Origin of the sequence: Polynucleobacter sp. AP-Latsch-80-C2 (assembly GCF_018882185.1) — a bacterium.
In the GTDB taxonomy this organism is placed as follows: domain Bacteria; phylum Pseudomonadota; class Gammaproteobacteria; order Burkholderiales; family Burkholderiaceae; genus Polynucleobacter.
In genome coordinates this window covers 111998-168219 of sequence record NZ_JACVOY010000005.1, presented here as the reverse complement: position 1 = coordinate 168219, position 56222 = coordinate 111998, and the positions used below count along the sequence as shown (strand labels likewise).

At 46.5% G+C, this 56222-nt stretch carries 61 protein-coding genes (2 of these 61 running past the window's edge); 37 read left to right on the top strand and 24 right to left on the bottom strand.

Features of this window, described 5'->3' with window-relative positions:
- Together ICN47_RS07540 and smpB are read right to left on the bottom strand one after the other, a co-directional pair.
- A protein-coding gene (locus ICN47_RS07540; protein WP_216219321.1) for a circularly permuted type 2 ATP-grasp protein crosses the window boundary here: on the bottom strand, nt 1–1216 show its 5' portion. The gene continues 197 nt to the left of window position 1, outside the view; the window shows 1216 of its 1413 coding nt (coding positions 1–1216); the start codon lies at nt 1214–1216; its stop codon lies beyond the left edge, outside the window.
- Between the two features lie 130 nt (nt 1217–1346).
- Entirely contained in the window at nt 1347–1799 is a 453-nt protein-coding gene (gene smpB, locus ICN47_RS07535; RefSeq protein WP_215392266.1) for an SsrA-binding protein SmpB, read from the bottom strand.
- Between the two features lie 26 nt (nt 1800–1825).
- On the opposite strand from smpB, the gene ICN47_RS07530 reads away from it, so the two are divergent.
- Genes ICN47_RS07530 through ICN47_RS07475 form a run of 12 tightly spaced genes read left to right on the top strand, consistent with a single transcriptional unit; the run spans nt 1826 to nt 11241 of the window.
- Complete coding sequence (locus ICN47_RS07530) at nt 1826–2257, top strand: type II toxin-antitoxin system RatA family toxin (RefSeq protein ID WP_216219320.1); 432 nt, start codon at nt 1826–1828, stop codon at nt 2255–2257.
- Complete coding sequence (locus ICN47_RS07525) at nt 2250–2600, top strand: RnfH family protein (protein WP_216219319.1); 351 nt, start codon at nt 2250–2252, stop codon at nt 2598–2600. Before ICN47_RS07530 ends, ICN47_RS07525 begins: the two co-directional genes overlap by 8 nt.
- A gap of 26 nt (nt 2601–2626) precedes the next feature.
- Nucleotides 2627–4090: an IMP dehydrogenase gene (guaB, locus tag ICN47_RS07520; protein ID WP_216219318.1), complete on the top strand. Its 1464-nt coding sequence runs from the start codon at nt 2627–2629 to the stop codon at nt 4088–4090.
- 36 nt (nt 4091–4126) lie between these two features.
- Entirely contained in the window at nt 4127–5734 is a 1608-nt protein-coding gene (gene guaA, locus ICN47_RS07515; protein WP_216219317.1) for a glutamine-hydrolyzing GMP synthase, read from the top strand.
- A gap of 24 nt (nt 5735–5758) precedes the next feature.
- Nucleotides 5759–6559, top strand: a complete 801-nt coding sequence (locus tag ICN47_RS07510) for a ferritin-like domain-containing protein (protein ID WP_216219316.1) — start codon at nt 5759–5761, stop codon at nt 6557–6559.
- A gap of 35 nt (nt 6560–6594) precedes the next feature.
- The gene (locus ICN47_RS07505) at nt 6595–7296 is read left to right on the top strand and encodes a hypothetical protein (protein WP_216219315.1); all 702 of its coding nucleotides are present in this window, start codon (nt 6595–6597) and stop codon (nt 7294–7296) included.
- Nucleotides 7272–8000: a hypothetical protein gene (locus ICN47_RS07500; RefSeq protein WP_216219314.1), complete on the top strand. Its 729-nt coding sequence runs from the start codon at nt 7272–7274 to the stop codon at nt 7998–8000. The genes ICN47_RS07505 and ICN47_RS07500 overlap by 25 nt, the downstream gene beginning before the upstream one ends.
- 41 nt (nt 8001–8041) lie before the next feature.
- Nucleotides 8042–8695, top strand: a complete 654-nt coding sequence (gene queE / locus ICN47_RS07495; RefSeq protein ID WP_216219313.1) for a 7-carboxy-7-deazaguanine synthase — start codon at nt 8042–8044, stop codon at nt 8693–8695.
- 32 nt (nt 8696–8727) lie between these two features.
- Entirely contained in the window at nt 8728–9189 is a 462-nt protein-coding gene (gene queD, locus ICN47_RS07490) for a 6-carboxytetrahydropterin synthase QueD (RefSeq protein ID WP_216219312.1), read from the top strand.
- A gap of 3 nt (nt 9190–9192) precedes the next feature.
- Nucleotides 9193–9651, top strand: a complete 459-nt coding sequence (tadA, locus tag ICN47_RS07485) for a tRNA adenosine(34) deaminase TadA (RefSeq protein WP_216219311.1) — start codon at nt 9193–9195, stop codon at nt 9649–9651.
- Nucleotides 9648–10592 (top strand): LD-carboxypeptidase, encoded by a 945-nt coding sequence (locus ICN47_RS07480; RefSeq protein WP_216219310.1) that lies wholly within the window; start codon nt 9648–9650, stop codon nt 10590–10592. The genes tadA and ICN47_RS07480 overlap by 4 nt, the downstream gene beginning before the upstream one ends.
- A 1-nt stretch (nt 10593) precedes the next feature.
- Nucleotides 10594–11241 carry a heme-binding protein gene (locus ICN47_RS07475; RefSeq protein WP_255538966.1) on the top strand — a complete coding sequence of 216 codons (648 nt, stop codon included), beginning with the start codon at nt 10594–10596 and terminating at the stop codon, nt 11239–11241.
- A gap of 2 nt (nt 11242–11243) precedes the next feature.
- Here ICN47_RS07475 and ICN47_RS07470 read toward each other — a convergent pair whose 3' ends face one another.
- Genes ICN47_RS07470 through ICN47_RS07450 form a run of 5 tightly spaced genes read right to left on the bottom strand, consistent with a single transcriptional unit; the run spans nt 11244 to nt 16788 of the window.
- Nucleotides 11244–12131 carry a 23S rRNA (adenine(2030)-N(6))-methyltransferase RlmJ gene (locus ICN47_RS07470; protein WP_216219309.1) on the bottom strand — a complete coding sequence of 296 codons (888 nt, stop codon included), beginning with the start codon at nt 12129–12131 and terminating at the stop codon, nt 11244–11246.
- A 4-nt stretch (nt 12132–12135) separates the two neighbouring features.
- Nucleotides 12136–12915, bottom strand: a complete 780-nt coding sequence (locus ICN47_RS07465; protein WP_216219308.1) for a phosphatase PAP2 family protein — start codon at nt 12913–12915, stop codon at nt 12136–12138.
- A 5-nt stretch (nt 12916–12920) separates the two neighbouring features.
- Nucleotides 12921–14180 (bottom strand): glycosyltransferase family 9 protein, encoded by a 1260-nt coding sequence (locus tag ICN47_RS07460; RefSeq protein ID WP_216219307.1) that lies wholly within the window; start codon nt 14178–14180, stop codon nt 12921–12923.
- A gap of 19 nt (nt 14181–14199) precedes the next feature.
- Nucleotides 14200–15243 (bottom strand): lysylphosphatidylglycerol synthase transmembrane domain-containing protein, encoded by a 1044-nt coding sequence (locus tag ICN47_RS07455; RefSeq protein ID WP_216219306.1) that lies wholly within the window; start codon nt 15241–15243, stop codon nt 14200–14202.
- 48 nt (nt 15244–15291) lie between these two features.
- A complete protein-coding gene (locus ICN47_RS07450) occupies nt 15292–16788 on the bottom strand; it encodes a glycosyltransferase family 39 protein (protein WP_216219305.1) in 1497 nt (498 codons plus the stop codon).
- A 47-nt stretch (nt 16789–16835) separates the two neighbouring features.
- Between ICN47_RS07450 and ICN47_RS07445 the strand changes: the two genes are divergently transcribed.
- Nucleotides 16836–17633 (top strand): DUF3047 domain-containing protein, encoded by a 798-nt coding sequence (locus ICN47_RS07445; protein WP_216219304.1) that lies wholly within the window; start codon nt 16836–16838, stop codon nt 17631–17633.
- Nucleotides 17634–17638: 5 nt separating this feature from the next.
- Here the strand turns inward: ICN47_RS07445 and ICN47_RS07440 are convergent, their stop codons facing one another.
- A complete protein-coding gene (locus ICN47_RS07440) occupies nt 17639–19912 on the bottom strand; it encodes a cation-translocating P-type ATPase (RefSeq protein WP_216219303.1) in 2274 nt (757 codons plus the stop codon).
- Nucleotides 19913–19963: 51 nt separating this feature from the next.
- Here ICN47_RS07440 and ICN47_RS07435 point away from each other — a divergent pair, with 51 nt between their 5' ends.
- The 12 genes from ICN47_RS07435 to ICN47_RS07380 all read left to right on the top strand — a co-directional run bounded on the left by ICN47_RS07435 (nt 19964) and on the right by ICN47_RS07380 (nt 30929).
- The gene (locus ICN47_RS07435) at nt 19964–20158 is read left to right on the top strand and encodes a heavy-metal-associated domain-containing protein (protein WP_216219302.1); all 195 of its coding nucleotides are present in this window, start codon (nt 19964–19966) and stop codon (nt 20156–20158) included.
- A gap of 177 nt (nt 20159–20335) precedes the next feature.
- Nucleotides 20336–21424, top strand: a complete 1089-nt coding sequence (apbC, locus tag ICN47_RS07430; RefSeq protein WP_216219301.1) for an iron-sulfur cluster carrier protein ApbC — start codon at nt 20336–20338, stop codon at nt 21422–21424.
- Nucleotides 21425–21448: 24 nt separating this feature from the next.
- Nucleotides 21449–21970, top strand: a complete 522-nt coding sequence (locus ICN47_RS07425; protein ID WP_370626284.1) for a DUF3305 domain-containing protein — start codon at nt 21449–21451, stop codon at nt 21968–21970.
- On the top strand, nt 21970–22527 hold the full coding sequence (locus ICN47_RS07420) for a DUF3306 domain-containing protein (protein WP_216219299.1): 558 nt from the start codon (nt 21970–21972) through the stop codon (nt 22525–22527). Before ICN47_RS07425 ends, ICN47_RS07420 begins: the two co-directional genes overlap by 1 nt.
- Nucleotides 22524–24614, top strand: coding sequence for a 4Fe-4S binding protein (locus tag ICN47_RS07415; protein ID WP_216219298.1), 2091 nt, complete (start codon nt 22524–22526; stop codon nt 24612–24614). Before ICN47_RS07420 ends, ICN47_RS07415 begins: the two co-directional genes overlap by 4 nt.
- Nucleotides 24611–25249, top strand: coding sequence for a molecular chaperone (locus ICN47_RS07410; RefSeq protein WP_216219297.1), 639 nt, complete (start codon nt 24611–24613; stop codon nt 25247–25249). The genes ICN47_RS07415 and ICN47_RS07410 overlap by 4 nt, the downstream gene beginning before the upstream one ends.
- 114 nt (nt 25250–25363) lie before the next feature.
- A complete protein-coding gene (locus tag ICN47_RS07405) occupies nt 25364–25585 on the top strand; it encodes a hypothetical protein (RefSeq protein ID WP_216219296.1) in 222 nt (73 codons plus the stop codon).
- Between the two features lie 59 nt (nt 25586–25644).
- Nucleotides 25645–28623, top strand: a complete 2979-nt coding sequence (locus tag ICN47_RS07400) for a formate dehydrogenase subunit alpha (protein WP_216219295.1) — start codon at nt 25645–25647, stop codon at nt 28621–28623.
- 27 nt (nt 28624–28650) lie between these two features.
- Nucleotides 28651–29307 (top strand): formate dehydrogenase FDH3 subunit beta, encoded by a 657-nt coding sequence (gene fdh3B / locus ICN47_RS07395; protein ID WP_216219294.1) that lies wholly within the window; start codon nt 28651–28653, stop codon nt 29305–29307.
- Nucleotides 29307–29543 (top strand): hypothetical protein, encoded by a 237-nt coding sequence (locus ICN47_RS07390; protein ID WP_216219293.1) that lies wholly within the window; start codon nt 29307–29309, stop codon nt 29541–29543. The genes fdh3B and ICN47_RS07390 overlap by 1 nt, the downstream gene beginning before the upstream one ends.
- A 47-nt stretch (nt 29544–29590) precedes the next feature.
- Nucleotides 29591–30646, top strand: a complete 1056-nt coding sequence (locus tag ICN47_RS07385; protein WP_216219292.1) for a formate dehydrogenase subunit gamma — start codon at nt 29591–29593, stop codon at nt 30644–30646.
- 10 nt (nt 30647–30656) lie between these two features.
- Nucleotides 30657–30929 carry a hypothetical protein gene (locus tag ICN47_RS07380; protein ID WP_216219291.1) on the top strand — a complete coding sequence of 91 codons (273 nt, stop codon included), beginning with the start codon at nt 30657–30659 and terminating at the stop codon, nt 30927–30929.
- Here ICN47_RS07380 and ICN47_RS07375 read toward each other — a convergent pair whose 3' ends face one another.
- Together ICN47_RS07375 and ICN47_RS07370 are read right to left on the bottom strand one after the other, a co-directional pair.
- Complete coding sequence (locus tag ICN47_RS07375; protein WP_216219290.1) at nt 30930–31637, bottom strand: ATP-binding cassette domain-containing protein; 708 nt, start codon at nt 31635–31637, stop codon at nt 30930–30932.
- Nucleotides 31630–32325 (bottom strand): ABC transporter permease, encoded by a 696-nt coding sequence (locus ICN47_RS07370; RefSeq protein ID WP_216219289.1) that lies wholly within the window; start codon nt 32323–32325, stop codon nt 31630–31632. The genes ICN47_RS07375 and ICN47_RS07370 overlap by 8 nt, the downstream gene beginning before the upstream one ends.
- A 66-nt stretch (nt 32326–32391) precedes the next feature.
- Here ICN47_RS07370 and ICN47_RS07365 point away from each other — a divergent pair, with 66 nt between their 5' ends.
- From ICN47_RS07365 to cls, 3 genes are read left to right on the top strand one after another with little or no spacing between them, the layout of a single operon-like run.
- Nucleotides 32392–32595: a (2Fe-2S)-binding protein gene (locus tag ICN47_RS07365; protein ID WP_216219288.1), complete on the top strand. Its 204-nt coding sequence runs from the start codon at nt 32392–32394 to the stop codon at nt 32593–32595.
- Entirely contained in the window at nt 32592–33344 is a 753-nt protein-coding gene (locus tag ICN47_RS07360) for an endonuclease/exonuclease/phosphatase family protein (protein WP_216219287.1), read from the top strand. The genes ICN47_RS07365 and ICN47_RS07360 overlap by 4 nt, the downstream gene beginning before the upstream one ends.
- A gap of 38 nt (nt 33345–33382) precedes the next feature.
- Nucleotides 33383–34819, top strand: a complete 1437-nt coding sequence (gene cls / locus ICN47_RS07355) for a cardiolipin synthase (RefSeq protein ID WP_255538965.1) — start codon at nt 33383–33385, stop codon at nt 34817–34819.
- Here the strand turns inward: cls and ICN47_RS07350 are convergent.
- The gene (locus tag ICN47_RS07350) at nt 34816–36000 is read right to left on the bottom strand and encodes a CaiB/BaiF CoA-transferase family protein (RefSeq protein WP_216219285.1); all 1185 of its coding nucleotides are present in this window, start codon (nt 35998–36000) and stop codon (nt 34816–34818) included. The two genes, cls and ICN47_RS07350, sit on opposite strands and share 4 nt — an antisense overlap.
- An 11-nt stretch (nt 36001–36011) precedes the next feature.
- Entirely contained in the window at nt 36012–37181 is a 1170-nt protein-coding gene (locus tag ICN47_RS07345) for an acyl-CoA dehydrogenase family protein (protein WP_216219284.1), read from the bottom strand.
- Between the two features lie 196 nt (nt 37182–37377).
- Between ICN47_RS07345 and ICN47_RS07340 the strand changes: the two genes are divergently transcribed.
- The gene (locus ICN47_RS07340) at nt 37378–37872 is read left to right on the top strand and encodes a YqaA family protein (RefSeq protein WP_370626283.1); all 495 of its coding nucleotides are present in this window, start codon (nt 37378–37380) and stop codon (nt 37870–37872) included.
- On the opposite strand, the gene ICN47_RS07335 is transcribed toward ICN47_RS07340, so the two are convergent.
- The 8 genes from ICN47_RS07335 to ICN47_RS07300 form a co-directional block, all read right to left on the bottom strand.
- On the bottom strand, nt 37869–38573 hold the full coding sequence (locus tag ICN47_RS07335; RefSeq protein ID WP_216219282.1) for an ABC transporter ATP-binding protein: 705 nt from the start codon (nt 38571–38573) through the stop codon (nt 37869–37871). The genes ICN47_RS07340 and ICN47_RS07335 overlap by 4 nt on opposite strands.
- Before the next feature lie 14 nt (nt 38574–38587).
- Entirely contained in the window at nt 38588–39343 is a 756-nt protein-coding gene (locus ICN47_RS07330; protein ID WP_216219281.1) for an ABC transporter ATP-binding protein, read from the bottom strand.
- A complete protein-coding gene (locus tag ICN47_RS07325) occupies nt 39343–40302 on the bottom strand; it encodes a branched-chain amino acid ABC transporter permease (protein WP_216219280.1) in 960 nt (319 codons plus the stop codon). The genes ICN47_RS07330 and ICN47_RS07325 overlap by 1 nt, the downstream gene beginning before the upstream one ends.
- Nucleotides 40303–40317: 15 nt before the next feature.
- On the bottom strand, nt 40318–41172 hold the full coding sequence (locus ICN47_RS07320) for a branched-chain amino acid ABC transporter permease (RefSeq protein ID WP_255538964.1): 855 nt from the start codon (nt 41170–41172) through the stop codon (nt 40318–40320).
- 117 nt (nt 41173–41289) lie between these two features.
- Entirely contained in the window at nt 41290–42525 is a 1236-nt protein-coding gene (locus ICN47_RS07315) for an ABC transporter substrate-binding protein (protein WP_216219279.1), read from the bottom strand.
- Nucleotides 42526–42576: 51 nt separating this feature from the next.
- Nucleotides 42577–43842: an FAD binding domain-containing protein gene (locus ICN47_RS07310; protein WP_216219278.1), complete on the bottom strand. Its 1266-nt coding sequence runs from the start codon at nt 43840–43842 to the stop codon at nt 42577–42579.
- A gap of 10 nt (nt 43843–43852) precedes the next feature.
- Nucleotides 43853–44311: a glyoxalase gene (locus ICN47_RS07305; protein ID WP_216219277.1), complete on the bottom strand. Its 459-nt coding sequence runs from the start codon at nt 44309–44311 to the stop codon at nt 43853–43855.
- A 14-nt stretch (nt 44312–44325) separates the two neighbouring features.
- Nucleotides 44326–45018 (bottom strand): TetR/AcrR family transcriptional regulator, encoded by a 693-nt coding sequence (locus tag ICN47_RS07300; RefSeq protein WP_216219276.1) that lies wholly within the window; start codon nt 45016–45018, stop codon nt 44326–44328.
- A 112-nt stretch (nt 45019–45130) separates the two neighbouring features.
- Between ICN47_RS07300 and ICN47_RS07295 the strand changes: the two genes are divergently transcribed.
- The 5 genes from ICN47_RS07295 to ICN47_RS07275 all read left to right on the top strand — a co-directional run bounded on the left by ICN47_RS07295 (nt 45131) and on the right by ICN47_RS07275 (nt 50419).
- On the top strand, nt 45131–45607 hold the full coding sequence (locus ICN47_RS07295) for a CoxG family protein (protein ID WP_216219275.1): 477 nt from the start codon (nt 45131–45133) through the stop codon (nt 45605–45607).
- Nucleotides 45608–45701: 94 nt separating this feature from the next.
- Nucleotides 45702–46556 carry a xanthine dehydrogenase family protein subunit M gene (locus tag ICN47_RS07290; protein ID WP_216219274.1) on the top strand — a complete coding sequence of 285 codons (855 nt, stop codon included), beginning with the start codon at nt 45702–45704 and terminating at the stop codon, nt 46554–46556.
- Nucleotides 46557–46586: 30 nt separating this feature from the next.
- Nucleotides 46587–47096: a (2Fe-2S)-binding protein gene (locus tag ICN47_RS07285; RefSeq protein WP_216219273.1), complete on the top strand. Its 510-nt coding sequence runs from the start codon at nt 46587–46589 to the stop codon at nt 47094–47096.
- Nucleotides 47097–47116: 20 nt separating this feature from the next.
- Nucleotides 47117–49513: a xanthine dehydrogenase family protein molybdopterin-binding subunit gene (locus ICN47_RS07280; protein WP_216219272.1), complete on the top strand. Its 2397-nt coding sequence runs from the start codon at nt 47117–47119 to the stop codon at nt 49511–49513.
- A gap of 129 nt (nt 49514–49642) precedes the next feature.
- Complete coding sequence (locus ICN47_RS07275; RefSeq protein ID WP_216219271.1) at nt 49643–50419, top strand: 3-hydroxybutyrate dehydrogenase; 777 nt, start codon at nt 49643–49645, stop codon at nt 50417–50419.
- A 40-nt stretch (nt 50420–50459) separates the two neighbouring features.
- Here the strand turns inward: ICN47_RS07275 and ICN47_RS07270 are convergent, their stop codons facing one another.
- Complete coding sequence (locus ICN47_RS07270) at nt 50460–51440, bottom strand: tripartite tricarboxylate transporter substrate binding protein (protein WP_216219365.1); 981 nt, start codon at nt 51438–51440, stop codon at nt 50460–50462.
- Nucleotides 51441–51653: 213 nt separating this feature from the next.
- Here ICN47_RS07270 and ICN47_RS07265 point away from each other — a divergent pair, with 213 nt between their 5' ends.
- On the top strand, nt 51654–52247 hold the full coding sequence (locus ICN47_RS07265) for a urate hydroxylase PuuD (protein ID WP_216219270.1): 594 nt from the start codon (nt 51654–51656) through the stop codon (nt 52245–52247).
- A 103-nt stretch (nt 52248–52350) separates the two neighbouring features.
- Here ICN47_RS07265 and ICN47_RS07260 read toward each other — a convergent pair whose 3' ends face one another.
- Genes ICN47_RS07260 through ICN47_RS07250 form a run of 3 tightly spaced genes read right to left on the bottom strand, consistent with a single transcriptional unit; the run spans nt 52351 to nt 54262 of the window.
- The gene (locus ICN47_RS07260; protein ID WP_216219269.1) at nt 52351–53520 is read right to left on the bottom strand and encodes an NAD(P)/FAD-dependent oxidoreductase; all 1170 of its coding nucleotides are present in this window, start codon (nt 53518–53520) and stop codon (nt 52351–52353) included.
- A 38-nt stretch (nt 53521–53558) separates the two neighbouring features.
- Nucleotides 53559–53726, bottom strand: a complete 168-nt coding sequence (locus ICN47_RS07255) for a rubredoxin (protein ID WP_216219268.1) — start codon at nt 53724–53726, stop codon at nt 53559–53561.
- Nucleotides 53727–53776: 50 nt separating this feature from the next.
- Nucleotides 53777–54262 carry a rubrerythrin family protein gene (locus ICN47_RS07250; protein WP_216219267.1) on the bottom strand — a complete coding sequence of 162 codons (486 nt, stop codon included), beginning with the start codon at nt 54260–54262 and terminating at the stop codon, nt 53777–53779.
- 149 nt (nt 54263–54411) lie between these two features.
- Between ICN47_RS07250 and ICN47_RS07245 the strand changes: the two genes are divergently transcribed.
- Nucleotides 54412–55350, top strand: coding sequence for a hydrogen peroxide-inducible genes activator (locus tag ICN47_RS07245; protein ID WP_216219266.1), 939 nt, complete (start codon nt 54412–54414; stop codon nt 55348–55350).
- 74 nt (nt 55351–55424) lie between these two features.
- On the top strand, nt 55425–56222 hold the 5' portion of the coding sequence (locus tag ICN47_RS07240; protein WP_216219265.1) for an alkene reductase. 303 nt of this gene lie beyond the right edge of the window; 798 of the gene's 1101 nt are visible here — the first part of the coding sequence; the start codon lies at nt 55425–55427; the stop codon falls past the right edge of the window.

Here is a 56222-nt window from a genome sequence, read left to right as displayed (position 1 = left end):
CTAGAGTGGGTTGGGCAATATATTTATCAGGATTCGCAATCAGATGGACTCTGAATTCTTCAATCTCTGCTTTGGTCGATGCTGGTCCTACCAGCATTCCATAGCCACCAGCGCCATGCGTGAGTTTGATAACTAACTTTTCTAGGTTGGCCAAGGTGTAAGCTAAATCATCAGGCTTACGACATTGAAAAGTGGGTACGTTATTCAGAATCGGTTTTTCACCCAGATAAAACTCAATCATTTCTGGAACATAGGGATAAATGGATTTGTCATCGGCAATACCGGTACCAATGGCATTCGCAAGAGTGACATTGCCTGCGCGATGCGCCGAGAGCAATCCAGCGACACCCAAAGTGGAATCTGAGCGGAATGCCAGTGGATCTAAGAAGTCATCATCAACGCGACGATAAATCACATCGACTCGCTCTGGTCCTTGGGTGGTTCTCATGAAGACTTGCTCATTCTTAACAAACAAGTCTTTGCCTTCGACTAGCTCTACACCCATTTGCTGGGCGAGATAGCTGTGTTCAAAATAAGCGGAGTTATACATTCCTGGTGTGAGGACAACCACGTTAGGTTTCTTAACGTCATCTGGCTTAACAGACTTGAGACATTCCAAGAGTAAATCTGGATAGTGCTCGACTGGAGCAACCCGATATTTTTGAAACAGATCTGGGAAGAGACGCATCATCATCTTCCGATCTTCAACCATATACGACACGCCAGAAGGAACGCGTAAGTTATCTTCTAGTACATAGAATTCGCCTTCACCAGCGCGAACAATATCGATGCCGGCAATTTGTGCGTAGATATCTCGTGGCACGCTGACGTTACGCATCTCTGGTCGGTACTGGGCGTTATTAAAGATCTGCTCGGCAGGAACAATGCCTGCTTTGATAATTTCTTCATCGTGGTAAACGTCATAAATAAAGCGGTTGAGTGCTTTAACGCGTTGACGCAAACCAGCCTCTAGCTGTTCCCATTCCTTTGCTGTAAAGATGCGGGGCACTTGATCGAAGGGGATGGTTCTTTCTGAGCCAAGGTCATCGCCGTAGACGGCGAAGGTGATGCCGACTCGTCTAAAGATGAGGTCAGCCTCAGCACGCTTGAGACCCATGAGGGTGTCACTTTGCTGTTTTAACCAGTTGTGGAAAATTTGGTAGTGGGGACGGGCCTTACCGGCTGCGTCGAGCATTTCATCAAAAGGCAATTTCATAGTTACAAACTAATGCCTTTGAAAAGACGGTTCTATCGGAATTGAAGCAGCTTGGTGCCGATATGCACTAATATGGTGCATATCTTCTCTCCTGCGAGGATGTAAGGCCGTTGGAGAGTCTACTCCCTATTTAAGCGTTTAAATCGCCTCTAGCGATTCTGCCCTTTTGGACTTCCCATTCACGCTCTTTGGTGGCGGCACGTTTATCGTGCTGCTTTTTACCCCGGGCCAGCCCAATCTCGCATTTCACATTCCCTTTGGAGAAATGTAGGTTCAGGGGTACCAGGGTATAGCCTTTTTGCTCCACTTTGCCGATGAGCTTGCGGATTTCAATGGCGTTGAGTAGTAACTTTCTGGTTCGAGTGTTGTCTGGAAGAATGTGGGTAGAGGCCGACAGGAGCGGGGTGATATGGCAACCGATTAGAAACAGTTCTGCCTTGCGAATGACGACATACGCTTCTTTAATGTGCACGCGACCGGCGCGAATGGCTTTAACTTCCCATCCTTCCAACACCAGTCCGGCCTCAAAGCGCTCCTCGACAAAATAATCGAAGAAGGCTTTTTTGTTATCGACGATACTCATATTTATTTAGCTTCTCAAGATCGATTATGGCAGACGTCTACAAGACCGTTTTAATTGGCCAATCAGCCGACCGTATGTATGGCTTGGTGACGGATGTGGCGCGTTATCCGGAGTTTCTACCTTGGTGCGGCGGGGTTGAAATCTTTGAGCAAACCGAAACCGTCCTAGATGCAAAAATCATGATCCATTTCAAGGGTATTAATCAGTATTTCCATACCCGGAACATCAATCATCGACCAGAAACGATCGATATGGTCTTTGTGGATGGCCCCTTTAAGCAATTTTCAGGCCAATGGAACTTTATTCCCCTCAAAGAGGATGCCTGTAAGGTGGAATTTAAGCTTCATTGGGAATTTAAGAGTGCCATTCTCGATAAGATTATTGGCCCAGTATTTGGGCACATAGCCGGAACCTTTGTGGATTGCTTTGTTAAGCGCGCTGAAGAGCTCTATGAGTAGTCAATTCTTAGAGATCATGCTGTGTGATGCCAGGCAAGGGCAGCCAGTCTTAAGCTCCGTGCAATTGAGTTTTCTGCCGGATGAGCAGCCTACGGTTGGATGGGCTTTAGTAAAGACTGGAATAGCAGCAGGGCCGGATGACCCCGTCTTATCCAGAAAGGGCTGTTTCGGGGTCTTTGGCAAACGCAAAGATTGGGATAGCCCAATCTACCCTCGGGATCGCTTAGAGCTTTATTCCCCCTTGCTGATAGACCCTAAGGCAGTTCGTCGTAAAAAGGCCAATCAGAACCAGGACGCCAAATTCCAAGCGGCTGCAGCTAAAAGAAAGGCTAGGAGGCTATAATCTGTTTTTGCGACTAGGGGTTTTGCATGCGACTCATTCAAAAAGCACTCACTTTTGACGATGTGCTCCTCGTACCGGCTTATTCATCGGTACTTCCTCGAGATGCCAGCTTGGCAAGTAAGTTAACTCGGGATATTTCACTCAATACACCATTGGTGTCCGCAGCGATGGATACCGTCACCGAAGGTCGTTTGGCAATTGCCATGGCCAGCGAGGGTGGTATTGGCATCATTCATAAGAATCTAAAGCCTGCCGAGCAAGCGCGTGAAGTAGCGAAAGTAAAGCGCTATGAATCCGGTGTTCTGCGCGATCCTATTACGATTGGTCCTGATGTCACTTTGCGCCAAGTAATTCAACTTTCTCGCGAGCATGGTTTTTCTGGATTTCCGGTTTTAACGGGTAAAGAAGTCGTTGGAATTATTACTAACCGCGATTTACGTTTCGAAGAAGATCTAGACGCACCTGTAAAAACCAAGATGACTCCTCGTGAGCGTTTGATCACTGTGAAAGAAGGTTGCTCTTTAGAAGAGGCCAAACGCTTGATGAGCCAACATCGCTTAGAGCGCGTATTGGTAGTCAATGACAAATTTGAATTGCGCGGTCTCATCACAGTAAAAGATATTTTGAAAGCGACTGAACATCCTAATGCCTGTAAGGATGGTGAAGGTAAGTTGCGTGTGGGCGCTGCGGTAGGTGTAGGCCCCGACAACGATGAGCGCATTGAGCTATTGGTTCGCGCAGGTGTTGATGTGATCGTTGTAGATACTGCTCACGGCCATAGCCAAGGCGTATTAGATCGCGTCAAATGGGTTAAGAGAACCTATCCACAAGTGCAAGTGATTGGCGGCAATATTGCTACGGGCGATGCTGCCAAGGCATTAGCTGATCATGGTGCTGATGGTGTGAAGGTGGGCATTGGTCCCGGCTCCATCTGTACTACTCGTATTGTTGCGGGCGTAGGTGTTCCTCAAATTACCGCGATTGTGAATGTGGCCACTGCACTCAAAGGCACCGGTATTCCACTAATTGCCGATGGTGGTGTTCGTTACTCAGGTGATGTGGCTAAAGCACTGGCTGCTGGTGCAAGCTCGGTCATGATGGGCGGCATGTTTGCCGGAACTGAAGAAGCGCCAGGCGAAGTGTTCTTATATCAAGGACGTTCATACAAGAGTTATCGCGGCATGGGTTCATTGGGGGCGATGGCCGATGGCTCTGCGGATCGCTATTTCCAAAGCGACATTGTTGCGAATGCAGAAAAGCTCGTGCCAGAAGGTATTGAAGGTCAAGTACCTTACAAAGGTAGTGTGCTTGCCATCTTGCATCAACTCACAGGCGGTATTCGTTCATCCATGGGTTACCTGGGATGCAAGACAATTGATGAATTACATGAGAAAGCCAATTTTGTGGAAATCACTTCAGCGGGCGTGCGTGAGTCGCATGTGCATGATGTGAAGATCACTAAGGAAGCCCCAAATTACCATATTGATTAAGAAATAAAAGCAGGCTGAATTTAAGGTAATCCTTTCGTGCACGACAAAATACTGATACTCGACTTTGGTTCACAAGTAACTCAATTAATTGCAAGACGTGTGCGTGATGCACGGGTGTACTCTGAGATCCATCCCTACGACTGCGATCCAGAATTCATTCGAAAGTTTATTCAAGAGCAGGGTGGCAAAGGGATCATTCTCTCTGGTGGACCAAACTCAGTGACTGAGGATGGTAGTCCGCGTGCCCCCCAAATCGTATTTGAACTCGGTGTTCCTGTTTTAGGCATTTGCTATGGCATGCAAACCATGGCTACCCAGTTGGGTGGTGCAGTTGCTTCAGCCGAGGCCTTAGGTAAAGCGCGTGAGTTTGGGTACTCGGAAGTGCGTGCTCATGGGCACACCAATTTACTCAAAGGCATCCAGGACTTTTCTACCAGCGAAGGCCACGGCATTCTGAAGGTATGGATGAGTCACGGAGACTCGGTAACAACTCTGCCGCAAGCCTTTAAGTTAATGGCCTCTACAGAATCTTGCCCAATAGCAGGTATGGCCGATGAAGAGCGTCGCTTTTATGCTTTCCAATTTCATCCTGAGGTAACTCATACTATTCAAGGCACTGCCATTATCGAGCGCTTTGTGCATACGATATGCCTGTGCAAGCCAGATTGGGTTATGGGCGATTACATCAGTGAAGCGGTTGAGAGCATTCGCAAACAAGTTGGTAGTGATGAAGTTATTCTGGGTTTATCCGGAGGTGTGGACTCAAGCGTTGCTGCTGCATTAATCCACCGGGCGATTGGCGATCAGTTAACGTGCGTATTTGTAGACCATGGACTGCTGCGCCTTAACGAAGGCGATATGGTGATGGAAATGTTTGCTCGCAATTTAGGGGTGAAGGTTATCCGTGTTGATGCTAAAGATACTTTTATGGGTGAGTTGGCTGGGGTCGCTGATCCAGAAGCTAAACGCAAAATTATCGGCAAGGAATTTGTAGAGATTTTCCAAACAGAGTCTGGAAAAATCAAGAATGCCAAATGGCTTGCGCAAGGCACGATCTATCCTGACGTCATTGAGTCAGCAGGTAAAGGTAAAAAGGGTGCTCATACTATTAAGAGCCATCACAACGTTGGCGGTTTGCCAGATGACATGCATCTCAAGCTGCTCGAGCCTTTGCGTGAGCTCTTTAAGGATGAGGTTCGCGAGCTCGGTGTTGCTTTAGGACTCCCAAGAGAGATGGTATATCGCCATCCCTTCCCAGGCCCTGGTCTTGGTGTGCGTATCTTAGGTGAAGTGAAGGCAGAGTTTGCAGAATTGCTGCAACGTGCTGATGCTATTTTTATCGAAGAGTTACGCAGTACGATTGATGAAGTGAGCCAAAAATCTTGGTATGACTTAACTAGCCAAGCCTTTGCAGTGTTCTTGCCTGTGAAATCAGTGGGTGTGATGGGTGATGGCCGTACTTACGAGTATGTCGTTGCCCTGAGGGCAGTCCAAACACAAGACTTTATGACAGCGCATTGGGCTCATTTGCCACATGAACTACTTGGCAGAGTTTCTAATCGCATCATCAATGAAGTGCGTGGCATCAATCGTGTCGTTTATGACATCAGCGGTAAACCACCGGCCACGATTGAGTGGGAATAAATCTAGCTCGGTTTACGTTTGTCTATGCTTGAGTTACGTCAAACCGCCCTTGAATTATTGGCTGTAACTGACCCTCAGATCAAAGTAGTGGGCGTTCAGGATTTGTTTGATCAATACCATCGGCAGGGTCTTGATCTCCATGCTTCCAAGTTATTGAATACTGGCGGCAAGGTTCTGCCTGGCAGGCCGCTAAAGCCCGAGCTTATTCCCCCATTAAACGTTCCCAAGAGATCAATGGCCACCGCCGAAGGTAGAGTTTCTTTATTACACTCCTTGGCTCACATCGAATTTAACGCGATGAATTTAGCATTAGATGCCATCTGGCGTTTTGCGGATATGCCAACGCAATATTATGTTGATTGGTTGCAGGTAGCCAAAGAAGAGTCCTATCATTTCAGCTTGATTGCAGCGCACTTACAGTCACTTGGCTTTGCCTATGGAGACTTTCCTGCTCACAATAGTCTATGGGAAATGGTAGAAAGAACCTCGGATGCGGTGATTGCCAGAATGGCTTTAGTTCCCAGAACGATGGAAGCCAGGGGATTGGATGCTGTTCCTGCGATACGCGATCGATTTAAACAAGTTAAAGATGTAAAAGTGGTTGAGATCTTGGAAATCATTCTTCGAGATGAAATCGGGCACGTCGCTATCGGGAATCAGTGGTTCAATTACTTATGTGATCAAGAGAATCTTTCTGCCATCTCAACCTATAAAACATTAGCAAGAAAGTACCACGCCCCCATTTTAAGAGGCCCTTTTAATTTAGAGGGTCGCAGGCAAGCAGGCTTTACCAGTGAAGAATTGGATTTGCTGGGACTAGACTGAAGCCATTCTATATAGCTTACTCAGGAAACTGCACCATGAAATTATCCCGCCGCACCTTTATCACTTCTGTTGCATTAACGCCGGTAGCTTGCGGCGTTCCATTGGGATATCAACGCGGTACCCCTGTGACTCAACCACAACCTACTCCCTTGGTAAGGGCGCCTCAGGTAGGGCAGGAGTGGACTTATATTCAGCGCAATGTATTTGATGGAAAAACACTTGGTCTGATCACAGATCGAGTGACAAGCATTGGCTCAACGATTGTGATTGAGCGTAATGATGAAGGTATGGGTAGATTGTCTAATGAAGTTCAGGGGCCATGGGGAACGGTTATTACTGATCCGCATTGGGCGCGCACCGTGACATTTAATCCTCCTATTGCATTGTGGCCTCAAGACCTGACGCCCACCTGGAGCAAGCAATTCATCACTAAATATGCTTTGGCGGGCTATCCCAATGCTTCCTATACCTGGCAGGAATATATGAGTGCCCATGGATGGGAGCAAGTTACCGTTCCTGCTGGAACGTTCTTAACCTTACGTTATCAAAACCTCATCAATTACGAAAGTGATGATGCTAATAAAGTGAACTGTATTCGTAAAGAGACTCTTTGGTTTGCGCCCAGCATTGGGCGATGGGTGGCGCGAGAGTGTTCTGGTTCATACATGATTCAAGGTGAGTTGGGAGCTCCAACTAATGAAGATAGCTACCAATGGCAATTAACTTCTTACAAGTAAAAATGTTGCGCAAAGTATTTATATTTGCATTGCCATCGCTATTGATGGCTTGTATCGCAACGCAGCCTTATCCAACATCAGTCACAATACCCGCGCCTATTGTCACGCCAAGCATGCGAGCACCCCAAGTGGGTCAGCAATGGGTCTATCAAGTTAGCAATGTTTTTAATCAGCAGCTTGTCGATACGGTGACCGAGACAGTGGTGTCGATCAGTCCGCAAATTCGGATACAGCGCAGCGGTCTGAAGGCGGGTTCATTGCCTGATGAAATTCAAGAGTCATGGGGGTATGTGTTGCAAGATCCTCAATGGAGTCCACCGCAACAATTTCAGCATGCTTTGCCCATATGGCCAGAAAAACTCATACCAGCTTGGTCCGACTTTTACCGCACGCGTTACCAAGTCTTGGCTTATCCGAATGGCAGTTATTACTGGGGTTTAGCTAGTAAAGCGCTTGAATGGGAGCGAGTTTCTGTGCCTGCTGGCCAATTTACTGTTCTTAAATACCACCAAGAAAATCCCTATTTTGAGAGCAATGATGTCTTTAGGGTTGGGAACTATCGCGAGGAAGATGTTTGGTTATCTCCGGAAATCGGTCGCTGGGTGGCGCGCAGATCCTTTGGGCGCTATATCACCCTGGGCGTTTCTTGGTCCAATGCCTACTGGGAAGACTATCTTGATTGGCAGCTAGTCTCCTGGAAGTAAATGAATTGCTTGGGTAAAGCGCTTAAAATATACGCATTACTATGTATACCGTTAAAGAACTTTTCCCTACGCTACAAGGCGAAGGAACCCACTCCGGAAGAGCAGCGGTCTTTTGCCGTTTTGCGGGCTGCAATCTATGGAGTGGACGAGAAGAAGATCGTGCTGATGCAGTCTGCAAATTTTGCGACACCGATTTTGTTGGAAGTGATGGTTTTGGCGGTGGTAAATTTGAAAACGCAGAGCTGCTAGCGGATGCCATTGAGGCAGCCTGGAAAAGTACTTCAGCAGGTCCGCAGCAACGCTATGTGGTTTTTACTGGTGGCGAACCTTTGTTGCAGTTAGATGAAGCACTCATTTTGGCCTTGCATCGAAAAGGCTTTGAAGTTGCCATTGAAACCAATGGCACTATCAAAATTCCCAAAGGGGTTGATTGGGTTTGTGTCAGCCCTAAGGCAGGTTCTGATTTAATTGTTTTGCAAGCAGATGAGTTGAAATTGGTTGTGCCTCAAGCAGATCATCACCCTTTGGAAACTTTATTGGCCCGTTTTGAGAAGATGGACTATCGCCATCGCTATTTGCAGCCAATGGATGGCCCAAATTTAAAGAGTAATACTGAGTTAGCTGTGGGGCTGTGCCAAAAACGCCCACTTTGGCGACTGAGCCTGCAATCTCACAAACTGATTGGCATTCGATAATTTGGCTTTTGCCAGAAATGACATAACCGAGCATGAGTACAAAACAACCCGCTATCTCCATTACCCGTCGCCTAGAATTCGATTCTGGACATCGCATTCCTAATCACGGCGGGCAGTGTCGCCATTTACATGGCCATCGCTATGCCGTTGAAGTTACCTTGACGGGCGAAGTGGCTGATCATCCAGGTAAAGCCGATGATGGCATGGTTCTAGATTTCGGTGACATTAAGCGACTCACCAATCAGCACGTCGTTGAGCCTTGGGATCATGCATTTTTAGTGGCCAAAGAAGATGAAGGTCTGGTTGCGTTCCTTGCTACTTTGCCAAATCATAAAACCGTCATCATGGAACATGTTCCTACTGTTGAAAATTTAGCCAATGCTGCATTTGCTATTTTGCAACCCATTTTTAAGCAAGCGTTCGGTGGGCGCCTGGAGCTTTCTGCAATCCGTCTTTATGAAACCCCCAATTGTTGGGCGGACGTTACTCGTTAATACATGATGCAAGCAGAGCTTGATCGTCGGTTCATGCAGCAAGCTATAGAGCAAGCTCAGTTAGCTGCTCTTGCAGGAGAAGTTCCAGTAGGGGCGGTCCTTGTGCGCGATGGTCAGGTAATCTCTACAGCGTTCAATAAACCCATTGCCAATCATGACCCTAGTGCTCACGCAGAAATGTTGGCATTAAGACAGGCAGCTGATGCTGAGCAAAATTACCGTCTACCCGGAACTACCTTGTATGTCACCCTTGAACCGTGCACGATGTGTGCTGGTGCTATGTTGCATGCGCGGGTTGATCGCGTTGTATATGGTGCTCCAGACCCTAAAACAGGTGCGGCGGGTAGTGTAGTTGATGTGTTTGCATCCAAGCAGATTAATCATCAGACTAGTGTTAATGGTGGCATCATGGCTGAAGAGTGCGGTCAATTGCTAAAAACTTTCTTTAAGGAGCGACGTTGAAATCCATTCACCTCATTGCTCCTTCTGGGGCCAGCTTAGATGCCAAAAGTCCTTTGGCGGGTATTGAATGGCTCACCCGTCAGGGTATTGACGTCCAGAATGTCAGCTGTGTAGAACGGGTTGATGAGCGCTTTGCTGGTGCAGATGCACAGCGCTTGAAAGAGCTCAATGCGCTTGCCAAGCTACCAGCACAAAGTCTAGTGATGGCGATGCGCGGTGGTTATGGCATTCACCGACTCCTATCCCAGATTGAATGGGAGGCGATTGCCAACGCTATTCAGAACGGTTTACAAATTTGCGGACATAGCGATTTCACGGCATTCGAGATGGGTCTATTAGCCAAGACGGGTGCAATCACTTTATCTGGCCCTATGCTCAATTACGACTTCGGTTGCCTTGATGATCAAGGGCAAGCAACTGCACCGAATGCATGGATGTGGCAGTATTTTCAAAGGGCCGTGATAGAGCGTCAGTTAGATTGCGAAGTTCAGATTCCCCAAGCGTATTTGGGTGACAAGAGCAGCAATACTATTTCTGGAATGTTGTGGGGCGGTAATTTAACAGTAGTCACCAGCCTGATCGGCACTCCTTATCTGCCAAGCGCAACACAAACACAGGGTGGCATTCTTTTTCTAGAAGATGTGAATGAGCATCCTTATCGGGTTGAAAGAATGCTGATGCAGTTATTCGATGCAGGCATATTGGCGAACCAAAGCGCCATCCTTTTAGGGGGCTTCTCTGCCTACCGTCTTTACGATAATGACCGCGGATACAGCTTGCAGAGTGCGATTGAAGCAATTCGTAAGCGTTTACCAAGCTCAATCCCAATCCTGACAGATCTTCCTTTTGGGCATCAACCCAATAAATTAACCTTGCCAGTTGGTGCCAAAGCTACTTTAGCCCTTAGTCCAGACGGTTACGCAATTCAGGCTAGTTGGTAGCATGTTTCGCTACAGAAAGATCATCATCAAACATCTTTCATTACTCATCTTTTTCGTTGCACAACTGTTTGCTGGAGGGGCGATGGCTATTGAAGAACCAAAATATACTGTCTTAGAAAAAACGGAGCCTTTTGAGTTGAGGCTGTATGCCCCAATGATTCTGGCTGAAGTGAAAGTCGACGGGGATTTGGACGAAGCCTCTAATCAAGGATTTCGACTGATTGCCGCCTATATCTTTGGACAAAATCAAGTCAGTCAAAAAATATCCATGACTACACCGGTGGCGATTGAAGAGCAGAGTATCAAGAGCGCCAAAATTGCGATGACCGCACCAGTCAACATTGAATCTAGCGCTGGCCAATGGACCGTATCATTCGTAATGCCATCTGAATACACTTTAGAAAGTCTTCCAAAGCCCCTCAATTCAAAAGTGCAGCTAAGGCAGATCCCGGCAGTAAAGCGTGCGGTTGTCCAGTTTTCTGGTTTTTACAATAGCCAAAAAGTGGCTGATAAAACACTAGAGCTAGAAGAGTGGATCAAAACACGGAACTTGCAAGCAAATGGTGTGCCAAAATTTGCTCGTTATAACCCGCCCTGGACCTTGCCATTTATGCGGCGTAATGAAGTGATGCTCGATATTGCAAACTAGCTTTAAGCTTTTGCCTCAAAACTTTTGAGTACAAATTTTGCACCAGCATCTATACCAAGAGCCTTGACTAAAACAGGCAATGCTTCTGCAAGATGTTTTTCCAGAGTCCACGGTGGATTGATGATGAACATTCCGCTAGCTTGCAGGCGGCGTTCTCCAGGTGCATTTTCAACGCGTAACTCCGTATGAAGCCAAGAGCGCTGATGTGCGGCAGCAATTTTTTTCATGCGATCTGGTAAAGCTGCAGATTCTCTTCGAGAGATTGCTGGGTACCAAATAGCGTAACAACCGGTAGCAAAGCGCTGTAGGGCTTCCTCGAGGGCGGATTCCAAATAGCGATAGTCTTGCTTATCTTCATACGATGGGTCAATCAACACGAGGCCACGTCGACTTGGGGGAGGCAATAAGCCTTTGAGTCTGGCAAAGCTATCCTCGGCATAAACGTCAATCTGCTTGGCTTGAGGGAGTTGATTGATATTGTGGCGAAGAATGTCAATTTCTTTAGGGTGGAGCTCAAACAGCTTTAGGCGATCTTGGGGGCGCAAGAGGCGTGCCAAAATAAAAGGAGATCCTGGGTAAACGCTTAGAGTTCCATCAGTATTTTCAGACTGAATACACTTTAGATAATGGGCAATACCTGACTCCACAGCAATGCCGGTCTTATGGCAGGACTCTAGATATTGAGCCAGTCGAAATATGCCACCATTTGCTTCTTTGCTGACTGTGGCAAAACCATCTTCTAGGTTGTAGATCCCAGCACCCGCATGGGTGTCAACAATCGTGAGGGCACCAGGCTTTTCTTGAAGATATTCAACAAGATGAATCAGTGTTAAGTGCTTCAGAATGTCAGCGTGACTGCCTGCATGGAATGCATGTCGATAGCTAAACATAGCTTTACTTTGCTTTAGTGAATTGAGCTTTGATAAAGAACACCAAAGTGAGAATAATGACAACAATCGCAGCGTATTGCAAAGGGAGGTTCAGCTCAAGATCTATGATTTGAGTTAGGTGCACGTAAATGGATAGCGCCCCTGCGATCGCAATCAAGCGCGGCAATATTTTTGTGGGTTGCAGTTGATCGTCAGGAATATATCTTGCTAAGATTGCGCCGATCATTCCACACCACATGCCAACTCCTGCACCTGCCAATACATCGGTAAGCCAGTGTGCACCAACTGCACTGCGCGATAAGCCAATTAAAACTGCAAAGACAAATATCAACAGCATGGGACGTCGCTTGCTGTTATCTACAGAGAAATACAAAGCGCTAGCAATGGCAAACGCAGTGATGCTGTGACCAGATGGAAAAGCTCTATTGAGCAGGGGTTCACCAATACGATAAAAGCTCCCATCTTCCAGTAAGCCGGCAGGCCTAGGTAAGTCAAACCAGGACTTGAGGAAGGTGCTAGCCAATGCTGCAATAACACCGGTCAGAATTCCTGCTGTTAATAGGCGAGGGGCAAGCAAGAGCAGCGGAAATGCTATGGCAAAAACGCCCCAACCATTACCAAAAAAAGTAAGCCAAGCCCAAAGAGTATCGGGAAGTATTTGAGTAAAGCGATTTACAAAGAGAAAGCTGCTGCTCTGAAACTCTCCGAAATAGATTGCTGTTGCAAGGGCAATGGGTAATAGCGGAATCAACCACGCAAGAGTGGGGATGGCTTTTTTGCTCATCCTGCTTAACGACCCTTTGCTTTATCTGCTGCGTCTAATTGCAAACGTACTTTTTCAAGAACTTGAGGTACGGTGATTGCTTGCATACAGACATTGTCTTGGCAAGGTGTTTTGCGATGGTTGGCAGCACTCACACAAGGAGAACAAGCAAGATTAGCGGTAATGGCGATCGAGTTACCAGCAGAGCCGTAAAGCGCTGGTGTCTCAGGCCCAAAGAGCACTACGGTTCTCAGTGGGGTAACTGCAGAGAAGTGACCAGGACCGGAGTCATTGGTCACCATGACATCGGAAAGTGTGTATAGAGGAGGTAGCTCAGCAAAGCTCACTTGCCCTGCAAAGTTCAATGCGTTTTTAACGTTTGCAACAGAGCGAACTTTCTCAACGTAATTTAACTCCGCAGGTGAACCAGTAATCAAGATCAGGTCTTGCGGGTAGCGCTGATGAATTGCTTGAATGAGTTCGGAGAAGCGCTGCTGTGCCCAGCGGCGTTGTGGCAAAAGATCGCTCGCATTCGGATTAATCAGAATTAAGCGTTCCTTGCCGGATGTATACGCAATACCAGAATCCTTCGCAAGTTTTTCAATACGGGTACGAACAGTTTCTAGCGCTGCAGGATTGATCACAGCCTGCTCAAGACGAACTTCTGAGTCTGGGATCTGAATCTTGCTAAACGGGACTTCAATTTCAGTTGCAAACGCCGCATGAATGAGTGAGAGAAAATTCTTCGTAATGTGAATATGCGGGTTGTAATGCACCTTGCGGGTCAACATAAAACCACGCCACAATCCTTCACCATGGAAAATGTGATAACCCACGCGACGTCTTGCACCACATAGGCCAGTCAAGATTGCTGTAAAGCGTGAGAACAACTCTAGATCAATGACGGTATCAATGCGATGACGTCGCGCAAGCATCAGAAAGCTGAAGGTATCTTTTATTAAATTGCCAACACTAGAGGAATCAATCGTAAAAATATTCTCTGGTTTTACGGTATTTAATAAAGTAAGGCTAGCTCGATTACTTTTGAAAATCAAAAAGTAGAGTTCAGCACCGCGTGCTTGTGCATTGCGCATAGCAGGATCTACAAGAATAGCGCTGCCCATTTCTGAGAGCTCAATAAAAAGGAGTTTCTTTGGGGTCTGTGGGCTCGAAGAAAATGCATTTTTGATGGTATCGATTAATGCGACTGCTGGGCTGATGAGGGCGCATAAAGGCACTCCAACCCAATGATCAATCGCACGCATTGTATTGACGCTAATAGCCATTATTTTTTGCTTTGAAAAATTATTTACGTTTCAGTAAAAAGTACGCACCAGGTAATACGGAGATAACAGTGATAGCGCCAAAACTAATAGAGGCCAAGACCGTAATCGATTGATTGACTCCCCACAGCGCTAGCACTGAAGAGAGAGTGGCTTCGCGTAGTCCCCAGCCAGAAATACTAATTGGGAGCATGAGCAATAGGCTCAGCGCAGGTAAACCAATCATCAAGCTAGCAATTGGAGCTGTTACACCATAGGCGCGCAGACAGCAGAAGAAAGTAAAAATCAGCAGGCAGTGAACCCCAATCGCATACGCTGCTTGACCAACGTTATACGGCCAGGAAAAAGCAATATGAATTCCGGGGAGTGCATTACGCATGTGAAAGCGTTCCAGAACTTTTTCGAGTAAGCGATAAGTTGGCTTAATAGCAAGAACGAGAGCGATGATTAAACCTACTGCAATCATGATACCTGTCACGAGGTAGCCTAAATCAGTACCCCAGGCTGCTAATGTCGCTCCACCAATAATCAAGCCAATGCCGCCTAAAAGATTATTGCCGGCTAAGCCAAGCAAGCGGTCTACCAATACCATGGCAAAACTTAATCTCAGACGCGGAGTGGCATGCTCGAGATCGACAGAGTGATACAACTCATTATCCAAATCTTTTTTACCCGTTAAGGTTCCAGTTTTATCGAGGTGAGTTGCTGTGATCGCGCGATAGCTATCACCACCCAAGGTACTTGGTAATCCCTGGTTGACTAATGCTCCAGTGAAATAGAGCAGGATGTAATTTCTGAAACGTCCTTGAAAGCCCACTTTACGCATTAAAAAAGCCCAACGAAATCCACCACAAAGACAAGCAGTAGTTGCGCTAATAAGGGCTGCTAAAAACCACCATGGCTCCATCTGAATCTCAGATTCCAAGATGGCATGCCAATCAATCCCGCTAGTTGCTTTCCAAAGGAGGCCAATGGATAACAAAATCCGAATAGTAGGCCAAGCACGTTTGAGGACTGATTTCCACCCAGAAGGGGCTTTTGAGGGTGTCTCTGAATGTAAGCTCATAGGCGTAAGGATAATGCCTTGCGCGTATAAGCTCTTGAATTTGGTGAATTAGTCGGCTAAACCAGCGTCTTGCCAGTTACTGCAAAGGCTAAAGTCAAATTTCGACAAATATTGACCAAAATGCCTAATTTCCAGGCTATCCAAGGGTTGGCAGCTCTCAAAGCCCACCTTAGGGCCAATAGGGGCTGCAAAAGGCATGCCAGACCAGTTTACGAGGATGATTTTTGCTCCCTTGGGGAGTTGACCAAACCAGAGATCAAATTGATCTTGGCGCTGGTCTAAGACGAATACTGGAGTCGGTTTTGCATACCAGGCGGCTCGGCTGGCGAGTGTCCAATTTTGCACGGCAATGCCATTCGCATTTGTTGCACTTGCTAATGCTGCTGCTTTTTGCCCAGCCATTTTCCAGCCATAAAGATCTGCAATGGGGTTGGATTTAACGGAGGTCGAAGTAATGCCCCCTGAAATTACAAATCCAAAACCGACTAAGCACAATGCAATTTGAACGCAAAACAATATTCGAATGAGCACGCGATGATTTGCGGCCCACGCTTTGGCAAGACCGATACCAGCAAAGGGCGCCAAACAAAACCAAGCGGGAGTAGTCCAGTGCGGCAAACCTCCGCCACCAGATAAGCTTGCAAAAATAGTAAAGGGAATAAAGAAGAATGCCAGTAAGGCAAACAGAGAAAATAGATTGGTGCGTACAAAGTCTTTTATAAATATTCCGGCACCCAAAATAATCAGAGGCCCAAAGACCGCAATCTGAAGCAATAAGAAGAGACCTACACCACGCCAGAGCCATACTCCGCCGCCGCCATGAGCGATCTGGTATTTAAAAGAAATCCAATCATTAGCCCAATTCCAATAGAGAACGGGACTAATGATGAACAGCGCAATCAACGCTGCAAACCAAAAGCCAGCTTGAGTAATCCAAGGTTTCTTAGGGGTACTTAGAAAAACTAGGAGCAATGCAAAAGCAGTGAAGGCTGCAGTATATTTACTGAGTCCAGCTAAGCCGAGCAAGACTCCCAAGATGAACCATTGACCAAAATGAAAAGTACCTTTGCGCAGCCAGATGAGTGCCATCCACAAAATGCCAAGACTAATGGGGGCTAATAAAGTGTCGGGTAACAAAGCAATCGCCAATATGTGGGGCATTGGAGCGGCAACAATAGCCAAGACTGCCATCAGTCCACACAGGTTCGCCGATGGAATCGTTGAAGTGAGGTAGCCCGTATTTCTGCTCTGAAGGAAATGATGAAGCTCAATGCTGACGCGATATACCAATAGGCAAGCAATGATCCAGAGTAGCTCTGGAACGATACGAATCAATCCTTCAGAGGAGGTGGCCGCTACCAGAGGCCACTGAATCCAGCCAACTAATGGCGGATGATCAAAATAACTCCAAGCAAGATGTTGGGCATAAAGCGCATAGTGAGCTTCATCGACGGAGAATTCAACCGCAAAGCCAAGCGCAAAGTGCACCGTGGCGGCTATGAAAATGCAGATCGCAGCCCAAGTTGTTGGTGAGTGGTGGCGCATGCTCAGATTTTAGACGCACTTAGCCTAATCTTTGGGACAATCAAGAGATGTTTATATATCTACGCCTTCCATTAGTGCTCGCCATTTCTTTGGTGTTAGGAGGGTGCGCTGACTTTGGCGGCGGAAAAGTACAGGATGAATCCGGTCGGGCCTTGAATGTGGACCAGATTACAGCTCAAGATGACTTACCTAAATTTTCTGTACAAAAGCCTCAAGAAGATATGCCATCTGGCTGGAGTTTTTACCGTATTGCCCCTAATAAAAAGAACACGGTTTATCGCCTAGAGAATTACCAAGGCAGAACTGTTCTCAGTGCCAACTCTAAAACCGCTGCCTCTGGCTTGGTGGTCAAGTTACGACCCAAAACGGCCCAAAATCTATGGCTAAAGTGGGAGTGGAAGGCAACAGGCCCAATTATTGGGGCTGACAATACCGAGAGATTTCATGATGATTCACCTTTAAGAATTCTGGTTGCCTTTGACGGTAATAAATCAAAGCTAAGCTTTAAGGAGAAGATGACCTTTGAGATGGCTAACCTCATCAGTGGTCAAGAGATGCCTTATGCAACCTTGATGTATATCTGGTCAACCAAATATCCCATCAATGCCATTCTCGATAATCCCCACACCTCTCGGATCAAAATGATTGTGGTGGATTCGGGTTCCGAAAAAGCAGGCGAATGGTTAATGCATCAGCGTGACCTTGCGGCAGATTATCGTAGTGCTTATGGAGAGGCTCCTGGGGAAGTCATCGGCATTGCTTTGCTAACAGATACCGACAACACTAAATCAGAAACGAAGGCGTTTTACGGTGATATCGAACTTATTCGTAAAAATCAAAAGTAAGATTTTTAGCGACGAGAAGGGTGCCAACGTTTTAGCAAGAGTGCATTACTGAGCACGCAAAAACTAGATAAGGCCATCGCACTACCGGCAAGCATTGGGGATAGATAGCCTAACGCTGCCAAGGGAATGCCGGTGGTATTGAATACAAAGGCCCAAAATAAATTTTGTCGAATTTTGTTCCAGGTTTTCTTGGAAATATCAATTGCATCTGCAACTAATGTGGGGTCACCCCTCATCAGAGTGATGCCAGCAGCTTGCATAGCGACATCGGTACCAGTTGACATAGCCATCCCCACATCTGCAGCAGCGAGAGCTGGGGCATCATTTACGCCATCTCCCACCATGGCAACCCATTGACGATGATGAATGTCGGACGTCTGGAGTTTGCGAATAATCTGGGCTTTATCACCTGGCAGGATCTGTGCAAATACTTCATCAATCCCAATCGATTTACCTACGCGATCGGCAGCAGCTTGGTTATCACCAGAAAGCATGACTGTGCGAATTTGGAGCTGATGAAGTGCAGCTATCGCTGTCTTAGCATTCTCTTTCAACTCATCACCAAAACCAATAATAGCAATGGGGGTAGCAGGAGTTTTAGCATTCATTAAAACGGAAACGGTTTGACCTGCTTCAAAACAAGTTTGCGCTTTTTCTAAGATTGATGTGATGTTCGGATTGTCGTGAAGCGAGGCAACACTCTGCAGGCAGAGCGTTTGATTTTCCCAAGGGCCCTGGGTAGGTTTGCCCTCAATGCCAATTCCGGCTAGTGCTTTGCTAGCGCTTGGTGGAATAGGTGTAAGGCCTTGTTCTTTAGCTGCGTCGAGTAAGGCTTTCGCCAAGGGATGCTCACTACCAAGTTGCAAGCCTGCGGCAGTTGTCAAAATATCTTCTGATGGAGTGGAGGAGGCGAAAGGAATGAGGGCAAGTAAACGCGGTTTGCCAATCGTGAGCGTGCCCGTTTTATCAAAGGCCACAATGCTGAGGCGATGGGCCTGCTCGAGCACTTGGGGATCTTTAATGAGAATGCCAAAACGTGCTGCAACACCTGTGCCAGCCATGATTGCGGCAGGAGTTGCTAAACCAAGAGCACAAGGACAAGCAATGACTAGAACAGAAACCGCGCGCAAAATGGCAATGGAAGCAGAATCTAAATACAGCCAATTTGCAACTCCAGTAATCACAGCGATGATGATGACGCTGGGAACAAAAATAGCGCTGACTTGATCAACCAATTTTTGAATAGGTGCTTTTTGGGTTTGTGCATCCTCTACAAGAGAAATGATTTTCGACAGCACGCTTTCAACACCAACTGCTTGCGCCTCAATCACTAAAACACCTTCTCCATTAAGCGCTCCGCCGATAACATTGACGCCAATCTGTTTTTTAACCGGCTCACTTTCTCCAGTGAGGAGGGATTCGTCGACATGACTCTTGCCCATGAGAATCAGGCCATCCACTGGAATACGCTCACCAGGTAAAACCAAGATGCGATCTTTGGGGAAGACCTGTTCTAGTGGGAGATCGCGGTATTCATTTAAGGGTGCGCCCTCTGTGATCACTATCTGAGGGTCGAGTACTTTGGCATGCTCAGGCCACAGTTTTTGGAGCGCTCTGATTGCCTCGCTAGTTTGTTGCTTGGCTCGCGCTTCAAGCCATTTACCGAGAAGTACCATGCAAATGATGACGGCAGAGCCTTCAAAATAGAGCTCATGACTGGCATGAGGAGAGCTCCACATTTGATAGATACTGAGGCCGTAGGCTGCACTAGTACCTAGAGCCACCAATAAATCCATATTGCCTACGCCTGACATCAGCGATTTAAATCCTGCCTTGTAAAAGCGCCAGCCCAAGAAGAATTGAACCGGCGTTGCCAGTAGGAGTTGCCATTTAGGCGCCAAGGCCCAATGGATGTCAAAGGGCATCAGAAACATCGGCAAAAAAAGTGGGGCAGAGAGGGCAAAGCCCAGCAAGACTCGTCCTAGGCCATCAGATCCCCAAAAGGTCTTCGCAGGCGCCAATTCTGCTTTGCCATGTGGGGAACTTAATTTGGCTTCATAGCCCGTTTTTTGCACCAGAGCGATGACATCACTAATTTGGATATCTGAGTCTGTTTTGAGGCGAATTCTGGCTTGTTCAGTGGCTAAATTGACAGTAGCAGCTTCTATACCTGGGATTTTATCGAGCGCCTTCTCGACCCGCCCTACGCAGGAGGCGCAAGTCATGCCACCAATATCCAAGGTAAATAGTACTGAATTTGTGTCTTTTAGAGCCTTCATATAGAAGATAATCTATTTCATGTGCAACTATTTCAATGCAAAAGGCCTCCTATGTTGACTTTAAAAGTATCTGGCATGACTTGTGGAGGCTGCATTAATGCGGTAACGAGGGCAGTGCAAGCGCAGGATCCTCAGGCCAAGGTGCAGGCAGATTTGGCAACCCAAACCGTGAACCTTGAAACCAGCCTGACACCTACGCAGGCGAGCCAGTTAATTACGGATGCGGGATTTCCTGTTTTAAACTGAATTCGTAAGCCTTGATAATTTGTAGGGCAAATTTGGGGTGAGGTAATCGAGAGCGCTGCTTAATCCCCTACAAGCAAAATAAGCTTTGTGCGGTTAATCTACCCACACATTCAATATTCACAAAAAGTTACAAAACTTACAGTCTCCTATATTGGGAGCATTTCTTAGGAGAGAGCGGTGGCGGTTACTGTTGAAGCGGTTCAAGCGGCCTTAAAAGGTTTAATTGATCCAAATACCAAGATTGATTACGTAACAGCTAAAAACGTTAAAAATTTACGCGTGCAGGATGGCGATATCTCTTTGGAGATTGCATTGGGCTATCCGGCCAAAAGTCAGTTTGAAATGATTCGTAAATCGATCATTCAGGTTTTACGTGAACTACCGGGCGTTAAAAATGTGAGCGTCAATGTCACCAGCCATATCGTTTCACACGCTGTTCAACGTGGCGTCAAATTATTACCGGGCGTTAAAAATATTATTGCAGTAGCAAGTGGCAAAGGCGGCGTCGGTAAATCAACTACTGCTGTTAACTTGGCTCTAGCACTCGCTGCCGAAGGTGCGCAAGTTGGTATCTTGGATGCGGATATTTATGGCCCAAGTCAACCGATGATGTTGGGTATTACGGGCAGACCAGAATCGATAGAAGAAAATACGATCGAACCGATGGAAGGGCATGGCTTGCAAGCGAGTTCCATTGGTTTCTTAATCGAAGAAGATGCACCCATGGTATGGCGTGGACCCATGGTGACCTCTGCATTAGAGCAACTTCTTCGCCAAACGCGTTGGCGTGATCTGGATTACCTGATTGTCGATATGCCCCCTGGTACTGGCGATATTCAGCTCACTTTGTCACAAAAGGTGCCTGTAACTGGTTCAGTGATTGTGACTACACCGCAAGACATTGCACTCTTAGATGCGCGTAAGGGTCTCAAAATGTTTGAAAAAGTCGGCGTACCCATTATTGGCATTATTGAAAACATGAGCACTTATGTCTGCACCCAGTGTGGTCACGAAGAGCATATCTTTGGTGCTGGTGGCGGTGAAAAAATGTGCAAAGAGTACGGCGTTGATTTTTTAGGCGCCTTACCCTTAAACCTGTCGATTCGTGAACAAGCTGATGCTGGCCGCCCAACGGTGGTTGCAGATCCCGATGGGGCCATCAGCGCTATCTATAAAAACATCGCTAGACAAGTTGCTATCCGGGTTGCTAATCTAGCCAAAGATATGAGCAGTAAATTTCCTAACATCGTGGTTCAGAACACCTGAGGACTTATGCGCTTTGCAGTTTTAATGCGTAAGCAAAATTTGGATAACCCATGGATCTCGTATCGGTGGGTCCCTCAAGAGGTATTGCCCGATTTTGGTCAATTTCATTCTCAAGATCTCGAGCAAGAAAAGATTGTAGGTCAGTTTTTAGGGCGCGATGCTGAAGGAGAATCTTGGTTATTTACAGGATTTGAGTTGAGCCTATTTCCTGATGAGGCTGAAGGTTACTATCTCAATGTCTCTGCAACAATACCTTGCTGGTTTGTCATGTGGCGCTTGGAAGAGGACTTCGAACGCTTTTTGGATGAGCAATCCATTCCGCTAGCAAAAGCTGATACTAATTTTGCTGTGCCCCATCGCATTTGTGTGAGTTATAACGAAGCTGGCCGTCTACTTGATGGCGGTGAATCGGTCGACACCGTTCCGATGAGTGATGAGCATGCATCCTGGCTACAGGAATATGTGAATGAGCATTACCGCCCGGAACCTAAAAAGCGCCACCGTCCTGCATCATTCAAGGGTGCAGATCGCCCTGCGGAGGAATGATGGCTGATGGATTTTTAAGCCGCTGGTCTAAGCGCAAAGCTGGTAAAGATGAAGAGATGGAAAAGGTTGGCGAAGAGGCCGTCGAGCCCTCAACACTTCCGGCAATTGAAGAGCCAGCACTACCACCTGTCACGCTAGAGGATGTTGAAAAAATAGATCGTTTTGATCCTGACTTTTCTGCGTTTATGCGTCCAGATGTTGACCCAAGAGTTCAACAGGCTGCGCTCAAGAAAATGTTCAGTGACCCTCACTTTAACGTGATGGATGGTTTAGATATCTATATTGATGATTACTCTAAACCTGAGTTGCTGCCACCAGAAATGCTGCGTGGTTTAGTGCAGAGTGATTTGTTAGGAATCTTTAAAGCTGATAATGAAGCTGCTTCTAAGTCTGGCAAAGAGGTGGAGGTTGCCCCAATAAAAGAATTGGCTGATCAGGCTTCCGTTTCAGATAAGCCTGCTGATTTAATACCCCCAACATCGTTGCAAAAGCAGGTAGTGGACAATACGACCGATAATCTTGCCCAGAAGAAAAATATTACAGAAGATAAGTCATGAGTCAAAAATTAGTTTGTAACTGCAACGGCACGATGCCCTTGGATTCGAAGGCGTTGGGTATGCCAGTACACCGCTCATTATGTAGACAGGAAGTCGGATCATTTTTACAAGCCCTAGATGGCTCGGACTCACTGGTGGTTGCCTGTACTCAAGAGGGTGCTTTATTTGGGGAATTAGCTGCTCAAGCTGAGAAGCCATTGATTGCGCCATTACGTTTTGTCAATATTCGGGAGGTAGCCGGCTGGACCCAAGAAGCTAAAAACTCCACTCCGAAGATTGCAGCTTTATTAGCTTTGGCTGAGATGCCCGAAGCAGAGCCTGTCCCCGTTGTGAATTATGCAAGTGAAGGTAGGCTCTTGATTATCGGCGCTGGAAGACAAGCCATTCCTTGGGCTGAGAAGTTAAGTGACTCTTTAGATGTATCAGTTCTCTGTACCGAACCCGGAGATTTACCGCTCGCACGAAACTATCCCATCTATACCGGGTCGGTCAGTAAATTAGATGGCTACTTAGGTCAATTTTCTGTCGATTGGGATTTGCAAAATCCAATTGACCCCGAGATGTGTACTCGCTGCGGCGCATGCGTTGAAGTCTGTCCAGAAAATGCAATCGATCTTTCTTTTCAGATAGATTTGAGTAAATGCAAATCGCATCGAGATTGCGTCACTGCTTGTGCAAGCATCGGTGCCATTTCTTTTGATCGAGCCGATTGTCAGCGCAATGCAGAATTTGATTTGATTTTGGATTTGCGTACGGATCCTAAAATGCGGATGAGCCAAACTCCACAGGGCTACTTTGCACCAGGCGCAGATGCCTTTGAGCAAGCTTTGATCGTGAATCAGTTGTTGGAGATGGTGGGTGAGTTTGAAAAGCCTAAATATTTTTCCTATAACGAGAAAGTGTGTGCACATGGCCGCAATGGCAAAGTAGGCTGCAGTGCTTGTGTCGATGTTTGTTCTACGGGCGCAATCTCCTCGATCTTCAAAGGTGGTCAAGGAAGCGTAGAAGTTAATCCTAATTTATGTATGGGTTGTGGCGCATGCGCTACGGTATGTCCGTCCGGTGCCATGCGTTACAACTATCCGAGTGTGGTTCACCAGGGCAAAGAATTGAAAACTTTGGCCACGGTTTATATGGCTGAAGCCAAAAAGCTGAATCAAGCGCCTGCCCCTAGCTTGCTGCTACATATCCTTAAAGTGGGCACTCAGTTGCTTGATGGCTTGGGTCGTTCAGCGCACGTATTCCCAAAACAATTTGAGGGATTGCCATCCTTTGTGATTCCTTATGGCATAGAGCACATCGCATCAACTGGTTTGGATTTGTGGTTGGGAGCACTTAGCTATGGTTTTGCTGAAATACATCTCTTATTAAGTGGTGACGAAGATCCCGCTTATCGCGCAGCCTTACAAGCCCAATCAGAACTGGCCAATGCTATCCTGCAAGCCTATGGTTTTGACGCTCGCATTCATTTAATACAGACTCATTCGGCTGATGACTTGCAGCCGATTTCTAAAGCGATGGGTGGCTTACGACAACGTGGTGCATTGGCTGCCTTATGCCCTCCAGCAAGTTTTGGTTTGTCACTGCAGAAACGTGAAACGCTTGAGGCTGTACTGGAGTATTTGCAGAAACACGCCAAGACGGCTTTGCCAGAAGCGGGTGCCGCCTTACCGAAGTCTTCCCTATTGGGCGGCCTCAGTATTAATCAGGATGCCTGTACCTTATGCATGTCGTGTGTCAGTAGCTGCCCTGAAGGTGCCTTATTAGACAACCCAGATGAACCCAAGCTCTCCTTTATTGAGAAGCAGTGTGTTCAATGCGGCATTTGTGTTCAGACCTGCCCAGAGCATGCGCTAGTTCTTGTGCCGCGTCTGCAGAGGGTTGAGCAGCGCAAGCAGAAGGTGGTTCTCAATGAGACCCAAGCCTTTCATTGCATCAGTTGCGGCAAGCCTTTTGGCACGCTCAAGATGGTTGATTTAATGCTGGCGAAGTTAGGTACTCATGGGGCATTCTCGGGTGCCGCCATGGATAGACTCAAGATGTGTGGCGATTGCCGCGTAGTGGATATGGTGAAAAAAGAAACATGAGCGATACAGCAAAAGAAAGTACATCAACAGAGGTTGGCGATATTGGCTTGCCAGAGGATTTAGCGCGAGCTGACTTATACGGATTAATTGCCCGCTTTTTTCAGCTTCCACCAGATCAAACCCTTTTAGATCAAATTGCTGCAACTGCCGATCAACACGATGCTGCTGATGAGGCGCCTTTAGCAAAGCTGTGGATGGATGTAGTGGAAGTGGCCAAAAACAATCCAGCCAAGGCCTGGCATGACGAGTTTGACCTCAATTTCATTAGCGTAGGCAAGCCGAACGTTATCCTTAATGGATCTTTCTATATGGCTGGGCACTTAAATGAAAAGCCATTGGTCAATATCCGTAAGGCCTTAGAGGATTTTGGCCTAGAAGCCGCTGATGAGGTCACTGAAACTGAAGACCATATTTCAGCACTCTGCGAGGTCATGAGATATCTGATTGCTGGAGATGATGTCGAGATTTCAAACCTTACAAATCAAAGGGCTTTTTTCAATACTCATATTCGCCCTTGGTATGGCGAATTGTGCGATGCATTAGAAGACATTCCTGAGATGCATCTTTATCACCCCGTTGCTGCATTAACGCGTGAGTTTTTGGCCATCGAGGGCCAGAGTTACGACATGATTTAATGTTGCATAGCAACATTTTTGGCTTAAAGCCTTTAGCATTTTTATATGTCTGCAATATGTCAAAAATGCAATTACACTTGACGCAAATCAAGAGTAATTTAATAGGAGTACAGCATGAACACTAAAACCAAAGCCTTAGAAATGGACGAAAACAAGCCGTCCCGTCGTAAGTTCTTTATTGGTGCAGGCGCCACCGTAGGTGCTGTTGCTGTTGCCACCCAAACCTCGGTTGGTAAAGCGGTCATTCAAGAAATTGGTAGCACCGTGAAGGCCAAAGAAGAGGGTCAGCAAATTACTGCGCATATGCGTAAGTATTACGAAACCACTTTGCTGTAATTCAGTCTTTTGTATCCATTGTTATTCAATAAATAAAAAAACTTTCTCAGGGACAACATATGAGTCTGACTCGTAAATCCAATACCCCACAAAGCAGTCGCTCGACATCTCACCTGATTGGGAGTTTGTCACGCGGCCTCAAGGCAGCAGTTCCAACCATGGATCGCCGCACATTCCTGAAGCGTTCAGGAGTAGGTGTAGGCGCCGGTATTGCGGCTAGCCAATTGAGCTTTGTGCAAAAAGCAGTGGCTGAGCCAAGCAAAGCCATGCTGGATGGCAAAGGAAAGATTGAAGTTAAAAGATCTATTTGTACCCATTGTTCTGTTGGTTGCGCGGTAGATGCCACGGTTGAGAATGGCGTTTGGGTTCGTCAAGATCCCGTATTTGATTCCCCTATTAATATGGGTGCGCACTGCGCAAAGGGCGCGGCCTTACGCGAGCATGGTCATGGTGACTACCGTTTGCGTTATCCAATGAAGCTGGTTGATGGAAAGTACCAGCGTATTTCTTGGGACCAGGCTTTAACTGAAATTACTGCGCAGATGAAGAGCATTCGTGAGAAGTACTCTCCGGATGCGATGTTCTTTATTGGCTCATCCAAACATAACAATGAACAGGCCTACTTACTGCGTAAGTGGGTTTCTTTCTTTGGTACCAACAATACAGACCATCAGGCTCGTATTTGTCACTCCACAACCGTTGCAGGTGTAGCGAACACCTGGGGTTATGGCGCGATGACCAATAGCTATAACGACATGATGAATGCCAAGGCTGCTTTGTACATTGGTTCAAATGCTGCTGAAGCTCACCCGGTTTCGATGTTGATGTTGTTGCATGCAAAAGAGAATGGTTGCAAAGTGATTGTGGTTGATCCACGTTACACCCGTACAGCAGCGAAGTCTGATCAGTTCATCCGCATCCGTTCTGGTACTGATATTCCTTTCTTGTTTGGCATGCTGTATCACATCTTCAAAAACGGCTGGGAAGATAAGAAGTACATCAATGATCGCGTTTACGGCATGGAAGAAATCCGTAAAGAAGTGATGGAAAAGTGGACTCCAGCCTCTGTAGAAGAGGCCTGTGGTGTGCCTGAAGCTCAGGTTTACCAAGCCGCTAAGACAATGGCGATGAATCGTCCTAGTACGGTTGTTTGGTGTATGGGTCAAACCCAGCACACTATTGGAAACGCCATCGTGCGTGCTTCCTGTATTTTGCAATTAGCCTTAGGTAACGTAGGCAAGTCTGGTGGCGGTACGAATATTTTCCGCGGTCACGATAACGTTCAAGGCGCTACTGACGTAGGTCCTAACCCAGATTCATTGCCTGGTTACTATGGTTTGGCAGCAGGCTCATGGAAGCACTTCGCTACAGTGTGGGGTGTTGACTATGAATGGATTAAAGGCCGCTATGCACCTGACATGATGGAGAAGTCAGGTACAACAGTTTCTCGTTGGGTTGATGCTGTTCTAGAAAAGAACGACATGATTGACCAGCAGACCAATGTAAAAGGTTTGTTCTTCTGGGGCCATGCACCTAACTCACAAACACGTGGTCTTGATATGAAGCGTGCAATGGATAAGTTAGATCTGCTAGTAGTAGTGGATCCGTATCCAAGTGCGACTGCTGCAATGGCAGCTATGCCGGCAGCAGAAGGGCAAAAAGTAAACAAGAATCGTAATGTTTACTTATTGCCAGCAGCAACACAGTTTGAGACTTGTGGATCTGCTACAGCATCGAATCGTTCATTGCAGTGGCGTGAGAAAGTCATTGACCCACTCTTTGAATCTGTTCCTGACCATGTGATCATGCAGGCTTTCGCTGATCGTCTTGGTTTTGGTGAAGAGTTGTCAAAGAATTACAAAATGCTCAACTCAAAATTTGCCGGTAAGCAGTGGAAAGAGCCGCAAATTGAAGACATCTTGCGTGAAATCAACCGTTCATGCTGGACGATTGGTTACACCGGTCAAACTCCAGAACGACTTAAAGCGCACATGAGAATGGTTGCAACATTTGATCCGAAGACCTTGAAGTCCCGTGGTGGTGTAGATCCAGTAACAGGTTACGACACGACTGGTGATTACTATGGATTGCCTTGGCCTTGCTATGGCACAGCCGCTATCAAACACCCAGGTTCACCAAACCTCTATGACACAAGTAAGAGTGTGATGGAGGGTGGCGGTAACTTCCGCGCAAACTTTGGTGTTGAGCGCGAAGGCAAGAGCTTGTTGGCTGAAGATGGTTCTTATTCCAAAGGCTCTGCAATTACCACCGGTTATCCTGAGTTTGACCACGTTTTGGTTAAGAAGTTGGGTTGGTGGGATCAGCTTACCGACGATGAGAAGAAGCTTGCTGAAGGCAAGAACTGGAAGACCGATTTGTCTGGTGGTATTCAACGTGTTGTCATGAAGAACGGATGCCATCCATTTGGTAACGCCAAAGCTCGTGCAATTGTTTGGAACTTCCCAGATGCCATTCCAATTCACCGTGAAGCGCTTTACAGTACTAACGCACCAATGATGCGCAAGTATCCAACGACCGCGGATAGAAAGAATTTCTGGCGCTTGCCAACACTCTATAAGACTCTGCAAGATCAAAACTTGAATGAGAAACTTTACGAGAAGTTCCCGATCATTCTGACCTCTGGTCGTTTGGTGGAATACGAGGGCGGTGGTGATGAGACTCGTTCCAACCCATGGTTGGCAGAGTTACAACAGGAAAACTTTGTCGAGATTAATCCTCAGGCTGCTGCAGATCGCGGTATTAAGAATTGGGACTATGTTTGGGTTAAGTCTCCGACTGGGGCAAAAATCAAAGTGCGCGCACTCGTTACTGAGCGTGTTGACCAAGGAACTGCTTTTGTACCATTCCACTTTGCGGGATGGTGGCAGGGTGAAAATATTCGCAAGTACTACCCAGAAGGTGCTGCACCTGTAGTTCAGGGTGAGGCGGTTAATACTGCGACTACTTATGGTTATGACATGGTGACGATGATGCAAGAAACCAAAACCACCATGTGCCAAATCGAAAAATTTGCCTAAGTTAAAAAATAAAGTCAGGAGAACACAATGGCAAGAATGAAATTTATTTGCGACACAGAGCGATGCATTGAATGCAACGGCTGTGTTACTGCCTGTAAGAATGAAAACGAAGTTCCTTGGGGCGTTAATCGTCGTCGTGTTGTCACGGTCAACGATGGCATCATCGGTCAAGAGAAATCAATATCAGTTGCTTGTATGCACTGTACAGATGCTCCTTGTATGGCTGTGTGCCCAGTGGACTGTTTCTACCGCACCGACGAGGGTGTAGTACTGCATGACAAAGATATCTGTATCGGTTGCGGATACTGTTCATTTGCTTGCCCATTTGGTGCGCCACAGTTCTTAAGTAAAGGTGCTTTTGGTACTCGCAGCAAGATGGACAAGTGCACATTCTGTAGCGGTGGCCCAGAGGAAAACGGTAGTGTTGCCGAGTTTGAAAAATATGGCCGCAATCGTTTAGCAGAAGGCAAGTTACCTTTATGTGCTGAGATGTGTTCTACAAAAGCTTTGATCGGTGGCGACAGTGATGTGATTACTGGTATCTTCAATCAGCGTGTTGCTACACGTGAAAAGAATGGAAAGTATCCAGGATCCAAAGCCTTCGGATGGTCTACTGCTTATGGTGGTCCAGATACTCCTGCACCCACTCCAACTCCAGCAGCAAAAATTCCAGGGGCTAAATAATGAAATTCAATTTCAAAATTCTTGGCCTATGTGTTGCAACAGCTTCTCTATTAGCCGCATGTTCTGAACCACCAGAGATTGCTGCTAAAGCTGCTAAGCGTCCTGATGTCGCGCCTTACATGGGGGCTAACGATGGCTTCATGACTAAGGGTTGGACGCCTGGTAATCAAGCGAGTTGGACAGAGTCTATCGATAAGCGTAACCAAGCTCAAAACGAATACAGTCGCGTTAAGTGATCAACTCAATAACAATAAATAAAACGAAAACGTTTAAGGACATGTGTATGAAACGATCATTCTCTAAAGTTCTGCGCACTTTGGTAGTGGCTGCTGGCTTATCGCTCAGTCTCGCAAGCGGAATGAGCTTTGCTGAGCGTGCACCGATGGTGCCGTTACCATCCCCTAGTGGAGTAGATATTCCACCTTTGTCTGTTCCTGCCAATCCAAATAGCTTAGCAAATGGAACACAAGCGCAAGCGCAGCCAGCAAACCCCTCTATTTTTACTGCGCCAAATAGCGATCCACAGAACTACGTCAGCATCCCTGACAAGCAAGCTGGTGTTTTAATTCAGCGCGCAGGTCAAGAATGGCGTTTGATTCGCAACGGCATCATTACTGTGTACGGCGGTTGGCTTTTGGCAATTGCGTTCTTCGGCATCATTGCGATGTACACCATCAAAGGCTCAATCAAGCTACATGAGCCAATGTCTGGCGTAAAGATCAAGCGCTTTAGTGCCTTAGACCGCCTGATCCACTGGACGATGGCAGCTAGCTTTTTGGCCCTAGCGTTCACCGGCCTCATGATTTTGTATGGCAAGTATTTTGCAATGCCGCTCATGGGCGGTGTGGCTTATGGTTCATTCCTAATGGTTTGTAAAAATATCCATAATTTCACGGGCCCATTATTTACTTTAACCATTGTGCTCTTCTTCCTTCTTTTTGTTGGCAAGAACATCCCTGGTAAAGGTGATCTGGACTGGTTGCTCACTTTTGGAGGCATGTTCAGCGGCAAGCATGTGCCAGCAGGCTTCTTCAATATGGGTGAGAAGTTTTGGTTTTGGTTTGGCATGACTTTCTTAGGTCTATTGATTTCAGCATCCGGTTTCGTGCTCGACATGATTGTGCCGTTTATGCAGATTGAGTATTTGCGTGGCACGATGCAGATCGCCAACATCATTCATAGCAGTGCGGCGATCTTGATGACTACGATGGCAATGGGTCATATCTACATTGGAACGATTGGTATGCAAGGCTCGATTGACGGCATGAAGACAGGTTATGTTGATGCTACTTGGGCCAAAGAGCACCATGAGCTCTGGTATGACAAACTTAATAAATAAGGACAAAGCCATGAAAAAAATCATTGCTTTTACATTCGGCGCACTCGTATCAGTTGCTGCATTTGCAACTTTGCCTCCATTAACTCCTGAGGCGCAAGCTGCTGCTGATTTGGCAAAAGCTAAAGCCGCTTATGGGGATAAAGTAGGTGCTTATCAACTCTGCCAAGCTCAAAATCGTGTGGCAGATAAATTTAGAGTATCAGGCACCCCAGCGCCAGCCGCATGTGTTGCACCACCACCATTTGTTGCCCCTGTAGCAGCTGCGCCAGCGCCAGCAAAATAATTACTCGGAGAGTAACTCTTGACGTAGGTAGCGTTTAGCGGCTTGCGTTTGAGGATCGGAGAAGAAGGGGCCTGCGGGTCCCTTTTCTTTTATCTCACCACCATCTATAAAGATGATGTATTGCGCAAGTCTTTGAACTTGGGCAAGCTGGTGCGAGGAAAAAATAATATCAGAGCCATTTTGATCAAACTCTCGAATCAGTTTCTCTACTTGATCTGTGGCATTTGGATCCAGGTTGGCGGTTGGCTCATCTAGTAAGACTAAATGAGGCTTTTGTAAGAGCGCCCTTCCTAAACATAGCTTCTGTCTTTCTCCGGCAGATAGCTTATGGGCCGGGCTTGAAGCAAGAGACCTTAAGCCTACTTTCTCAAGCACTTGATGAATATCTGCAGCAGTAATATTGGGATAAGCATCGGCTACCAAGCTGAGATTTGTTCGTGCTGATGCCTTGATCATGGGCGTATGGTGCAAGACAAGCGCGGTGTTGGTCTTAAATGAATAAGTCACCGTTCCCGTATCGGGTTTAATTAACCCATCTAATAGTTTTAAGAAGGTCGTTTTTCCAGCCCCATTGGGCCCAATGCAGGCGGTAATTCGATCTGCAGGAATCATGGCATGTGGGATGCTCAAGATTGTTCTGCCATTGCTCATCACACTGACATTCTTGAGCTCGATGAACTTGCTAAATTTTTCGGCGGTGTTAACCATAACGGCGCTCCGCAATTTGACGAACTGCAAAAGTAAAGAGGTTGGCAACGAGCACTATCGTTAATAAGGCGATCCCCAATGCAAGAGCTAACGGTAAATCTCCCTTGCTGGTTTCTAGTGCTATGGCGGTAGTCATGGTTCTAGTGGAGTGGTCGATGTTCCCGCCAACAATCATGACGGCGCCTACCTCGGATATCGCTCTGGCAAGGCCAGCAAGAATCGCAATGGTGAGGGAAAAACGGCAGTCCCAAATCAACCATTTGTAGCGCGATAGAGGAGGGAGCCTCAGGCTTAAGAAGGAATCGCGGTGAATGCGCCAGGAGTCCTCTAGGATTTGCCTGCTTAGAGCGGCAATTAAAGGGGTTGTAAGTAGTATTTGGGCTAGGATCATGCCCTTGGTAGTAAAGAGCCATCCCCATGCCCCTAGAGGGCCTGAGCGAGACAGCAGCAGATAGACCACCACCCCAACTATGACGGTAGGAACCCCCATGAGGGTATTGAGGGTCACAATAACGGCCTTTTTGCCCTTAAATTCTTCTGTAGCCAAAAGAGCGCCAATAGGTAATCCTAGCAAGGTGCCAATCAGAAGGGCAGAAAGGCTGACCTGCAGAGACACAAGCACGATGCCAATTACCCCGCCATTCATTTGGGCAAGGAGGCTTAGGGCATCTTGAAAAGCAGTAAACATGCGGTCGATTCTATCAAGGGGATGGCAAAATGGTCTCAATGAGACAAATCACCCTAATTTTGACCTATGGCCCAAATCGTTTGCCTCTGTAACGAGGTGTTTGATGAAGAGCTTCGTGAGTATTTAGATGCTAATCCGGTTAACTCGATTGATGAGTTAAGGGAGCAGGCATCTATCTGCAACAAGTGCATGCAATGTCAGGACTTGGTTGAGGGTGAAATCTATTTAGCTCGCCAAAGGCGCCAACAAGCATCTGGGCAGTCTTCATGAGTATGGTGGGTAGCAGTCGATTTACCGTGATGAGTATGAATGTTCACAAAGGGTTATCTCCTTTGCATCGACATTCCACTATTTATCAGTTGCGCCAAAGAATGCGCAGCCATCATCCTGATCTACTATTTTTACAAGAACTTCAGCAAGAACATCGTGGAAGATTGCGCCGCTTTGGACAATGGCCATTAACAGAATTAACGCACTTCTTATCTGAGGATTTTTGGCATGATTGGCATTACGGTAAAAACGTAGAGTATCCAGATGGGCATCATGGCAATGCAATCTTGTCTAAACACCCTCTACACAAAGGAAATAATTACGATATTTCTGCCTATCGATTTGAGCGTCGCGGACTTTTGCATAGCATTACGCAATTCGAGGGTCTAGATAAACCCATTCATTGTTTTTGTGTTCACTTGGCTTTATTTGAGCGCGGTAGAGAGCGTCAATTAGAAGAAATTATTCATTACATTAAAGTCTTGGCCCAAGATGGCCCTACGATTGTTGCTGGAGATTTTAATGATTGGCGTAATCGCGTGAGCGCCCCCATGCGAGAGGCTGGCTTTGATGAGGTATTTGAGGTCTTAACAGGGGCGCCTGCAAAGACCTTTCCAAGTATTAGACCGATGTTACCGATGGACCGTATTTATGTGCGCGGCTTAAGAATCCATTCTGCGAAAATATTGCATGATTGGATGAAGTTATCAGACCACCTAGGAATTACTGCTGAATTGGAACTGCTATGAATGAGCTGTTAAGTATATTTTTGCATTCAACCTTTAATATGAAATTGAATGGACTTCTACTGGTCCATTTTTTATTGGTGACTTATTTCATTGGGGTCATTATTTCGGTGAGAAGGCCGGTTGGCGTTGCCTTTGCTTGGATCTTTATCGTAATGAGCTTTCCCATTGTCGGTATCAGTCTCTATATATTGATTGGTGAACGACCTGTCGGCAGAAAATTAACCCGGAAGATTAATCGCATGAATCGTGAGTATGAGCAGATCACTGAAAAAATGCGCCAGGATTATGCTGTTGATAGAGAGAAGATTCCAGCTGAGGGTAGAGCCCTCAGTCTCTTGGCTGAATCCCAAAATGGTACGCCCGTAGTTTGCGGTAACCGTCTTGAGTTACATACCAATTCATTAAAAATTTTGCAAAATTTCATCGATGAGATTAATCAGGCAAAGAAAAGTCTACATCTTGAGTTTTATATCTGGGCTTTGGGTGGAGATGCGGATCGAGTAGGTGAGGCTCTGATTGCAGCCTCAAAGCGTGGAGTGAAGTGCCGTGTATTGCTCGATTCCCTTGGTAGTGGCGCTTGGTTTAAATCTAATTGGCCCGCACGCTTCCGTAATGCAGGTATTCAGGTAACTGAGGCTTTGCCGATTCAGATTGGGCGCTTCCAGTTCCGCAGAGCCGATCTTCGTTTGCATCGAAAGATCTTTGTTGTAGATGGCGCGATTGTGTGGACTGGCAGCATGAATATGGTTGACCCCAGAACCTTTAAGCAGGACTCCGGAGTTGGAGAGTGGGTCGATGCCATGGTTCGTGTTGAGGGCCCGGTTGCGGCACAGTTTGAGCTTACGTTTTCATTTGACTGGAGTGTGGACAATCCAAACATCACCCACTTTGATGATCGGATACCGCCTGTAGCGCCTTTTCAGGGCGCTGCTATTGCGCAAGAGCTGGCTTCTGGACCAGTGTATCGTGATGATGTTTTGTATCAAACCATGCTTTCAGCAATGATTGATGCACGGGAAGAGCTTACTATCACGACGCCATACTTTGGCCCTGATGATGGTTTGATGCAGGCGCTGATGGCTTCCGCAAGACGCGGTGTAAAGGTAACGCTGATTCTGCCAAAATTAAATGACTCCACTTTAGTTGCTTGGAGTAGTAAGAGTTACTATGCCGATTTAATGAGTGCGGGCGTTCAGATTGCCGAATTTCATGGGGGCTTATTGCATACCAAGAGTTTGTTGATTGATAAGCGAACAGCTATTTTTGGTTCCGTCAATTTTGATCAACGTAGCTTGCGCCTCAATTTTGAAATCAGCCTCATTGTGTATAACGAAGATTTTTGCGCTGATCTTAGCAAGTTGATACAAACTTATTTGGCGCAGTCTGATCTAGTCAATCCACAGGTATGGGCTAAGCGTCCACGCTGGCATCATTTTCTAGAGAATGCAGCTCATCTCACATCGCCACTACTCTAAATCGCGCCGCTAGAGCGCATATTGGCAATATCAGAATCGCTTAGACCCAATTCTTTCAAAATGGCATCGGTATGTTCGCCTACTGATGGAATCGGGTCCATTCGATAGTCATAAGTATTATTTAATCCAGGCGGTAAAAGGGCGGGGATACTTCCGGCAGGGGTATCGACATTGACCCAGCGGTCACGCTCCTTTAGCTGTTGGTGATTCCACAGACCCTTCATATCATTGAGTCGTGCATTGGCAATCTGTGCCTTCTCAAGCTTGGCGATGACTTGTTCAGTCGTCAGCTTACTAAAGCACTGATCAATAATTGCCAAGAGTTCAGTACGCTTTTCATTGCGTTTAAAGTTCTTATCAAAGCGCTCATCTAAAGCGAGTACAGGATCCTCAAGTACGACATCGCAGAATTGAGCCCATTCCCGTTCATTTTGTAAACCCAGCATGACCGTTCCACCATCGCCTGCCTTAAAGGGGCCATATGGATAGATCGTTGCATGAGAAGCGCCATTTCGGGGTGGTGGTTCAGCCCCCTCGAAGGCGTAGTACATGGGGAAACTCATCCACTCGCCGAGGGCTTCAAGCATCGAGACATCAATGACAGAGCCTTTTCCAGTTTTGCCTCGCTGTAATAGGGCTGCCAAAATATTGGTATAGGCATACATGCCTGCAGCAATATCAGCAATTGAGTTGCCAGCTTTGCTTGGCGATTCTGGGGTACCCGTTACCGATAAGAAGCCCGCTTCACTTTGGATGAGTAGGTCATACGCCTTTTTATCACGGTAGGATCCGTTGTTGCCATATCCTGAGATGTCACACAATATCAAATGCGGATTATCTTTTTGCAGTAGTTCTGCCGTCAATCCCATGCGCGCCGCAGCGCCGGGTGCTAAGTTCTGTACCAGTACATCCGCAGTTTTTAAAAGCGTTTTAAGTGCGGCTAGTGCTGCGGGCTGCTTGAGATCTAAGCATAAGCTTTCTTTAGAACGATTTACCCAAAGAAAGTGAGAGCTCTGACCCTTCACTTGTTTGTCGTATCCACGCGCAAAGTCACCGCTACCGGGGCGCTCCACCTTAATGACGCGCGCTCCTAAATCAGCAAGCTGTCTTGTGCAAAAGGGCGCTGCAATTGCATGTTCTAGTGAGATAACGGTAATGCCATCTAGTGGGCGAATGCTCATATCAATACCAGTTAAAAGGATCTTGGGAGACCAAGAATATGCTCGGCCACGTAGGAGTAGATTAAGTTTGTTGAAATTGGGGCAACTTGATACAGACGTGTCTCTCTGAATTTTCGTTCAACGTCGTATTCATTAGCAAAGCCAAACCCACCATGAGTTTGTAGGCAAACATTAGCAGCCTCCCATGAAGCCTTAGCAGCTAAGTATTTGGCCATATTGGCTTCTGGTCCACAGGGTTGATGGCTGTCAAAGAGTTCACAAGCTTTAAAGCGCATTAAATTTGCAGCTTCGGTTTCAATATAACTATCGGCAATTGGGAATTGAATGCCTTGGTTTTTTCCAATAGGGCGGTCAAATACAACGCGCTCATTAGCATAGCGTGTAGCGCGATCAATAAACCAATAAGCATCACCAATGCACTCAGCAGCAATCAGTACTCGTTCTGCATTTAAACCATCTAAGATGTATTTGAATCCTTGACCTTCTTCACCGATTAAATTTTCTGCTGGAATTTCTAAATTATCAAAGAAGACTTCATTGGTTTCATGATTCACCATATTGGCGATGGGTCTGACTTCCATGCCCTTACCAATGGCATCTTTGAGGTTGACGATAAAAATCGACATACCTTCTGATTTACGCTTCACCTCACTCAAAGAGGTAGTGCGTGCCAGTAGGATCATCAGATCAGAGTGTTGAATCCGAGAGATCCACACCTTTTGACCATTGACAATGTATTTATCCCCTTTTTTAACGGCAGTTGTTTTGAGCTTGGTGGTATCAGTTCCTGTAGTAGGTTCAGTTACCGCCATACTTTGAAGTCGCAACTCACCAGAAGCAATTTTGGGTAAATACATTTGCTTTTGTATTTTTGATCCATGGCGAAGTAAGGTGCCCATGTTGTACATCTGGCCATGGCAAGAACCTGAGTTACCGCCCGAAAAATTAATTTCTTCCATGATCACTGAGGCTTCAGCTAAACCCAGGCCAGAGCCACCGTATTCTTCAGGGATTAGAGCTGCTAACCAGCCGGCATCGGTCATTGCTTTAACAAAAGCCTCTGGATAGCCACGTTCGTGGTCGATTTTTTGCCAGTAGGCAGAGTCAAAGCTCTTGCATAGGTCGCGCAGGGCCTCGCGCATATCTTGGTATTGGTCTGGCTTAGGGATCGGTTGATTCATTAATGTCTCAGTTAATCAATTTTTGGTTTATTTGATGAATTGGACAATAGTTTAAGCAAGATTTGAAAATCCGTGAAAATAGCAAAAAGAAGGGGACAATAAGCCCTAGAAATGAATAAAGGGCCAAGATTTTGCCAATTGAAAATTTACCTCAACAAATCCTGAAAACTTCTGGGATGCTGCCTTAATGGAGCAGATGTTCGGACATTTTTTCTCATGGTTTGGTATGCCCTCTGTTGGACTGCCTGCTGTATTCATTAGCGCATTTATTTCCGCAACGCTAATTCCCATTGGTTCGGAGCCCATCCTATTTGGCTATGTCTCGATTGAACCGCAGATGTATTGGATCGCTATTATGGTGGCGACAGTTGGTAATACTTGTGGAGGCATGCTTGATTGGTGGCTTGGATTCATTGGTCGACGTAGTTTTGAGTCATTAAAGGGGCCAACGCATGGCCGTGTGCAAGCTTGGTTAGCAGCGCGGGGCCCGAAGATGCTCCTACTATCTTGGTTGCCTGGTTTTGGTGATCCACTCTGCTTTGCCGCAGGATGGTTGCGACTCGCATGGATGCCATGCTTAATTTATATGTTCTTTGGAAAACTGTTTCGTTATCTCACGATAACCTGGATGCTAACCTTAGTTCCCAATAGTATTTGGCATCAGCTTGGACATTGGTTGCATTTGTTTTAAACCGCGCAATACTTTTGCTGAATATCATCGTTATTCAGTAAATTCTGAGCCGTATCATGAAATACGATCTCGCCCTGATCCAAGATATAAGCACGATCTGAAATCTTCAAAGCCTGTTGGACGTTTTGCTCTACCAAGAGGATGGTTAAACCCTTTTGCTTAAGATTGGCAAACAATTCAAACATCTCATCGACTAAGACTGGCATGATGCCTTCGGATGGCTCATCGAGTAGGATGACTTTTGGTTTTCCAATCATCGCCCTAGCAATAGCTAGCATCTGCTGCTCGCCACCAGACATGGAGGTGCCATCCTGATGAAGACGCTCTTTGAGGCGGGGGAAGGTCTCTGCAATCTCATCCACCATGGCACTCATATCGCCACGATTCTTTTGGGCAATGATGCCAAGCTCTAGGTTTTCCTTTACGGTGAGGCCAGGAACAATCCGGCGGTCTTCAGGGACATATGCCAAGCCTAGATGGAAGCGGGCGTGTGCTGGCATATCTAAAAATGAAGTCCCATCAATCGAGGCTGAACCTTGGCGCTTAGAGAGTAAGCCCATGAGGGAGCGCAGGGTGGTTGTTTTGCCTGCACCATTACGACCCATTAAGGTCACGATTTCACCTTTGTTTATTTCGAGTGAGATGCCTTGTAAAACGTGGCTTCGGTCATACCAGGCATTTAAGTTTTCAACACGCAACATAGATCGCTTTCAATTTAACCTTGGCCCAGGTACACGCGGCGTACCTCTGCATTATTTTGAATTTCTTCTGGAGTTCCTTCAGCTAAAAATTCGCCATGGTGAAGAACAATGATGCGTTTACATAATCCCATAATGAGTTTCATCTTATGTTCAACCAAAATAACGGTACGCTCACTTGCTAAGGTGCGAATGAGATCCATCATGACGAGTGTTTCTTCAGGTGACATACCAGCCGTAGGCTCATCTAAGAGTAGTAGGCTAGGATTGCAAGCCAATGCCATGGCAATCTCGAGGGCCCGTTGCTGGCCATGGGCTAAATCCCCAGTCTTCTTATTGCGAAGATGTTCTAAATTGACTCGGCGCAATAGTTGATCGGCTAGCTCGATTGGTTCAGGGTAGCTTTGGGCATTCCGTAAAAAGTTATAGCGTGCGGTTTCCATTTGCGCTGCCACTCGGACATTTTCATGAACGCTTAATTGCTTAAAGACATTGGTAATCTGGAAACTTTTGGATATTCCAATGCGGGCAAACTCATACTGTTGCATGCCGGTAATATCTTTACCGTTAAATAAAATTTGACCGCTAGTGGGAGGGAATGCACCACTCAGAACATTAAAGAAGGTGCTTTTCCCTGCGCCATTGGGACCTATGATGGCAGTCAAAGTTCCAGGCATAAAGCTAGTGGATACGTTTTGCAAAGCTTTGAACTTACCAAAACTTTTGCTGACATTGCGCGCTTCAAGAATAGGGGTTTTATTAGCGTTATTCATTATTTTGAATCCTGCCCAATTTGGAGCTTGCTCAGAATGCTTCCCCAGATTCCTTTTGGGAAGAACAGCACAAAGAACATAAAGACGAGGCCGATGACCGCCATCCAATGTTTTGTGAAGGTCGTCACTACATCCTCAAGATAGAGCATGACTGCAGCACCTATAAAAGGCCCAAAGAAAGTACCCATGCCGCCCAAGATACTCATCATCACCGCCTGACCTGATTGCAAGTAATGCAAGGAGTCGATCGGAACAATAGAAAGATGGAGGGCGCGCAAAGAGCCAGCTAATCCACAAATCGCGGCAGATAAAACGAAGACCAGTAATTTGGTGCGGGCCACATCAAAGCCACAAGCCGATGCCCGTTTCTCATTTTCACGAATCGCTTCCATCACGGCACCAAGGGGTGAGTTGAGGATGCGTGAGATAAACCAGATAGCGATGACTACAAAGAAGAGAATGATGTAGTACTTCACCAGGGGATTTAAAAAATCTACTGGGATACCCAAGATATTGAAGGTATCGACTCTCACGCCACGCAAACCATTTTCACCGCCAGTAAGGCTCTCAGATTTATAGAACAAGTAGTACATGATTTGGCCAAGCGCCAATGTCACCATTGAAAAATAAATGCCTCGGGTGCGGATCGCCAAGAAGCCCATGATGAGTCCGGCGATGGCTGATCCAATTACGCCAATCAGAATAGCGGTTCCCCAGGGTAGTCCATAGTGAACAATGCTAATGCCGGTGAGATAACTGCCAGTACCTAAAAAAGCAGCGTGGCCGAATGAGAGTAGGCCCATATAACCAAAGAGCAGATTAAAGCCCATGGCAAATAAGCCGAAGATCAGGATGTTGATTGCTAATGCTTCATACGGCATGATGAACGGAAAGATAGCCAAGAAAAGCGTGCTGGCTAATACGCGATGACGTGCAATGAATTGGAAAAATGAGTTCATATCGTTATCTAGGTCTTAGCCCATCGCTCCTGCTTTACCAAAAAGTCCTTGCGGGCGAATTAATAACACAACAGCCATCAGAACAAAGATAGAAAGTTCGGCAAGATCTGGAAAGAAGAGGGAAGTCATGCTGTAAACGATGCCTACTAGTAAGCCCGCTACTACAGCCCCGACGGGAGATCCCATGCCGCCCACAACTGTCACCACAAAGGACTCGGCCAAAATGGGTATGCCCATTTCTGGGTTTACTGAGCGAGTGGGGGCAGCTAAGATACCGGATAAGCCAGCGATAGCACAACCTAGCGCAAACACGAGCAACCAAACCTTGGCAATATCAACACCCAGAACTTTCACGATCTCTTGGTCGGCAGCGCCCGCTTTAATAATGAGACCGTAACGGGTTTTTTGAATAAAGAACCACACACCAAAAATAATGACCGCGGTCGCAGCAATTAAAAATAAACGATATTTAGGGAAGTAGCCAATACCTACATTGACGGTGCCGCCTAAGCCCTCGGGGGTGACGGATGGAAGACCTTCGATACCAAAAGTGACGCGCATTACCTCAATCAATACGTAGGATAGGCCAAATGTCAGTAGGAGGGGGTAATCGATACCGCGACCATACAAAGGCCTCACCAAAAAACGTTCCGTTACTAAGCCAAGGCATCCTGTCAGGATGGGGGTTAGCAATAAGCTAAACCAGAAGTTTCCAGTAACGCCTAAAAAATAAACGCCTAAGAAGGCGCCAACCATAAAGAAGGCGCCGTGGGCAAAGTTCACTACATTGAGCATGCCAAAAATCAAGCATAAGCCCAAGGCTAATAGCGCATAAATACTACCGAGAGCAATCCCGGTTAGTAGTTGCATGCATAAAAGTTCGAATGTCAGACCAGTCATAGATGTACTCAGAAAAACTCCCCTTGACCCAAATAGATCAGGGGGAGTAGTTCAAGGCATTCAGATGAATGCCTTGACGTGTTTGCCTTAGGCTTTGTGACCCAATTCTGCGCAAGAACGCATGTTCTTTTCAGTCGTGGGTTCGATCGTCAAAATATTGAAGACGTCATACTTGTCTTTCATATTCTTAGACTTGGATTCCACAATAATGACAGTCTGAACTGCTTGATGATCACATTTACGATAGTACTCAGGTCCTTTGTACCAGTCGTACTTCAGGTTTTCCATGGCAGTAACTACCTTCATGGTGTCAGTTGATTTTGCAATCTTGATGGAAGCTAAAACACTCTTCACACCAGCGTAACCTAATGCGCCGTAATCAGACGGTACAGAGCCGTTATACATTTTGCGGAATGCATCGTTGAATGCTTTAGCAGTAGGGATGCGATCCTCTAAACCCCAGTAGTAGGATGTGCCGCCGATGATGCCTTCAAAAGCTTCAGGGCCACCAGCAAGGCGTGAGGTATAGAGCAAAACGGGGGTCACAATTTTCATGCTGGACTTCAAGCCAAAGTCGGTACATTGTTTGGCGGCATTTACTAAGTCACGACCGAAATTACAAAGCACCAAAATATCGGGATTCAGAGCTTTAATGCGTGGCAAGAAAGCAGAGTAATCCGATGCGCCCAATGGATGACGAATATCCGCTAGGGTTGTCGCACCCATTTCTTTTCCAGCACGCTCAAAGGCGCGAACCATCTCATGACCATAGGCATAGTCAGCGGTTAAGAATACAATCTTTTTGCCAAATCGTGGAATGGAGTAGCGAGCAACAGCGCCAGCGGTCATGGTCGGATTTAACGCTTCGTGGAATGTATAAACGCTCCAGTCTTTTGCTTCATTGATGGCGTCAGATTGACTAATAGAGTTAAAGAGCACTTTACGTTCTTTGCAAACTGCATTAATCGAGAGTTGAGTAGCAGCCGACAGTGAGCCAACGACGTAATTCACTTTATCTTTTTCAATCAACTCTAGGGTGCGAGTTGCAGCTTCACCTGGGTTGAGTTTGTCATCGCGCACTAAGAGTTCAGCTTTGCGTCCATTAAAGCCGCCGGCATCATTAAATTCTTTGATAGCCAATTCAGCAGCCTTGACTTGGTCTTGTGCTTCTGCAGAGAAGGGGCCGGTTAAGGGTGTTGGAAAACCAATCTTAATGGTGTCTGCTTGAGCATTTGCTACGTTTAACCAGAGTGGAGTGCTCGCTACGGCAGCTCCACCGATCAATACTTTTCTTCTGGATTGATTCGTTACTTTTTGTTTCATGGTTGTCTCCTCCATATAAAACCTGTTTAAATAAGAATACTTTTTTATGTTCTAAATCTTAACTGAATGCACCAATGAATGCGTGGACTCAGGCACTGCTTTCCCTTGGGCTAATAAATCACTGATATCGATTGCAGTTTCAGCCATGACTGTGTCGGCATTGCGTTTCAGGTTTTCGCTATTAGGGGTACCTTTGCTACCCTGGGCCTGCATATATCGACCTAAATATTGCGCTCTGGCTACCACTTGCTGACCCAGTTGAAGCCGCTCATCTCTATACGCTTGCAATGCAGCGGGAGTTGCCCCCAGTTGGGCAATATGTTTAGCAATCACCATTGCCTCATCGCCTGCCTTAGTGACGCCCATACCGACATGTGGCCTTCCAACGAAAGCAGCATCACCCATTAAAGCAATGCGCCCAAATACAATTTCCTCGGAGCGCACATCGTAAATCGCCTGCAAGAATGGCGCTGCCGTTTTTTCCAGGATCTCTGCGTATTGCGGCGCCAGAATCTCTTTGGCTTTTTGGCGCATTTTGTGAATATGTTTCCAGGAAACTTTCAGAGGTGGAATTCCGGCTGGATAGTAGTGGCCATCATCATCCGTCAAGAGACTAACAAGCTCATCGTTTTCAGAGGCGGGGCGATACCAGACAAAGTTGTAACGGCGCTTTCCTGGACGTGTGTCATTGCCTGATCCTGCTACTGGATAGCCCAGCATTTGTTCGCCATTTGGTAGGCAAAAGCCAAAACGATTGAATAAGGTATCTAAGGTGTATTTGGAGAGACAGGCTTCATCACATACACCACGCCAGGCAATGTAACCAGCATATTCAGGTTGGATCTCTGGAGCGACTTGTGCTCTGACCCCAGAGCGGATTCCATCAGAAGCAATTAATACTTCTGCTTCGTATTGACTGCCGTCTTCGCAGCTTACATACACAGCATCATTATCTTGCTTGACTGCAATGACGGTTTTGCCCTGTAGATAGCGTTCGCTAGGAAAGCTTTCTTTAAGCATCTGATACAAGCGACTCCAAGAGGTTAATACTTGTGACAACTCCATTTCACCCAGGCTTTGCCCATCTTCACCTAGCGTCACTCGCTTTGTTACTGGAACACCCAGGGTGTCATCTACTGTTACACCGGCAGCACGCAGCGCATTCGCTAAAGCATCGTGCGTCACAATCCCTGCACCTCTACCATCTAGTGAACCTAGGGCTTTCTCCAATAAGGTGACGTCATGACCTTGGCGCAGCAACATATTCGCTGCAAATAAGCCTCCAAGAGATCCGCCCACTACCAGAATTTTTGCCATGAATGCTTTCTTATGCCGCCTTGGCGTCTAAAGCAGCTTTTTCTTCTGCTGGATAGTTCAATTCGATGACCACACCATTGGGATCATCTAGAAAGATCTGATGGAGTTTGAGAACTGGAACGGTACGCTCGCGGTATTGAACCTTCATGGATTGAAGCAGTGCAATTTTTTCTTCGAGACCATTTGCAAAGAAGGCAATATGGTCAACTGCACCTGAGCCGTGCAGAGAAGAAGGATCGCGATCTCCAAGATATTTCTTTAAGCCATTGGGATCATTCTTATCAATCGCAATCAGATGGAGTACGGCATTGGCCCAGCTACTCTCATCACCGTTATAGAGCCATACACCAGGAAAGGGAAATTCTGGTCTTGGTCCAACAGTTAAGCCCAATAATTTAGTAAAGAACTCAGTCGTTTTTTCAATTTCAAGACTGCGAATGGAGAAGTGGTTAAGGCTTAAGTTGGACATGTCGACCTTTGGAATTAAGCAAATAGAGATTTAGCGGAGTGAAGGTAGGATTGCACGCGATCACGAATAATTTCTTGTTCGGTGTCTGGGCTCTCTGCGGCATATATCGCTTGACCATAGATCCAGCGGCGCATGCCAATGTAAAAGATACCACCATGTAAGCCCATGAGGAACTCCAGTTCCCGCTGAGTAGGCTTAGGTGTAGTCGGTTGATTGCAGTACTTGCGAGTCTCGCGTATAAGTCTTGGTAATAAGCGCGAGCGCAATAACGCAAAGAATCGATCGCTAATACTGTGATCACTCAAGCCTGAGAAAATTAAGATGCGTACAAAGTCATAGGTGAGGACAGTATTGGTGTAATCCAAATAAAAAGCATTGAACTTTTCTTCAGGAGTCAGCGACTCATCATCCAGTAGTGTTTCCCACTCGGGTTTCCACCTGGATTCAAATACCTCTTTGTAAACTTCTTGTATCAGTGCGTCTTTAGTTGGAAAGTAGTGATAGAGGAGGGTGTGGGTGACACCTAATTCCTTGGTCAGATTTCGGAGCTGACCGTCAATCCCGTATTTGGCAAAAAACTGAATGGCGCGATCCAAAATTTGACGTTTCCGCTCGGCAGTACTCATCCGACGCCTCGTTGGGGCGATGGCATCTACCGAATTTTCGGCTTGATTTGGGCTGGAAACGCTATCTTCAGTAAAACGCATGGATTCTCAGGGTTTATCCGAATTTGGACTTATTGACCAAAAGTTAAATAATGGTACATTGTTGAACAATTGGTCGATAAGACTCTATTCGTACAAACCCCAAGGAGAGTAAATGGAACTCAATGGCGAGCAACTCATAGCCGCTCCAATCCCAGATGTATGGAGGGGATTGAACGATATTGATGTGCTGGCTAAGTCCATTCCGGGTTGTGAGGAAATTAGCCGAATCTCTCCAGAGGAGGTTCATGCCAAGGTGATGTTCAAGATTGGCCCTGTCAGGGCACGTTTTTCGGGCAAATTGCTCCTCAGCGACATTATTCCTGACCAGTCTTGCTCTATGGCTTTTGAGGGATCTGGTGGCGCAGCTGGCTTTGCCAAAGGCAAGTCCCGCGTTGAGTTGAAGCAGGCAGAGGGTGGAACTTTGATTTCATACACGACTGAAGCCTCTATTGGCGGAAAGTTAGGACAAATTGGCGGGCGCTTAATTAGCGCATCAGCAAAAAAGATTGCAGATGATTTCTTTCAAAAGTTTGCAAAAGAATTAGGCGGGGAGACAGTGGTGCTGGAGTCTGGTACTGGTAGTGAGTAGTAAGGCAGTCATAAAAAATAAAAATTGCAGTAAGCGCATTAGCAAAAAAACATAAAGCCTTAAGGGCTAAAAAAATGGCAGTGGAGGAGACACAATGAAAGCCGCAGCATTTGATTATGTAAAGCCAAAGGCCTTGCCTGAGGCCTTATCTCTATTGTCTGAGGCAGGTGAGGATGCGCGTTTAATTGCAGGCGGTCAAACCTTGCTGGCCACATTAAATATGCGTCTATCAGAGCCAAGCGTACTGATTGATATTACGGATATCGCTGAGCTAAAGGGCATTAGCGTAGTTGGCGACCAGCTCAGAATTGGTGCGCTAGTAACGCACACCGAAATTGAAGATTCAGAGTTAATTACCAAGCATGCGCCCTTATTAAAAGCTGCAGTGCCACACATTGCGCATCGTGCTATTCGTAATCTGGGTACATGGGGTGGATCATTGGCGTACGGCGATCCAGCAGCAGAATGGCCAGCATGCAGCTTGACTTTGAATGCCGTCATGATTATTTGTGGTCCTGCAGGTGAGCGCCGTATTTCCGCTCAAGATTTTTTTATTGATCTTTACACCACCTCACTTGAGCCAGATGAAATCCTCGTGGCAACCGAATTTCCAATTGCCACTCAGGATCAAGTTTTTTATTTCCATGAGCTAGCTAGAAGGCATGGCGATTATGCCGTTGCAGGTTTAGCTGCGGTAGCTAAGAAGCAGGGCGATGTCTTAAATGATTGCGCTTTTACTTTTTTCTCTGTGGGCGCTACTCCAGTGATGGCTACTAGCGCACAGAACTTGGTTGATGGTCACAAGCTTGACGAAGCCTTAATCGGTAAAGCGGTAGCAGCAGCTCGCTCAGAGATCGAGGCGATTGCCGATATTACGAATAGTGCAGAAGCGAAACAACATTTAATCGGGGTATTGCTTGAGCGTGGTCTCAAGCATTTGGTTTCCTGAAATACGTCAGAAAAGAATTCGGAGATTTTGATGAGCATTAAGAAAAAAATTGCAATGACCGTGAATGGCGTTTCTGTAAAAGCAGAGATAGAGCCGCGAACCCATTTAGTAGATTTCTTGCGCGAAGAACTGCATTTAAAGGGCCCCCATCTTGGCTGTGAACAGGGCGCCTGTGGTGCCTGCACCGTGAAGGTAAATGGTCAAATTATTCGGGGATGTTTATATCTCGCGATTCAGGCGGATGGTGGCGAGGTTGAGACGATTGAAGGTCTTACCAAGAGTGGTGCCTTGTCGGATCTGCAGGAGTCTTTCATGCGTCATAACGCGATGCAATGTGGGTTCTGCTCCTCTGGAATGTTGTTAGCTGCAGCCGAATTAATTGAACTAAGACCCAAAGCGACGCGTGAAGAAGTGCGCGAATGGATCTCGGGAAATTATTGCCGCTGCACTGGTTATCACTCGATTGTGGATGCCATTGTCGATGTATTGGATGCACGTGCTAAGGGTCAAAAAATCAAACCCGTTGTTGCTCACGCTTAATCGAATTAGGAAACCGTAAGATGAATAAGCCAAGTGATTTAAAGGGACTGGTATTGGATCCCGTGACCAATGATCAACGCTATATTGGTAATAGCGAACCAAGACACAGTGCAAGACGCCTTCTAGAAGGCCAAGGAACTTATATCGATGACATTAAGTTACCGCGCATGGGACATGTTGTTTACTGGCGCTCCCCTGTGGCGCACATGAAGATTGGTAAGATTCATAAAGATGAAGCAAGCAAGATGCCGGGCGTACTCGCAGTGGTGGATGGCGTGGAAATGGCAAAAATTTGTAAGCCTTGGGTGGCAACGCTAGGCCACTTAGCGGGCATGAAGTCTGCGCCACAACATGCCTTAGCGATTGATCGCGCATGTTGGCAGGGTGAGCCGGTAGTGGCGGTAGTAGCAGAGACCCGAGCACAAGCTGAAGATGCTTTGCAGTTAATTGATGTGGAGTGGGAAGAGTTGCCGGCTGTTGTCTCTATGGAGACTGCCTTGGATCCACAGACGCCATTAATTCATCCTGAGCTTGGTGATAATTTATGTTTTACCCGCAGCTTAGATGTCGGAAATGTAGATGAGGTATTTGCTAATGCTGATGTAGTCGCGGAAGCTACCTTTGGTTTTGGTCGACATACTGGCGTCACCCTCGAGCCTCGTTGTCAGATTGCGGATTACAACCCAGGTGAGCGGCGCTTAACGGTATATCACTCCCAGCAAGCGCCCCACATGATGCAAGATTTGTATTGTCGTCAGTTTGGTCTATCCGAATCCGATGTGCATGTGATCTGCAAAGATGTTGGCGGTTCCTTTGGCATCAAAGTACATGCCTATCCTGATGATTTTGCTACGGTTGGCTTAGCAATGATGCTTGAGCGCCCCGTGAAGTTTGTGGCGGATCGTCTCGAGTCATTTACGAGCGATATCCATGCGCGTGAGCATCGTATCAAGGGTCGTATTGCTGCTAATAAGGCAGGCGATATCTTGGCCTTTGAGATTGATGATTTAACTGCCATTGGTCCTTATTCAATGTTTCCGAGAACCAGCGCCATCGAGGGTAACCAGGTGGTCAATTTAGTTGGCGGACCCTATAAGCATCAACACTATCGCGCCAAACTCAATGTCGTATTTCAGAATAAAACGCCAACTTGTCAGTATCGCGGTGTGGGTCATCCGATTGCCTGTGCAGTTACCGAGGGCTTGGTAGATTTAGCGGCACAACAGTTACAGATGGATCCTTTGGAGTTCCGTAAGCGCAATGTGATCCCGGATGATGCTTATCCTTGCTCAGGAATTTCAGGAATCAAATTAGAAGTTCTTTCGCACGAGCAATGCTTACGCACAATCGAAAAGATGATGGACTATCCTGCCTTGCGTAAGGAGCAAGAGGAATTGCGTAAGCAGGGCATCTATCGCGGTATTGGTTTCGCAACCTTGATTGAGTTGACTAATCCAAGTCCAGCATTTTATGGTGTCGGTGGGGCGCGGATTGCCTCTCAGGATGGTGCAACAGTCCGCCTAGATCCAAGTGGAGTAGTTTCGGTATTAATTGGTGTTGGTGAGCAAGGCCAGGGTACTGAGGGTATCTATGCCCAAATTGCAGCGGATGCGGTTGGAGTCGCCATCAATCAGGTACGCATTGTTACTGGCGATACCGATGTCACTCCTTATGGGGGTGGAACCTGGGCATCACGGGGCGCAGGCGTTGGCGGTGAGGCAGTGCTTTTAGCTTGCCAAGCTCTACAAGAAAATATTCTCAGATTAGCAGGGGCAATCTTGAACAGATCTGCTACTGAGTTATCAGTTCGCAGAGGTCATGTGCTAGATAAAGCCAGTGGTGAGTCACTGCTACCTTTTGGTGAGATTGGACGGATTGGATATTTCCGAACCGATACTCTGCCTGCAGGATTTTCAGCTGACCTGATGGTGACGCGTCACTACACCCAGAAAGAGTACCCATTTATTTTTACGAATGGCGTTCAGGCTTCTTATGTTGAGGTAGATCCCGAGACTGGTTTTGTAAAACTACTCAAGCATTGGGCGGTAGAAGATTGCGGTCGAGTGATTAATCCTATGTTGGTCGATGAGCAAGTTCGCGGCGCTATTGTTCAGGGTATTGGTGGCGTATTGTTTGAGGAATGTCTCTATGACGAAAGCGGCTTGTTACGCAATGGCAGCATGGCAGACTACTTGGTACCTATGGCCAATGAAATGCCGGACATAGAGGTAGCGCACGTAGAGACGCCAACGCAATCTTCCAAGCTAGGTGCAAAAGGTGCAGGTGAGGCTGGTACTGCGGGTGCGCCTGGTGCCGTACAAAATGCAATCAATGATGCCTTGGCACCATTCAAGGTAAATGTCTTTGATCAGCCTATTACTTGCGAAAAGATCCTGCGGGCCCTCAAAAAGATCTAATTTTTCCTCTGATCCTTATTTTCTTGGTGCATACCCCATCCTCATGGGGTATGGGTATCCTGTAACATCAAGTTTTAGCGGTCGCTATTTTGCGACCCCCCCTGATTAACTTGATACGGTATTGAAGATATGTCCACATTAAAAGGTAAAACAGCCCTGGTAACAGGTTCTACTAGCGGTATTGGCTTGGGAATGGCAATTGCATTGGCAAAGCAGGGCGTCAATATTATGGTGAATGGCTTTGGCGAAAAAGAGGAAGCCTTAGCAAAAATTAAAGCTTGCGGCGTTGAGGTAGATTATCACGGCGCAGATATGAGTAAGCCTGCTGAGATTGAAGATCTCATCAAGCAAACTGAAAAACGTTTTGGTTCCTTGGATATCTTGGTGAACAATGCCGGCATTCAACACACCGCCAATATTGAAGATTTTCCTACTGATAAGTGGGATGCCATCATTGCGATTAACTTAAGCTCTGCTTTTCATACGACGCATCACGCCTTGCCTGGAATGAAGAAACGCAATTGGGGTCGCATCATCAATATTGCTTCAGTTCATGGTCTGGTCGCATCTACACAAAAAGCAGCCTATGTCGCAGCCAAGCACGGTATTGTCGGATTAACAAAAGTCACCGCCTTGGAAAATGCGCGCACTGGCATTACTTGTAATGCTATTTGCCCTGGTTGGGTTTTGACACCCTTGGTCCAAAAACAGGTAGACGCTCGTGCTGAACGTGAGGGGATCTCTAACGAGGCAGCAAAGCAAGCGCTGGTTTCTGAGAAGCAGCCTTCAGGAGAATTTGTAACTCCTGAGCAGTTGGCAGCTTTAGCGGTATTTCTCTGTGGACCAGATGCCTCTGAAGTTCGGGGCGTAGCCTGGAATATGGATGGGGGTTGGACTGCTCAGTAAATCGCTAGCAGCCCTGCCGCATATCAATACAGCCGAGTGATTACTCGGCTGTAATTTTTCTATCAGAAATAATCTTGCCCCAAGTGGCAGATTGACTAGCAATATATTTAGCAAGATCCTGACGACTACTAGGATTCGGCGTTAAGCCATGTTCTGCTAACTGTTTGTTAGTGGCCTTATCGCTGAGTACAGCAACCAATGCTTTATTCCATTTTTCTAGAATGACATCAGGTGTTTTGCCTGGCGCTACAAACGCATACCAATTCACAGCATCAAATCCTGGATAGCCAGATTCTGCAATCGTAGGAACGTTTGGTAGGGTTGGCGCGCGCTTTAAGCCAGTAGTAGCGATCGGAATGAGTTTGCCATTCTTGATGTAGGGATCAGCGGTAGCTAAAGCGGAATAGTAGGATGAGACCCGGCCACCAAGGAGGTCAACCATTGCAGGGCTGCCACCTTTATAAGGAACGTGAACAGTATCTATATCTGCTCTATCGTTTAAAAGCTCACCCTGTAGATGGGAGGCTGATCCGCTGCCAGTCGAAGCAAAAGTAATCTTGCCAGGGTTTTTCTTGGCCATCGCAACATACTCTTTGAAATTCTTTACGCCTAACTCAGGGATGACGACTAAAACGTTAGGAAAGGTAACGCCCATCGTAATCGGTGCCAAATCCTTTTGAGGGTCATAAGGCAACTTCATTAAATGAGGTGCGATAGACAGTGGGCCAATGGAGCCAAACAAAATAACGGAACCATCAGGTGTCGCATTGGCAGTATAGGCATGAGCAATATTGCCGCCAGCCCCTGGCTTGTTATCGACGATCACATTTTGACCAAGATCTTCGCTGAGTTTTTTCGCAATGATGCGGGCAGCGCTATCAGCAGATCCACCGGGGGCAAAACCAACCACAATAGTGATTGTTTTCTTGGGTGGAAATTCCTGTGCTTGGGCATGCTGTAGGCAGCCCAAGATGGCAAAGCTTAATAGTACAACTGCTTTAGTGAGGTGGCTTAACTGCATCTTCATGTCTCTATATATTTGGGTTTTAATCTGTGCAAATCAATATTCATAGTTTATCTATTTTTCTAGTAATTCATGGTTCTCTAGTGGGGGAGGGGCAGATTCCGGTTTTTGGGCAATTTTGAGTAAGAATTCCCCATTTGGGTGAACTTAAACAAATTCACTAGAATCGTTTATAGTTACACCGCATTCTTATATAAAGGAGATCCTTTCATGGCTTCAATTTTGACTTCATTAGGGCGCACCGTATTTGCTGGTTTTGCGCTTCTCGTATTAATTATTTTGGCTTTAGGCGGCAACTTTGCTTCTGCTGAATTGCCTTTCATTTTCCGCTGGTTGCACGTGATGTTTGGTGTGATGTGGATTGGTTTGCTCTGGTACTTTAACTTTGTGCAAATTCCTTCTATGCCAAAGATTCCTGATGAACAAAAACCAGCCATCGGTAAAGTCATTGCCCCTGCTGCATTGTTCTGGTTCCGCTACGCTGCTTTGTTTACAGTAGTAACTGGTTTGATTGTTGCCGCTTTAAACGGTTACTTGCATCAAGCCTTTACATTGCAAGCGCCATTCCGCGCTATTGGTTTAGGTATGTGGATTGCTTTAGTGATGGCTTTCAACGTTTGGTTCATCATTTGGCCAAATCAAAAGCGTGCCTTAGGCATGGTTACTGTTGAAGCTGATGTAAAAGCTAAATCTGCACGTGTTGCAATGTTGACATCCCGTTTAAACACATTGCTTTCAGTGCCAATGTTGTTCTTGATGGTTGCTCAATCACACAACACAACATGGTTTGTGATCGTTTCATAAATCACTCTCTGAGAGTAATTCTCTGAAGTTAAAAAGGCCCGCCATGCGGGCCTTTTTATTGGCAATGAATTTAAGCCGCTACCAGTAGGCGCTCAGACAGCGTTTATTCCAGTATCGGCGGCAATTCTTTAGTAAGTGCTGCACGTTGGGTGGTAGCGCTTCCCATTAAGGCAAAGCCTAGCAACCTGCCTTCAGGTGATTCAAAGCGTGCCTCTACTCCACCATCTACCATGATTGTTTTCCAATGGCCAGACACTCCTTTGGCCGGCGGAGAAACTACTGTCGGTAATGCGGGTGTCTTGACCATGACTGGCATTGCGGGATAGATTAGGGCGGTGGTTTGGCCGGTGAGTGTTGGTGCTAACGCTCTGGCTGCTTGCATGATTGGCATTACATAGGGGAGAACTAGCCCATCAACTTCGGCACAATCACCAATCGCAAAGATATTTTTTACGCTCGTTTCCAGTTCGCGATTCACCACAATACCCAAGTTCGTTTGCAAACCAGCAGCTTTCGCTAAGTCTAGCCGTGGTCTAAGTCCCACTGCTGACAGCACAACATCACTGCTCAAGCAGGCGCCATTAGCAAGGGCAATTTCAAGGGCATCATTCTTGTGGTCAATGCTTTGTAAGGTTGTCGCAAAGTGCCAGCGAACGCCAGCAGCACTTAATTTTTCTTGAAGCGCTGTTGCAGCTTCGGCAGGCAGAAGGCGCCCTAAGGCTTGAGGTGCTAGATCGATGACATCCACTTCGTAGCCGCCAATCACCAAGTCATTGGCGAATTCGCAGCCGATCAGTCCCGCTCCCAAAATGGCAATTCTTTTTTTGCCATCAATCAGCTGGCGAAATTTTGCATAATCCTCTAAGTCATTGACGGTGATAACTTCATCCGCAGCATCGCCTTGTAGAGGTAAGCGAATTTGATCTGCACCTAATGCAAGAACCAATTTCCCATAAGGGAATGAGCCTTGATTGGTTACTACTGTCTGACCAGTCACGTCAATGGCATTGACTTCAGTGTGTGAAAGAATGGTAATTTCTAATTGGGTAGCCATGCCATCTTGCGGTGTGGATACTAGTTGGGCAGCATCCTTTTTGCTGGCGAGGGCAGTCGAGAGCATAGGCTTGGAATAAAAGTATCCAGGCTCTTTGGTAATGAGGGTGATTGGAATCGTTTTATCTAATTTTCGTATTTCACGAATCACTGTGTACCCAGCCAATCCGCTACCAATAATGGTGATGGCAGATTGGGGTAATGATGTTTTTTGTTCCAAAGCTGAGCTCCCTAGTGCTGCGTTATTAGATGAAAGACTTAGCTTACCTGAACCATTTCAAAATCAGACTTGGCTACTCCGCAGTCTGGACATTCCCAGTCTTCCGGAATATCAGCCCATGCGGTGCCAGGAGCAATACCATCTTCCGGCAAGCCTTTTGCTTCGTCATAAATAAAACCACACACGATACATTGCCAAGTTTTCATCTGATTTCCTTAATAGATCATTCATTTTAAATTTAATTACTCATTGCTGCTCAACCGGCTGCAAATATCTTTGCCTTCTCTAAGGCCTGTTTATAGTGATTCGCATGACGTTCTTCTACATTTGCGAGGGCTGCAAAGCGTTTTGCTGCCTTTTCTAAGACTGCTTTAAATTGCTCAGCATGCTCTTTAGATTCTGCAATTTGCTCATCAATCTCTGTTACTGCAGCGGCATTGCCTTCTTCTACAGCAGTCTTGCGAAAGCTTGGATACATTTCTGTGTATTCATAGGTTTCACCTTCAATAGCGATCTCTAAGGCATGCGCTGGCGTGATTGTTTGCGCAGGGTAGAGCAAATCTAAATGACCAAAAGCATGCATGATTTCTTGATCGGCAGTGGCTTCAAAAATCTTAGCTGTTTCTTCGTCGCCAGCAGCACGAGCCAGTTTTGCAAAATAGCGATACTTAATATGAGCCATAGATTCACCAGCAAATGCAGACTCCAAATTTTGGAAGGTTTTAATTTCAGGACGTGCCATCTTGCTCCTCTTTCTTCAATGATTAACAGTGTTAGGGGTTTAGGTATTCATGCTTCCTTCACCATGGGATGAAGTTTGCGCTGAATTGATTAATCAGTCCAATGAATAGTAATGATATTATTTATCTAATAAATCGATAAGGAGGCCATATGGCTTATTTACCCTCTTTAAGGCAGTTGAGCTATCTGGTGGCGCTCGCTAAGGAGCTCAATTTCACGCGGGCTGCCGAGGCTTGCTTTGTTGGGCAATCCACTCTGAGTGCGGGATTAAAGGAGCTCGAGGAGAGTCTTGGGGTTCAGTTATTTGAGCGTGATCGTCAAAATGTCTCCATTACGCCTGCTGGCTTAGAAGTACTAGGGCGCGCTAAGACTATTTTGGCTGCCTCCGAAGATTTGGTTCAGCGGGCCGAGTCACTGGGCAAGCCGATGTCGGCAACGATACGCTTGGGTGTAATTCCAACGATTGCCCCATTTTTATTGCCTTTGGTAATGCCCAAGATCCGCAAGCGTTTTCCTAATCTCAAAATTACCTTGCGCGAGGATTTGACGGCCAATCTCTTAACCAGACTTGCAGATCACCAGTTGGACTTTGCATTAATTGCTTTGCCCTATGAGCTTGGTAATCTTCTAGTGGAAGAATTATTTAGCGATGAGTTTTGGTTGGTTGCCAGAAGTGATGATCCCGCCTTAAAGGCAAAAGAAATCACGCTACCCATCAAGATGGCGGATCGTTTGTTATTACTGGAAGAGGGTCATTGCATCCGTGAACACAGTATGCAAGCTTGCAAAAAATCCGATATCCGGAATGTCGATGGCTATGAGGCAACTAGCTTATTAACTTTGATTCAGATGGTGGAGTCAGGGCTAGGCATAGCCTTGTTGCCGGAGATGGCCATTAAGAGTGGCCTGCTCAATCATTCTGATCTCGAGGCACGTCCACTAGCAACGCCAGCTCCTAAAAGGGTCATTGCCTTGGTAGCTAGAGCATCTACTGCACACCAAGAAGAGTTTTTAGCTTTATCAAGCTGCATAAAAGAATGCTCAGAAATGAGCCAGGGCCTGAAGCGTACCCGAGGCATTTCTAAATAGACTCTCCTGCGCTCTAGAGTAAAACTTGTTACAGTCATCCATTCGAATCATTTTCAGAAAATAGAAAGAGTTATATGTCCGGCAAAGAAATTATGTTTACCCCCGTTAGTCTCGGTGCAATTCAATTGAAGAATCGTCTCGTTATGGCACCTCTCACAAGAATGCGTGCTATCGCTGGACATGTTCCTAATCCACTCGCTAAAACCTACTATTCACAGCGTGCCGGTGCTGGTTTGATCATCACTGAAGCCACTCAAATTTCACCGCTGGGTATGGGCTATCCCGCGACTCCTGGAATTTACACACCAGAGCAAACTGCGGGATGGAAAGAAATTGTTGAGGCAGTACATGCTAAGGGTGGAGCGATCGTTGCGCAGCTATGGCACGTCGGACGTATTTCTCATTCTTCATTGCATCCAGAGCATGGCGTTCCAGAAGCGCCTTCAGCAATTGCTCCTGCAGGTCAAACTTATGGGGCTGATTGGCAGCTGCAAGATTATGAAACACCAAAAGCAATGAGTGTTGAAGATATTGCTCGCTTACTCAAGGAGTATGAGTTGGCGGCACAAAATGCCAAAGCAGCGGGTTTTGACGGTGTTGAGATTCATGCGGCCAATGGATACTTATTGGATCAATTTTTACAAGACAAAACCAATCAACGTCAGGATCAATATGGCGGATCAATAGAAAATCGCTTGCGTATTTTGGGCGAGGTTATTGAAGCGGTTGCTAAAGTTTTCCCAAGCGATCGCATTGGTATTCGTCTTTCACCTTATGGCACCTTTAATGATATGGGTGACAGCGATCCAGTAGCATTATTTACTGCCGCTATTCAGAAGTTGAATGGCTATAACTTGGCCTATGTGCATATG

Bases quoted from the DNA above. Each gene is read 5' to 3' on its own strand.
- ICN47_RS07245 (WP_216219266.1), top strand. From the start codon at position 54,412: ATGGCTTATTTACCCTCTTTAAGGCAGTTGAGCTATCTGGTGGCGCTC.
- ICN47_RS07340 (WP_370626283.1), top strand. From the start codon at position 37,378: ATGTTCGGACATTTTTTCTCATGGTTTGGTATGCCCTCTGTTGGACTG.
- ICN47_RS07290 (WP_216219274.1), top strand. From the start codon at position 45,702: ATGAAAGCCGCAGCATTTGATTATGTAAAGCCAAAGGCCTTGCCTGAG.
- ICN47_RS07295 (WP_216219275.1), top strand. From the start codon at position 45,131: ATGGAACTCAATGGCGAGCAACTCATAGCCGCTCCAATCCCAGATGTA.
- ICN47_RS07370 (WP_216219289.1), bottom strand. From the start codon at position 32,325: ATGTTTACTGCTTTTCAAGATGCCCTAAGCCTCCTTGCCCAAATGAAT.
- guaB (WP_216219318.1), top strand. From the start codon at position 2,627: ATGCGACTCATTCAAAAAGCACTCACTTTTGACGATGTGCTCCTCGTA.
- ICN47_RS07310 (WP_216219278.1), bottom strand. From the start codon at position 43,842: ATGGCAAAAATTCTGGTAGTGGGCGGATCTCTTGGAGGCTTATTTGCA.
- ICN47_RS07435 (WP_216219302.1), top strand. From the start codon at position 19,964: ATGTTGACTTTAAAAGTATCTGGCATGACTTGTGGAGGCTGCATTAAT.
- ICN47_RS07330 (WP_216219281.1), bottom strand. From the start codon at position 39,343: ATGAATAACGCTAATAAAACCCCTATTCTTGAAGCGCGCAATGTCAGC.
- ICN47_RS07280 (WP_216219272.1), top strand. From the start codon at position 47,117: ATGAATAAGCCAAGTGATTTAAAGGGACTGGTATTGGATCCCGTGACC.
- ICN47_RS07510 (WP_216219316.1), top strand. From the start codon at position 5,759: ATGCTTGAGTTACGTCAAACCGCCCTTGAATTATTGGCTGTAACTGAC.
- ICN47_RS07385 (WP_216219292.1), top strand. From the start codon at position 29,591: ATGAAACGATCATTCTCTAAAGTTCTGCGCACTTTGGTAGTGGCTGCT.
- ICN47_RS07440 (WP_216219303.1), bottom strand. From the start codon at position 19,912: ATGAAGGCTCTAAAAGACACAAATTCAGTACTATTTACCTTGGATATT.
- ICN47_RS07345 (WP_216219284.1), bottom strand. From the start codon at position 37,181: ATGAATCAACCGATCCCTAAGCCAGACCAATACCAAGATATGCGCGAG.
- ICN47_RS07405 (WP_216219296.1), top strand. From the start codon at position 25,364: ATGAACACTAAAACCAAAGCCTTAGAAATGGACGAAAACAAGCCGTCC.
- ICN47_RS07525 (WP_216219319.1), top strand. From the start codon at position 2,250: ATGAGTAGTCAATTCTTAGAGATCATGCTGTGTGATGCCAGGCAAGGG.
- ICN47_RS07265 (WP_216219270.1), top strand. From the start codon at position 51,654: ATGGCTTCAATTTTGACTTCATTAGGGCGCACCGTATTTGCTGGTTTT.
- ICN47_RS07450 (WP_216219305.1), bottom strand. From the start codon at position 16,788: ATGCGCCACCACTCACCAACAACTTGGGCTGCGATCTGCATTTTCATA.
- ICN47_RS07315 (WP_216219279.1), bottom strand. From the start codon at position 42,525: ATGAAACAAAAAGTAACGAATCAATCCAGAAGAAAAGTATTGATCGGT.
- ICN47_RS07455 (WP_216219306.1), bottom strand. From the start codon at position 15,243: ATGAGCTTACATTCAGAGACACCCTCAAAAGCCCCTTCTGGGTGGAAA.
- ICN47_RS07415 (WP_216219298.1), top strand. From the start codon at position 22,524: ATGAGTCAAAAATTAGTTTGTAACTGCAACGGCACGATGCCCTTGGAT.
- ICN47_RS07335 (WP_216219282.1), bottom strand. From the start codon at position 38,573: ATGTTGCGTGTTGAAAACTTAAATGCCTGGTATGACCGAAGCCACGTT.
- tadA (WP_216219311.1), top strand. From the start codon at position 9,193: ATGATGCAAGCAGAGCTTGATCGTCGGTTCATGCAGCAAGCTATAGAG.
- fdh3B (WP_216219294.1), top strand. From the start codon at position 28,651: ATGGCAAGAATGAAATTTATTTGCGACACAGAGCGATGCATTGAATGC.
- ICN47_RS07325 (WP_216219280.1), bottom strand. From the start codon at position 40,302: ATGAACTCATTTTTCCAATTCATTGCACGTCATCGCGTATTAGCCAGC.
- ICN47_RS07270 (WP_216219365.1), bottom strand. From the start codon at position 51,440: ATGCAGTTAAGCCACCTCACTAAAGCAGTTGTACTATTAAGCTTTGCC.
- ICN47_RS07305 (WP_216219277.1), bottom strand. From the start codon at position 44,311: ATGTCCAACTTAAGCCTTAACCACTTCTCCATTCGCAGTCTTGAAATT.
- ICN47_RS07420 (WP_216219299.1), top strand. From the start codon at position 21,970: ATGGCTGATGGATTTTTAAGCCGCTGGTCTAAGCGCAAAGCTGGTAAA.
- ICN47_RS07465 (WP_216219308.1), bottom strand. From the start codon at position 12,915: ATGAGCAAAAAAGCCATCCCCACTCTTGCGTGGTTGATTCCGCTATTA.
- ICN47_RS07500 (WP_216219314.1), top strand. From the start codon at position 7,272: ATGGCAATTAACTTCTTACAAGTAAAAATGTTGCGCAAAGTATTTATA.
- ICN47_RS07530 (WP_216219320.1), top strand. From the start codon at position 1,826: ATGGCAGACGTCTACAAGACCGTTTTAATTGGCCAATCAGCCGACCGT.
- ICN47_RS07425 (WP_370626284.1), top strand. From the start codon at position 21,449: ATGCGTAAGCAAAATTTGGATAACCCATGGATCTCGTATCGGTGGGTC.
- ICN47_RS07275 (WP_216219271.1), top strand. From the start codon at position 49,643: ATGTCCACATTAAAAGGTAAAACAGCCCTGGTAACAGGTTCTACTAGC.
- ICN47_RS07460 (WP_216219307.1), bottom strand. From the start codon at position 14,180: ATGGCTATTAGCGTCAATACAATGCGTGCGATTGATCATTGGGTTGGA.
- ICN47_RS07380 (WP_216219291.1), top strand. From the start codon at position 30,657: ATGAAAAAAATCATTGCTTTTACATTCGGCGCACTCGTATCAGTTGCT.
- ICN47_RS07410 (WP_216219297.1), top strand. From the start codon at position 24,611: ATGAGCGATACAGCAAAAGAAAGTACATCAACAGAGGTTGGCGATATT.
- ICN47_RS07255 (WP_216219268.1), bottom strand. From the start codon at position 53,726: ATGAAAACTTGGCAATGTATCGTGTGTGGTTTTATTTATGACGAAGCA.
- ICN47_RS07350 (WP_216219285.1), bottom strand. From the start codon at position 36,000: ATGAGCATTCGCCCACTAGATGGCATTACCGTTATCTCACTAGAACAT.
- ICN47_RS07365 (WP_216219288.1), top strand. From the start codon at position 32,392: ATGGCCCAAATCGTTTGCCTCTGTAACGAGGTGTTTGATGAAGAGCTT.
- ICN47_RS07390 (WP_216219293.1), top strand. From the start codon at position 29,307: ATGAAATTCAATTTCAAAATTCTTGGCCTATGTGTTGCAACAGCTTCT.
- ICN47_RS07360 (WP_216219287.1), top strand. From the start codon at position 32,592: ATGAGTATGGTGGGTAGCAGTCGATTTACCGTGATGAGTATGAATGTT.
- ICN47_RS07445 (WP_216219304.1), top strand. From the start codon at position 16,836: ATGTTTATATATCTACGCCTTCCATTAGTGCTCGCCATTTCTTTGGTG.
- ICN47_RS07375 (WP_216219290.1), bottom strand. From the start codon at position 31,637: ATGGTTAACACCGCCGAAAAATTTAGCAAGTTCATCGAGCTCAAGAAT.
- queE (WP_216219313.1), top strand. From the start codon at position 8,042: ATGTATACCGTTAAAGAACTTTTCCCTACGCTACAAGGCGAAGGAACC.
- ICN47_RS07475 (WP_255538966.1), top strand. From the start codon at position 10,594: ATGTTTCGCTACAGAAAGATCATCATCAAACATCTTTCATTACTCATC.
- ICN47_RS07320 (WP_255538964.1), bottom strand. From the start codon at position 41,172: ATGCAACTACTAACCGGGATTGCTCTCGGTAGTATTTATGCGCTATTA.
- ICN47_RS07470 (WP_216219309.1), bottom strand. From the start codon at position 12,131: ATGTTTAGCTATCGACATGCATTCCATGCAGGCAGTCACGCTGACATT.
- smpB (WP_215392266.1), bottom strand. From the start codon at position 1,799: ATGAGTATCGTCGATAACAAAAAAGCCTTCTTCGATTATTTTGTCGAG.
- cls (WP_255538965.1), top strand. From the start codon at position 33,383: ATGAAATTGAATGGACTTCTACTGGTCCATTTTTTATTGGTGACTTAT.
- ICN47_RS07250 (WP_216219267.1), bottom strand. From the start codon at position 54,262: ATGGCACGTCCTGAAATTAAAACCTTCCAAAATTTGGAGTCTGCATTT.
- ICN47_RS07505 (WP_216219315.1), top strand. From the start codon at position 6,595: ATGAAATTATCCCGCCGCACCTTTATCACTTCTGTTGCATTAACGCCG.
- ICN47_RS07300 (WP_216219276.1), bottom strand. From the start codon at position 45,018: ATGCGTTTTACTGAAGATAGCGTTTCCAGCCCAAATCAAGCCGAAAAT.
- ICN47_RS07400 (WP_216219295.1), top strand. From the start codon at position 25,645: ATGAGTCTGACTCGTAAATCCAATACCCCACAAAGCAGTCGCTCGACA.
- ICN47_RS07285 (WP_216219273.1), top strand. From the start codon at position 46,587: ATGAGCATTAAGAAAAAAATTGCAATGACCGTGAATGGCGTTTCTGTA.
- queD (WP_216219312.1), top strand. From the start codon at position 8,728: ATGAGTACAAAACAACCCGCTATCTCCATTACCCGTCGCCTAGAATTC.